Here is a 48,031-nt window from a genome sequence, read left to right on the forward strand (position 1 = left end):
GCCATCCAGCAATATATTACGATTTATAACCGAGTCATTCTGAAAGCCATAAATGATATTCATTAACTGACTTTTTCCGCTTCCATTTACTCCGGAAAGAATGATTAAATCCCCTTCCAGTTCTTGATGGAATCCGTTTTTGAAGGATTTGTAATCCTGATTAAGTGTTATGCTGATTTTTTTCATACTCATTTGATTAGTTTCCTTAAAAGTTTGTCGCGGGTGGCGGCGAGGGTTTGGAGATACTTCCAGCGGGCGGTGGGCGGCACATAGAAGATGTTGTCTTTGGTCAGGTAGTCGCGGAGGAAGTCCTCGACTGTCTCGTCAAAGCCCTCCGCCTTATATTTGGCGAATTGCGTTTCAAAAGCGTCGGAGACATACTTGATAAAAATCAGCCCCAGCACCACATATTTGTAGTCGGACGAGTTGATATTGCCGCGCAGTTTGTTGGCAGCGTCCCAGAGGGTGCGTTCTAAATTATTTTTTTCTGTTTCTGCCATATTTTTTTACTATTTTGCAAAGATACACTTTTTTTGTTATTTCTCAATATCAATTATTTTCCAATAGCCATTTTTTCTTGCACCTTCGCGTTTGATAATGTTTCCCTGTTGCAACTCTCTGATATGCCTTTCGATTGTCCGCGTGCTTACATTTAATAATCCGGCAAGTTCCGGAGTTGTAATTCTTCCGTTTTTTGCCATCAAATTTAAAATATTTGGTTTTATCCCGACATTTATCCCGACACTATCTTTGTTTATCCCGACATTGTTATCACTCAAAGTATCAGTTTTTTCCACAGTTTTCGCGGGGAACAGTTTCGCCTCTTTGATATGCAAATATCTGTTTTTCAATTCATTGTGTTCCCCAAAAAGAAGATTGCCAAAGAATTGCATGAGATATTCGGTTGTGGCGTGGATATTCAGTTTGGCGTCATTGAAATTTGCGCGCACAAGCGCGTTACGAAAATACCACGAATGAACAGCAAACAAATCGTTATCAACGTTGAACCCGAAAGTTCGCAGGTATTTGATGGTGAAAACTGCCGTTGTGCGCGTATTCCCTTCGCCAAAGGCGTGGATTTGCCACAAACCGGAAATAAATTTTGAGATATGCTCCACTTCTGCATTTATTTCGGGCAAAGCGTTTGCGTATCTTTCCGCCAATTCTTTAATTTTTGTATTGAAAATAGAAGCGCGGGGTTTAGCGTTTGCATTAAAGTTGGCTCCTTATTCTTCCAATATAGTCTTGATTCGGCATATAAGAACAGGCACGTCTTTGGTTGCGGTTCCCCATATATCATTTATGCGTAAAGAATCATAACCGTGCGCAGTGATATCGCGAAGGCCCGTTATTTTTTTCCACGGAATGTCCGCATATTGCTGACGCACGCTTTGAGGCAATTGCTTAACCAATTCGCCTATATTCAGCAAATTCATACATACGCCGTCTTGGGCCATTTCATTGTCCAGGAACATCTCCAGCGAGCAACCTGAAACATAGCGAATGATTCGATTTGCCCGATATATAATTTTCGTGAGCAACGCTCTGGTCAATTCATCCATAGACGCGCACCTCTTTATTGATGATCAAATGAGAATTTTCCGGTAGCGGCGCGTGAAGAACGTCGACCGATTTATTGAGTAAATCTTCAAAATCATACTTAACGCCAATGATGTCCAGCAGCGACACCGTATCAGTGGTAAACTCCACAAGCAAATCCAGATCGCTTTCCTCGGTTGCGGTTCCACTTGCATAGGATCCAAATACAGACACCTTGGTCAAAGGATAGTTTTTCGCGACCTGTTCCGCCGCTTTTTTTATTTGCTCCAGTGTCAACATGACAATACCTCGCTTTGTTTAATTCTATCAGGAATATCTTAAAAATTCCTCCCCCTTCTTTTCCAAAATTATACCGCACGGCGGCCAAAATGTCCATATTTATTTGCCTGTTTCCGTAATTTTCCGGTCGTAAAAACCACTCCCGACAAAAAACCCCCGCATCCGAAGATACGGGGGAATTGTTTCGACTGGTCGAGGCGACAGGATTTGAACCTGCGACTTTTGCGTCCCGAACGCAACGCTCTACCGGGCTGAGCCACGCCTCGAAGGGGCAGGGCCAATTTTTCCCTGCCTTGACATTATACTAAAACATCGGCCTTTCGTCAAGTAAAAGTTTGATTTTTTGTAAACTTTTGGAAATTTTTCCAAAAGGCCCCTACCGTAACTTCCAGTGGAAGCGGATTCCGCAGCTCAGATCGGTTTCTTGCGCGTTCTGTCTTCTGCCCAGCTCCACATCCAGCGTCACGCCGTAATGATCGCTCTTCTCCACGGTAAATCCCAGGCGTCCCTTGAGGATTCCCCTTTCTTTTTCAGGATTGAGAAGCTCGTCATAGTCCGTGCCGCTTCCCGCAAAGCGCACCCGGTTTGCGCGGTGATTTTCGCCGAAATCATAGGCCCAGGCGAGGGCGCCTTCCAATTTCACGGCGTATTGCCCGCCGATATGCGTCCGGCGCATCCCCCGGACGCCCACTTCGCCCAGTGCGCTCACGTAATCCCGGGCGTCCACTTCAAGAATCAGGGCGCTTTCCCCCAGGGCCCGCTCGCGGAAATGATCGCCCGCGCCGTAGCTGAGGTCAAGAGACGTGTAGAGGTCCAATTTTCCGTGGATACTCCTGAAGAGGGTATTTTCGAGGGTATTTATCAGGCGCAGCTCGTAGCTGTTATAAGAGCTCTTATTTTTGTAAACTTGATCAAGCTCGAGGGTGCGCTCGGCCTCATGCCGGTACCAGCCCAGCTCCACCCGGGAAAGAAGCCGCAGCCTGTCGTCGGCCCCGAAGGGTGTCAGTCGGTGCAGGCCGCCTCTCAGCGCGTAGATGTCCTCTTTGGATTTGTCGCCGTACAGGGGCGCGTCGTCGAAGTCGAAGCGAGCGCCGCCGAAGCCCAGTGACCAGCCCCATTTGCCGCCGTAGCGGTATCCTTCTCTTTCTTTCATGTACAGCAGCCCGTGCACGCGGTAGTCATAGTCGTCGATGCCGTCTGTCCCGTCGCGGAACGCGCCCTGACCGTAGATCACGCTGAATTTGTCCGTATCGGCCGTGTCGTTGTAGGAATCAAACATTTCGGCAAATGAGCGGTCGAAGGCCTTTCGCGTGTGCAGCTCCCGGTTTTGGATCGTCGAGTAGATGTCGCCGCGGATCTCGCCCAGGAGCCGACCGCTTTCCCGTTCAAAGGCCGCCGTTCCCTGTGTGGCATCGATCCGGTCGAGCCGGTAATTAAGTTTTTTCAAGAGTTGCGCGTCTTTGGAGGTCCCGGTGGGATCCCGTTTCAAAAGGATGTCGGCGCCTTCCTCGATGGCCGTAAATCGCGGATCCTTCATCACAAGGGCATAGGGCTGCTTCCTCACGGTCAATGTGCCGTCGGGCTCGACCCAAGCCTCAAAGAGGGGGGAGGTCCCGATCGTAAGGGACGCCGCGGCCGTTCCCGGTGTGTCGGTCTCTGACGCCGCTCCGGCGGGGCTTGCGATAAATTCGTCGACTGCCCATTCATAGCCGTTTCCGCTCAGGATGTAATCCGGCTCCAATTGAGCGGTTCCGCTGAGGCTCGCGGTCAGGAACATGGGGGCGGCGCGGTATTCGCTGAGAGCCAGTCTGAGCCCCTCGGCGACGATGGCTTCGGCCGCGATGGTCCCGGCTGTGACGATGTTGCCTTCGAGGACGAGAGCTCCGCCTTCGGCGTGAATGCCGGTCGATTGGGCGTCGAGCAGGCGGATTTCGCCGTTATTGATGAATTCGGCGTTTCCCTTGGCAAAGATTCCGATGCCGCCGGCTTCCACGGTAATAAGGCCGTTGTTGGTAAATCGCGTTGTCGCCGCACTTTCGACGCCTTCGAGGTAGACGCCAATCGCGTGTTCGCCGTTGACCTGAATCACGCCGGTTTCTGTATTTATACCGCTCGCGCCGTTTACGAGCCGGATGCCTACGGATTCCATACCATAGTACTCGCTGTTCGTCACGGATATTGTTTCGTAATTCCGAATCGTCACATTGTCGGCAGTTCCATTTCCTGCGGCATAAATTCCGATGGCGCCCATATCGACGGAAATATTTGCGAAATTTTCAAGATTGACCTGATTGCCGCCGGAGTATTCTTCATTATTTATAAAAATGCCATAATTTCCTCTGCTTATGCTCCAATCCCCTGAAGTTGTAATTTTGCCACTGCTTGAAATCTTGTATACCTTTGCGATTGGCGCATTGTACATCCATTCCAATTTTCCGTCTCCGGCAAAATTGTAGTCTCCGTCGCGATCAAGATAAACCACAACCTGACCCGCGGCGCTTTTTTCTCCTTGCTCCTCTTTATTTACTATCATGTCAGTCGATGCTTGCCTTGTAAATTCGACATCTATCGGTTCGTCATACCGGGGCGTACCGACATTGTCGGCAGAATTGTCGGGATTATTGGGATTGTCCGGAGTATCCGGATTATCCGGAATGCTTGGATTGTCCGGGGTATTGGGATTCTCATTGGGATTCTCATTGGGATTCTCATTGGGATTCTCATTGGGATTCTCATTGGGATTCTCATAAGGATTCTCATTGGGATTCTCATTGGGATTATTTTGTTCATTCGAATTATTCTGTTCATTCGAATTATTCTGTTCATTTGAATTATTCGGATCCTCATCCGTATCCTCATTGGGATTGTCCGGATCGTCTGGATCATTTGGATCGCCCGGTTCTTCAGGATCAACGCCGGGTTCTTCAGGGACAACGCCCGGTTCTTCGGGATCAGTTCCGGGTTCTTCTGGATTTTCAGGAACTATGCCCGGATCTACTGGATCTTCAGGATCTGTCGGATCATCCGGATCTTCTGGATTTACTGGATCATCAGGCTCTTCCGGATCTCCCGGACCAACGTTTGGATTTCCAGAATCATCCGAATCATCTTGATCTTCTGGATCTTCTGGATCTTCTGGATCTTCTGGATCTTCCGGATCTTCCGGATCTTCCGGATCTTCTGGTTCTTCCGGATCCACAAGCTCTTCCGGACCTTCAGGCTCAAGGCTGGATTCCCCCGGTTCCTCAGGATCCGATGGTTCTTCCCCCCCTACGTTGGGATTCTCCGATTCCTCAGGTTCGGAAGAACCTCCTCCGCCGGAAGGCGCCCCTCCCTCTTCGCCGGGCGTTTCGATCGCTCCTCCGGGCGGCCCAGTATCGGGCTTGACGCCGCCCGAGCCCCCCGGAGAGGCCGCTTCGCCCGATTTGTCCCCGGACGCTGCGGCCTGGGTCTGCGGGCCCCCAGTCTTCGCAGGCTCTTTGGCCGCCCCCTTGCCGCTTTTCTTGTTTTTCCCGCTTTTGCTGTAATAGCCCGTCATGAAAAACTGCCTGCTCTCAAAGCGGGGCTTCGCGTAAAAATCCCCCTTGCGGATCAGCTCGTCAAGTTCCAGTTGCGTTTGCGCCTTCCGCTTCCGGTTTTCTTCGATCAATTGTAAAATTTTCTCTTTTTCCCCCTGCACGGCCATGTCGTATGACGCGGCCGCCGCGGGGACGCTCTCCTCCTTTACCGCCTGCGTCGCCGCCGCAGGGCTTCCCGTCCAAAAAAATACCGCCAGACAACCTGCAATTGCCCATTTGCGCCAAAAAGAACTTCCGCCTTTCAGAATCGCGTCATGGTTTTTACTCATCGTTCCTCCATTCTTTTTTACCCATTTGCGCGGTTTTGTCCGCGCAATCGCCATGGTAGATTTTGTATTCCGTTGCTGTAGAGATTTATCGTGAAAAATCTATCTGAACATTTATGTTTCAACAAAAAACAAAAAAACCGCCCGATTGATCTTCGCTTTTCCGCGGATTTTTCAACAAAAACAAAAAGTCCGCCTGAATAACGATCGCCTTATTGTGGAAACATTTTCGCCAAATGGATATTATTCACTATTATACCACGGACTCTGCCTTTTGTCACGCTATTTTTTTGTTTTTCTTCCGATTTTTGTCTTTTTGTTCCCCTCCAATAACACCAAAAAGCAATAATTCAGGACGGCGGCGTCGCCGAAATTTTTTTTGCTTTCCGAAAAAATCAGGCGCTTTGTTCCGCCTCCCGGGCGTCCCGTTTGATTTCCCTTCTCCTGAGCCACAGCCAGTAGAGGATCAATACCGGAGGAAGGGATATGCCGAAGTTGCATTCGCCCAGAATATTGAAGCCCCGGTTCACGACGGGCAGAAAGGAAAAGGTCTGCCAGCTCCAGGCGAGACCCGCGGGCCCGCTTACGATCTCGAGGAGTATCGTCATGGGGAGCGTCACCATGATCCAGATTCTGGGATTTTTGACGAGCTTATGGTAGTCGAGCTCCGTCGCGATCAAGGCGATCAGGAAGAAGAGCGCCGCCAGCGTCGAAAATATCCGCTTTTGGCCGAAAAGGGCCACATTTTCCCGAACCGTCTCATTGTAGGGCTTCGTCAGCTCGGAAAAATTGATCGTGTGGAGCCGGATCGCGCCGTCATTTTCGTTGACCCGCACAAAGATCATGCCGTTGCGGTCGGGAAAGAGCGCGTCATACATAAAGACCGACTGCCTGAGGGGAATTTTCCTGCCGTCGGGGGCCGTGGCCTCCCATTTGCGGATCGAGAATTGGACCAGTTTTTCCTCTTTCAGGGGATTTGCCTCAAAGAAAGCCTTTGTCTGCGCGAATCCCTCGTCAAAATGCTCGAGGCCCGTCTCAAATTCCCCCCGCAGCTCCTCAAAGCGTCCGGTCTTGATCCGGGAAAAGACCGACGCCATATAGGTCATGGTCGCGGGATCCTCAGTATATTGCGCGTTCCGAGTCCTCCAAAAATAAAAATTGGGTCCGAAAAGCGTCAGCAATCCCGTGACGCCGATAAAGATCAGCGCCGCGTAGTACATAAATTTGCGTAATTTTGCTTCGTTCATGGCGTTTCTCCTTCTTTGTAGCGTTGTTTTCCTTAATCAGGTTTGCGGCGCCCGCCGGTTCAGGATCCTGTCCCCGTATGTGAAGACAAACATGCCGACGAGGATCACGAGGCCGCCGATGACCGTGGAAAACTCGGGTTTTTCTCCGGCAATCAGAAAACCGAGGAGCGCCGTCGTAAAGGGCGGCACAAAGTTGTAATTGGCGACGGCCGTCGTCGTCTTGGATCGCTTGAAGGCCATGGACCAGGTCACATAGCCGATGAGGCTCGGGAAAATGGCCAAAACCAGCAGGATAAAAATCTGATTGGCCGGCGCGGCCCGGAGCTCGTTCAGGGCATTGGGCGCGGCGATTCCCATACAGACGGTCCCGATCAGGATGCTGTAGGCCGTGGCGGGAAAGGCGTCGTAAGTCTCCAGAATTTTCCGCAGGAAGAGCGTCGAGACGGAGCCCGCCGTGCAGGCGAAAAGCAGCCAGAGCACGCCGGTATTGACGGAAATATCCGCCTTCAGAGCCGTTACGATAAATACGCCGGCAAATTCGATGCCCATGGCGGCGTACTGGATCAGTTTCAATTTTTCCCGGTAAAAGACCCTGACCAGAAGAGCCGTCAGTACGGGTCCCGTGGCGATAATCACGCTGACCGTGGCGGCCGTTACGGTCTTGGAGCCTTTGTTGAAGGCCATCATATAGACAAAATAACTCAATATTCCCTTACCCAGGAACCAGCCCCAATCTTTGGGCTTCGGCAACTTCTGTTTTGTCGCGATGAGCCCCGCGATCAGGAAAATCGAGGCGATCCCGAAACGCAGGAAGCCCAGCGAACGGGATGAGTAATAACGGAGCGCCAGCCGCGTAAACACATAGGAAAGCGACCAGAGCAAAACCGTAATAAACGCGAACACATGAAAATTATCCCTCCATCTCATTTTCCATCCCCCCGCGCGTTAATTGACTCTGGGCAGGGCTTTTCGCTTCCCGCTGAAGTCCCTGACGACGAGCTTGTAAACGGCGGTATTGGCCAAATGAGCGTCGTGATACGTATACTCCCTGTCCACGCCCGTCTGGCAGCGCATCAGCTGGTTGAGGGCATAAATCTTGTCCGCTTTTTCCTCCAAAAATACCACGTCGCCGACGCCGATGACGCTGGCAAACGTAAAGCCGTAGTCGCAGGCGGCGTCCCCCTCTACGAGTCCGTGCTCGCAATCGACCTCAAAACAGGCGACGCCTGTCTTTTTCAGAATATCGATCTTCCTGCCCGCCCTGGCGCTGTGAAAATACAGGGTTAAAAGGCCCTCAGACCAGGTGTAGCCGTAATTGAGCGGCACGAGATACGGCGCCTCCCCGTCCGTCATAGCAAGCCGGCAGACTTTGCATTGATCAAGAATGGCCAACAAGTCCGCGATTTCCGTAACGGCCCTGTCGCTTCTGCGCATTTCCATGGTTCCCTCCTCATGACTTTCATACGAAGCCGCCCCGGGGCGGCAGATTCAACCTCATCTATTATAGCATTTTTTGCCTCATACAAAAAGAGAAATCTTTCAATCTCCGCAAAAACTCAGGAATCGCGTCGGCGATTTCCCCGGCCAGCGGGGCGTATTCCGTCATGGTCTCCGAAAGAAGCTCGCCGGCCCGTCCGTGGAGCCAGGCCCCCAGGGCCGCGGCGTGAAAGATGTCCATGCCCTGAGCCCCGAGTCCCGCCACAAGGCCCGTCAACACATCGCCGCTCCCGCCCTTGGCGAGGGCCGTGTTTCCGCTGGGATTTAGGTAAATCTCGCCGTCGGGCCGGGCGATCACGGTCCGGTGGTCCTTGAGGAGCGTCGCGGCGCGATATTTTTCGGCGAATGCTTTGGCCGTGGTCAGAGGGGAGGCCAGAATTTCCGTCACGGGCTTTCCGGTGAGCCTCGACATTTCTCCGGGATGGGGCGTAATGAGCGGAATTTTTTGGCAATCCCGCAGGATACGCGGATCTTCTTGGATCAGGTTCAGCCCGTCGGCGTCAAGGACAATCTGCCCGGAAAACCGCCGGAGCAGTTTTCGCAAGGCGCGCCGGATCGCTGGGCTTTGGCCGAGGCCGGGTCCGGCCGCGAGGACGTCCGCGCTTGCCAGGATGTTCTCGGCTTTTTCTCCGAAGTGAATCGTCGCGCCCGCCTCATAAGGCAACGTGATTGCTTCAGGAATAAGGATTTGCAGCGTACTTGCGATCTCTTCCGGGACGAGGCAGTACACGAGTCCAGCGCCTGCCCGGTAGGCGCTTTTGGCCGCAAGATAAGCGGCCCCCGCCATTTCCCGACTGCCCGCAAAGAGAAGGACCTTTCCGTAGCTCCCCTTGTTGCTGCGGGGTTTCCGCGAAGGCAACAGCGCCGCCGCTTCCTTCGGCGTCAGCATACGGTAAGGGCTTTGGACGGCCTCCGCGACATCCCGAGGGATTCCGATATCGGCCACATGGAGACGGCCGCAGCAGGCGGGGCCTTTGCCGGTCAAAAGGCTCAGCTTGGGGAGGGCAAAGGTCACCGTTTCATCGGCAATTACCGCGGCGGCGCCTTGATTTTCGTCCGCGTCTCCGACCCCTGAGGGGATATCGACGCTGATCACATAGCGGGCGTATTTGTTGACGCTTTCGATGACGCCGCGGATCGGTTCCCTGACATCCCCGCGAATACCGGTCCCGAGGAGGGCGTCCACCACGATGTCCGCTTTCCCGACGAGCTCATCAAAGCCTCCGGCTTTGTATTCTCCGACGGAAAAAAGCGCCTCCAGCCTGCGGTAATTGCTCAAGGCGTCGCCTTCCAAAGCATCGGGTTTTTCCGTAAAGACAAGTTGCGGCGCGTAGCCCGCCGCAAAGAGCTGTCTCGCCACGGCAAAGCCGTCGCCGCCGTTGTTTCCTTTTCCGCAGAGTACGAGAACCCGCTTCCAGCCATGTTCCCGCAGCCGCCGAATCACGAGATCCGTCACGGCCCGGGCGGCCCTTTCCATAAGCGTCAGACCCGGGACGCCGTATTCCTCTATGGTTATTTTGTCTATGGCGCGCATCTGCGCGCCCGTCACGATTTTCATCCTGTACCTCGCCAGCGCAATATCGTATCAATATGCGGTAATTGCTTTTTTGGGGATTATTCCGTCCGCAGGGCGTCAACGGGATTGAGGTTTGCCGCCTTTCGGGCGGGCGTTACGCCGAACACTACCCCGATAATCGTTGAAACCAGCATGGATCCGAAGATATAGATCGGGGAAAAGACCGGCGGGATTCCGAGGAAACCCCCGATGCCCAAGCCCAGGGATACGCCGAGAGCGATGCCGAAGACGCCTCCGAAGCCCGTAAGGATCACGGCCTCCATCAGGAACTGGATCAGAATATCGCTGTTGGTGGCCCCGATAGCCTTCCGGATGCCCACTTCCTTTGTGCGCTCGATGACGGATACGAGCATGATGTTCATGACGCCGATGCCGCCCACGAGGAGCGATATGGCCGCCACAAAGCTCACGAACATATTGAGTTGGGAGAGGATATTGTCGAAAGATTCGGCGGCGTTTGAGACCGTCGTCACTTCGTAGAGGTCCGCCGTACCGGTCAAGTCTTCAAGGACAAGCCGGGCGTCGCTCATGGATTCCGCCAGTTTTTCGGGATCTTGCGCCTCCACGATAATTTCCGTGTATTCCCCGGGGGTCTTCGTGAACATCTTGTCATAGGTGGAGACCGGGATCCGCACGAAACGCGGGATACGCCGGCCGCCCATGATCTTGATCATCTGCTCCAGAGGATTTTTGAAGACGCCCACGATCCGATAGGCGATATAGCTGGTGTTTCTGCCCGGGGCGATGTCGAGGGTCTGCCCCACAGCGTTTTCGGGACTTCCGAAGAGGTTCCCCGCCGTCAGGTGGTCGATGGTCGCCACCTTTTCGCGCAGGTCGTACTCAAAGGACAGGATATTCCTGCCGTAGAGCATGTTCACTTTGTCGATTTCCTCAAAGTCTTTGTTCGTCGGGGAAGCCATCAGCATCTCGTTTCTGCCGTTGATCTTCACCATAAAGCGCGTCTGGATCCGGGGGCTCACGTTGCGGAATTTGCCGCTCCGCTTCATCCCCTCGATGATCTCGTCGTTGAGCATATATTTCCAGCGGAATTCCGTATCGCTTTTGTCTACGGAAACCGTAAATTTTCCGTAACCGCCCTGTTTCAGGTCTCCCATAATATTCTGCTGGGCCCCCTGACCGATGGCGGACATGGTGATGACCGAGGTGATGCCGATGATGATGCCGAGCATCGTGAGAAAGGAGCGGATCTTGTTGCCCTGGAGGGATTTGACCGCCGTTTTGAGACATTCCCAGAAATTCATGAGACCACCTCGTCCTTGATGATCATGCCGTCCTTGAACGTCAAGATCCGTTTGACGTATTTTTTCGTCTCGGGCTCGTGGCTCACGATGGCGACTGTTTTCCCCGCTTTGTTGAGCTTCACGAAAAGCTCCATGATCTCGTTTTTTGAGACGGAGTCGAGGTTGCCGGTGGGCTCGTCGGCCAGAACGATGGCCGGGTCGTTGATGAGGGCCCGTGCGATGGCGACCCGTTGCTTCTGACCGCCCGAGAGTTCGTTGGGCCGGTGGTGCAGCCGGTCTCCGAGGCCCACCTGCTCCAGCATTTCCTGCGCCTTTTTGTGGCGGGTCGGTCCGTCGCATCCGCCGTAAATCAGCGGCAATTCCACATTTTCCAGGGCCGTCAGCTTCGAGAGCAGGTTGAAAGACTGGAACACAAAGCCGATCTTCGTGTTCCGGATCCCGCAGAGTTCCTTTTCCGTCATGTTGGAGACATTTATGCCGTCCAGAATATACGTCCCCTCATACATGCGGTCCAGACAGCCGATGATATTCATCAGCGTCGACTTGCCGCTGCCGGAACTGCCCATAATGGCCGTGATCTCCCCGGCCCCGATCTCAAAATTGATGTCTTTCAGCGCGTGGAGCTTGATTTCTCCCGAGATATAATATTTGTCCAGATGCCGTATCGTGATCATCGCGACTCCCCCGCCTACATGGGCGGTCCGCCTCCGCCGGGAGGCCCTCCGACGGATCCTGCCCGGGCGGCCCCGGTTGCGCCGTTTCTGCCGCTTCGCGCGCTCCCCGTCTGCCGCAGCGTATAATTGATTTTCTCCCCGTCCCGCATGTTTTCGTTGGGGGCCACAAGGACGGCTTCGCCCAGGGAAAGCCCTTCCTTGACTTCCACGTCATCCCCTTTGCGGACGTCGGAGATGGAAACGGTCTTTTTGGTAATGACGCCGCTCTTCTGGTCTACCACATAGACGTAATAGCCGCCATCTCCTTCGAGAAGAGCCGTTTTGGGGATATTGAGCCCCTCTCCGGAATCGAGATAAATGGAGGCCGAGACCTTGAAGCCCGGCACGATATCGGCGATGGGCTCGTCGGGTTTCACTTCCACCTCGACGACGTTTTCCGAGGTGGACGTCGATGTCTTGGAAATTTTGGAGATGTCGACGACCTTCCCGGGGAAGGCCCGTTTTTTTTCGTAGACCTCGGGCCGGATCTCGATCCGCTGCCCGAGCCGGATATCGACAATGTCGTATTCGGGCACCTCGAGGATGATCTTGATCTCCGTGAGATCCGTGATCTCCATCAGGGGCTGCTCGGTGTTGACGCTGTAGTTTTCCTCGGCCGTGAGGCTTGTAATCGTGCCGCTGACGGGACTGTCAATGCGCTCGACGGTCTTTTTCAGATCCTCTTCGTATTCCTCGATATTGATTTCCGAGGTCCGGATATTTTCCTCGATTTCCAGCACGGCGTTTTTGGAGCTGCCGCCGATGGCGAGGAGGTTTTTCTCCACTTCGAGGTTCCGGCGCAGTTTGGAGAGCGTCAATTGCTCCCGCTCGATTTTCCGCACCGTATTGTTGCGTTCGTTCTCGTCAAAGGTCATGAGAAGCTGCCCTTTTTCCACATAATCCCCTTCTTTGACGAAGATTTCCTTGACTTTGAGTTTTTTGTCCACGTAGACTTTTTTCGTATCGTTTTCCACGACTTTCCCGTCTACGGAGATATAGGCCTTGCCGCGGGAATTGACGAGAGACAGGGCCTCATAGCGGACCGCGGGCGCCTTTTCTTCGGCCGTTCCGGCCTTTTTCTTCTGCCATACCCGGTATCCCGCGTATACGCCGCCCAGGACGAGCAGCAGCGCAAACAGCTTTTTTCCCATTTATTCCTCCCCTTTGACGCGCAGCTCATAGATATAACCGTAGAGGCTGTTTCTGGACTTCTCGGCCGTGATCCGGTATTCGAGGTAGTCGTTGAAGGATTCCATGACGTCAAGATATGTCGATTTGCCGTTCTGGTATTCCAGCTTCTTGATTTCGTAATTTTTCGCCTCAAGATCGGCTTTGTTTTTATTCACCAGCCAGGTATTCTCATAGCTGGCAAGATTGTAGAGGATCTTTTGCTTCTCGGCTTCATTTTCGAGGCGGGCCTGCCGGTAGCTGATGGCCTGCTGTTCAAGATCCAGTTTTTCCTGCTCGAGGTCGAGGTTGTAGTCGAGAAAACGTTTGGAAAAGGTGAGGGACACGCGGTTTTCGTCGTTTTTCGTGTCCCGGGAGAGACCCACGGTGATGTCGGGCGTTATGTCGTCATAGTTCAAATAATTGATGCTCTCTTTGGTGATTTCCTGCTGGAGCAATTGTTTTTGCAGATCGAGCTGTCCGTATCGGGCGACGAGCCCGTCGTAATTGAGCTTTTTCCCGGGGATATCGGCCAGGGCCAGCTTTCCCGTGTCGATGCCGAAAATATAGCGGAACTGCTCCCGGAGCTTCGTGAGGTTGTCTTTGAGCAAAACCGATTCCAGATTGAGATTGTTGAGATTCATCAAAAGCGTCTCGAGCTCAATTTTGGACACAGCCCCCAGGTCATAGGATTTCGTCAGTTTTTCCCGCTCCAGTTCGAGGGTCTTGACGCCGCTCTGCTTCACTCGGAGCTCCAGCTCGTTATTTTTGTATTCGACGTACAGCGAAATCAGGTTGGCCTTGATGGTCTCCATATCGATCCGGTAAGTCAGCTCGTCGACTTTTTTGCTGAGGTCCAGTTTTTTGAGCTCGCTCTTGTTTTTGCTGTAAATGAGGTCTTTGAGGCTCTTTTCGACGCCGATCGTCGCATAGTCGTCGTTGTCGTAGTCCTTGGTCCCCTCGATGTAAATGGGGCCCCACTGGGCGCGGCCCGTGGTCTGCCAGGCGTCCTCCAGCCTGCTGTACTGGCTTGAGGCCGTGGTCTGGACGCCGTTCCAGTCCCCGAGCTTGTAGTATTTTTCCTTGTCCCGGTTGAGCTCCCTTTGCTTTTGCCAGAGGTCGATCCGATAGGAGGAACGGGATACCATATCGAGCATGTTGTCGAGGGTCATGGTCTTTCCCTGGAGCGTCGCCGCCAAGAGGAAAACCGACATAAGAATTTTTTTCATAGAATACCGCCGTTATTCGGAATGGATTTCGAAAAGCCTGTTTTTTCTTTCGCCCGCTATTATCTCATGATACTGTGTCCCAATCATGGCAGGACGCTTATATTTCCTCCGCGAGGGAAGAAAAGCCGCCGCCCGGATCGCAAGTTTCGTCGCCGATGACCAAATGGCCGCCTGTCCCGGGGGATTCCCTCAAAACGCGCAACATGTCCCCATCGGGGTCGAGCCACAGGGTAAAATCCGCCTTTTCGGGGGGAGAGGCCGCCACGTGAAGCGCCGCCGCCACATCGGGGGAAACGGGTCCCTTCGTCACAAGGACGGCTGTTTTTCCGCTATTCTGAAAATAAAAGCCCAGGGTTTTGAGGATCGTCCGGATGCCCGCGCCTTGGCGTCTCTGCAGAAAGACGTTTTTCTTTTCGAAAAATACGGCACGGAACACGCTTTTCTGGATCGGATTGTATTCGGCTTCCCCGATCAGGAATTCCTTGATTTCCCGGAAGAGCTGCGCCTCTTTGAGGGCCAGGGACTCGAAGCGCCAGTCGGGCTCGATCAAGAGATGGATCCGGTAGTGCTCGGCCATGGTCGCGGTTTCTTTGTGGGAAACGAGAAAATTGCGGCGCTTGCGTTGCCTCAAGCTGGTCAGGATCCCCGCCGTGGCCGGATCCAGCATATCGACGATCATCTTGTTTTGCCGGACCGCGACGCCCTTTTCCGAAAATTCCAGCGACCAGTTGTCGGATCCCGTTTCTTTTTTCGTGTATACGACGGCCTCCATGGGAAAACGCTGGGTCTCCGGAGCGGCCGCTTCCGCGCGATCGCCGCTTTTTTCTTCCGAAAAACGCATATCTTCTATGTGGCATTTCACCTGAAAGCGCCCGAGCCATGTCTCCAACCGCAAGCGGAAGGCCGCGTCTACAAGGGCTTGGGGCTGTTTTTGCAATTCTTCGTAGCAGGCGGCGCTTTGAAACCAGACGCAATTTTTCGCTTCGTAACCGTCATTGAGCAAATCGGTCATCAGATGGTTTTTGTCCTTGCCGATGAGCCGCATCCGTTCCCGTTTGCAGCCCAACGCCGCGAATACCGGCGTAGGGTTCCCCTGCCCGTAGGGTTCGAGACGGCTCAGTTTTTGGTAAAAATCATAGTTCAGCTTGGAAAGGGGAAGGCGTCGCTCGATTTTGACCGGCTGCTTCAGGTCCTCATCGGTCAGCCGCTCTCCGGCGTAGGCGATCAATTTTTCCGTCAATTCCGGCAATTTTTCAAGGCTCACGGTAAATCCCGCCGCCATGGCGTGACCGCCGAATTTCTCGAAATATTCCCGGTGGGCGACGAGGGCCGCCGTAATGTCAAACCCTTCTATACTGCGGCAGGAAGCCGTGGCTATCCCCTCTTGGGGCTTGATCTCGTAGATGATCACGGGCCGATACCAGCGCTCGAGGACCTTGCTCGCCACGATGCCGATGACGCCGTGGTGGAAGCCCTCGCCGCCGGCGATCAGGATCTTGTGCCGGTCCGCTTTCTCCCGGGTGATTTTCGCGACGACAGTCCGGAAAATCTCCTCCTGGATCCGCTTGCGCTCTTTGTTGTTCTCGATCAACGAGGAAATGATGTCCATGAGTTTTTTCCGATCTTCGGAAATAAAGAGCTCCACGGCCTTTTTGGCGTCTTCGAGACGCCCGGCGGCGTTAAACAGGGGGCCGATCACAAAACCCACGTCAAAAGGCGTGTACGTTCTCGTTTCCCAGTCAGGCCACAACTGCGAGAGCAGCATTTTGAATCCCGCGGAGCGGCTTTGCGGGAGCTGCCGCAGGCCGGTTTTCGTGATGATCCGATTGTCTCCGGTCAGCGGCACGATGTCGGCCACGGTCCCCACGGCGGCCATATCGATATAATCGAGGGCCTCATCTTTGCGTCCCAGCGCCCCATAGAGCGCCCGGATCAGCGTAAAGGCCGTTCCCACGCCTGAAAGATAGGGATAGGGCCAGCGGTTTTCGGGACGCCGAGGGTTGATGACCGCATATGCCGGAGGGAGCTCCCCCGTGATCTCATGGTGGTCCGTCAGGATCATGTCCATGCCCAGTTCCCGGCAGCGTTGGGCCTCGTTGACCGAGGTAACGCCGCAATCCACGGTAATCACCAAATTTGCCCCGAGGGCCGCGATTTCTTCGATGGCCTGGGTATTGAGGCCGTAGCCCTCCTCCCGCAGCGGGATGTAATAACGGGGCGCGGCGCCCAGGCGGCGCAGGGCGAGAATCAGAAGAGACGTCGCCGTGATGCCGTCGACGTCGTAATCGCCGTAAATCCAGATGTTCTCGTTCTTTTCAAGGGCCTGGCGCAGGCGCGTCACGGCCTTTTCCATGTCTTCGAAAAGAAGCGGGTCCGGCAGGTCGGCGGCCGTCCCTTCAAGGAAACGAGCGACATCTTCTGTCCTTCGTATATTCCGGTGGTAGAGTATTGCGGCCACATCGGGGTCCAGGTCCCCGTATACGGCGGGATCCAGATCCTCAACGGGCGGATTGATGATCCATTTGGTATTTTTCATTGCTGTTTTCCTTTATGCGCGAAATGGGTTTTATTTCTTTATTCCTCCGGGGCGAAGCGATACAGGCCCACGTCTCCCTTTTCCACATAACCCACGCCCGCGTAGGGAATGTGCATGCCGGCGATCCGATAGTTCTTTTCGGCGGCAAGGTCGAGAATTCGTTTTCTTGAGACTGCGGCCTCCGCGGGATCGAGGTCGTAGCGGACTGAGAGCGCCGGATCCGCGAATTGGACGGGCGTCACATGGACGATGTCCCCGACGATGAGAACCTGATCCTGGATTTCGGGCCCGAATTTCAGCAGAAATACCGTGTGACCCGGCGTATGGCCCTTGGCCTCCATAGTCGTCACGTAGCCCGTAATGCCTTGATCCCAGGCAAAGGTCTCAAGACGACTGTCATAGGCGGCCTTGACGGCTTTGGCGAGGTCGGCGTTGCCCTTGTTGGCGGGTTCGTCGGACAGCCAGAACGCCAGCTCCTTTTCATGGACATAGAGCATGGCTTTTTCAAAATACGCTTTCCCGTCGGCGGTCAAAAGCCCCCCGATGTGGTCGCCGTGCATGTGGGTGAGAAAAATCCGGCGCACGAGTTTCGGGTCTATGCCCGCCATTTTCAGGGACTCATGCAGGGAACCGTTGGCGCCCAGACCCGCGTCGAAAAGCATAGTCCCCTGCGGCGTCTTGATGGCGAAGCCGTTGATGGCGCCGGGCGTTTCGTCTCCGGGCAGGATTTTCTTGACGATTTCGGCGTCAGGGTTCAGCAGTACGCTTTTCGCCTGAGTCCTTTTGGCGTCGGAAAGGCTGATCAATTCAGAATTACCGATGGTCCGGGACTTGAAGTCCCCCGCAAGCGCGGACGCGGCGGATGCCAGAAATACCAAACCAACTGCGAGTGCTTTTTTCATAATTCCCCCTTGGGTCATATAAGTTTATCGTTTATTTCATCAGGATAATCTTACTTCATTATACAAGAATTTTTACCGCGAAGCAAGCACTTTCGCAGAGATTCCCCGGGGAATTCAAAAACCGGCGCGATTGCTCACGCCGGCCTCAAATTTTCGAAATTTATTGCTGCCCTTTGACGCCCGCCGCCCGGGTCTTCAGATCCTCGAGATCCGATTTCAGCGCGTCGACCTTTTCCTGTTCCTTCGTCGCGGCCTGGGCCTTTTTGTCATCGCCCGAGAACTTGTTCTCAACTTTTTTCAGGGTCTTGGCGATAAAGGGTTCCTTTTCCTGCTTCTTGGGCCGCGCGGCGTAAATGGCCTTGAGCTCGGCCTGATAGGCGGCCTGGGCCGAGGGCGAAGCCGGTTTCACGGCATATTTGCGCAGATTGGGGAAATTCTTGTCCAGCGTCTTGTTCCATTCGTCGACTTTGGCCTTGTGCAGGGACAGATAGCCGTCGGCGTTGGAGCTGAAGCGGATTTCCTTGATGATGTCGCCGTATTCGAGCTTGCGGATGATCTCGCTGTCCTGCTCTCCTTCGGTCTCGCCGAATACCGTATGGCGGCCGTTGAGCCAGTCGGCGGGGGCGAGGGTCACGAAATACTGCGATCCGCCCGTATTGGGTCCCGCGTTTGCCATGGCCAGCATACCGGGCTGGAAGAAATCAAGCCAGTTCACGATCTCGTCGGGGATGCTGTAGCCGGGTCCGCCCTTTCCGGTGCCGGTGGGGTCTCCCGCCTGGAACACGAAGCCGTCAATGGCCCGGTGGATCCTGTTGTTGTTGTAAAACCCGCGTTTGGCCAGGTTGATGAAATTGGCCACCGTAATCGGCGCCGCTTCGGGATAGAGATAAAAACTTACCTCTCCCTGGGTTGTCACAAACGTACAGCGTATGTCGTTATAGCGGAGCGACTGCTTTTTCGGCTTGCCGAAGGCTACGGCGCCGAATACGAAGAGAAGCAGTATGGTCAATTTGAATATTCTTTTCATGTTTTTGGTCCTCCTGACAATCATGGTCTTGGTAAAGTGGAATCTCTTCCCTGTGCTCTACCCGAATTATATCATGTTTTTCCTTTTGACACAACTATAATTCTTGTCTTTTGGGGATTTTATTTCTGATTTGCCTCGCTCTCCTTTTTTGCCGCTCTCTTTGCTCTTTCTATCATAAAAAGAACATCTGCGTTCTGATTGATGCAATCCACCTTGATTTCAGGGTATTCTCTCCGGAAAATGCGAAAAACTTCATCCGCAAAGCCCTGCCCAATCATTTTTACGTCTTTAAAATCCAACACAACTTCCTGAAAGTCTTCAATTCTGCGTAAAATTCTCCTGGCTTGCGACCTTGCCATCAAGACGTCCTCATATTCCTGGGCAAGTCGGATGATGATTTCCGTTTTGCTAAAATCATAGCTTTCTTCGTCAGTGAATTTGTCAAAGATTTCTTTTATGGGAACAGTCGTGTTTTTCTTTATGGCAAAATAAATTACGCTGCCTTGCACGACTGAGTCAATCAAAGGGTATTCTTCGATTGCTCCAGAAGTTTCACTCAGAATGGCTTTTTCGGAACCGGAATAAATGATAAACAAATCGGATGCCTTGGAACTGAAAAAGATCCCCTCACCGGAATGCCTGTGAGGCGAAGAAGTCAGTTTACCTTTTTTTAGCTCAAATACCACCTCGCCTGCGTTGGCAAGACAATGATCTTTGATAATTTTGTTGAAAATACCGACCCCGTCATCTGCAATAAAAATATTGATACAAAAATAATCTTCGAAATAGCTTATGTCAAGACGGTTCCCGCCGGAATGCTCTATGGCGTTATTGACCATTTCAGAAAAAATGTATAAGATTTTTTGTTTGACTAAATCCGTTTGTTCTGACAGCAAGGGGAGGATCGCATTTTTATAGATGGCGTCTTCAGACAAGGCGTTCAGATTTTGATACGAAAAATGGACATTTTTGAGATCTTTCAGCGCATATTGCTTATTTGTTTTTTGCTTCCCGGCAATAATGAATCCATCGTTTTCCAATTCTATAAGATACGTTCGGATTGTCTGACGGCTGATGCCAAATTCCGCTTCAGCTTCAATATACGGCGAACGCTTGTGGTAGATTGCGCTCAGCAAAAATGCTTTGATTTCTGATTTCATTTTTCGTGATATGCTCATATTGGCCTCCTTTTCTGTATTTTAGCAGATCCAGGCGGTATTGTAAAGATAAAAATATTTATTTTTACTTGTTCCCCACGCCCCCCTCAATTGATAAAGTGCTTCTGCAGCTTTTTCGTCGAAAGGGTCAGGACCACGGAGATCCCGATCAGGAGCACCGACAGCGAATTGATGGCCGGATTGACGCCCAGGCGCACCATGGAAAATATCCTGAGCGGCAACGTCGACGAGCCCGGTCCCGAGACAAAAAATGTCGTCACAAAATCATCGAAGGAGAGCGTCACGGAAATGAGAAAACCCGACACGATCCCGGGTAGGAGCGCCGGAATCACCACTTTCCCAAGGGTCTGAAGCTCCGAAGCCCCGAGGTCGTAGGCGGCCTCGATAATCGAGTAATCGAATTCATCCATCCGCGACATAATCAAAAACAGCACATAGGGAATGTTGAAGGTCGTATGGGCAATGAAGATCGTCGTGAGCCCGAGGCTGAAACGGATCGTGGCGAACATGATCAAGAGCGAGACGCCAAGGATGATTTCCGGGATCATCAGCGGCACATAGGACATGACCCGGATCAGTTTTTTTCCTGGGAAATCGTGCCACTGGATGGCGATAGCCCCTAAAGTCCCGATGGTCGTCGAGATCAAAGCCGAGGTCGCCGCGATCACGACGCTCCAGCGAAAGGACGTCCAGATCTCGGCGGAATAGACAAAGAGCTCCCGGTACCATTTGAGGGAGAATCCGCTCCAGACCATGGCCCGGCCTTCATTGAAGGAATAGACCACGAGACAGACCAGCGGCAGATAGAAAAAGAGCATGGTCAGGATAAATAGGATTAAAGATGTCCGTCTTTTATTCATCGACCGTCGCCTCCGCCTCCGCCGCGCTCTTCCGCGAAATTCGCATAAAAAGATAGATCGTAATGCCCGTGACGACAATAAGGCCGCCGGAAATGACCGAGGCCAGGGGCCAGTTGCGGGTCGTCAGCAGATGCTGCGCGATGAGGTTCCCCAGCATGATGCTCTGCGTTCCTCCGACGAGCCTCGGGACCGCGTAGGATCCGAGACTGGGAATAAAAGTAAACAAGACGGCCGTAATGACGCCGGCCTTGATATTCGGCAAAAAAACCTTGAAAAAAGCCTGTCCGTTGGTCATGCCGAGATCCCGGGCCGCCTCGATCAACGTAAAGTCAAATTTTTCGATTACCGCGTAGAGCGGCAGGATCGCGAAGGGGAGGTCCGTATAAACGGATATCACAATGACGGCCGCCATGTTGTACAACAGTTGCAAGGGCTCTTTGATGAGCCCGCTTTTGAGGAGAAGACTGTTGACGAGGCCGTTATTCCCGAGGATGGCCACCCAGGAATAAATCCGGATCAAAAAATTTGTCCAGAAGGGAATGATAATGAGAAAAAGAAATTCCTGCTTGTGATTGCTCCGGGCGATGAAATAGGCCGAGGGAATCGCGAGAACCACGGTAAAAAACGTGATGAAAATGGAAATCAGAATCGTCCGGCCCAGCACAATCAAAAAAACGTGGTCCTTGAAGACCGAGAAGGCCTGCAGGGAAAATTCCAGCTCCACGCCGCCGTAGAGTCCCTTTTTCAAAAACGCGTACACCAGGACGACGGCCATGGGGATCATAAAAAAGATCACAAGCCAAACCGTCAGCGGCAGCGCGTAAAATATCCCGTATTTATCTTTATTCACGGCCCGTCACCTCCACAAGGAAGCCATCGTCGGCGTCCCAGTAGACCCAGGCTTCTTCGTCCCACCATACGACGTCTTCGTCTTCCTCGTCAAAATAAATGGCGTGCTGCTTGAAGATCTTGAAGGGCATTTCCTTGTCCCCTTCCATCCAGACGAAGTATTTGCTCTGAAAGCCTGAGTAAATGACCTCGTGGACGAAGGCCCGGGCCACGTTGAGGATCTTGTCGGTCTGCGGGGGACTCATCTTGGAAAGTTTCAATTTTTCAGGCCGGATCGACACCCGGACCCGATCCCCCACCCGGACGGGCTTGTCCATTTCTATGGTGATCTCGCCGAGGGTCTTGTTCTTGAGCCGGGCAAAGCGTTCGTCAATGAGGGACACAATTTCCCCCTCAAAGAAATTGTTCTCACCCAAAAAGTCCGCAACGAACGAATCCGAGGGCGCTTCATAGACTTCGGCAGGCGTCCCCACCTGGAGGACGTTTCCCTCGTTCATGACCGCGATCCGGTCGGAAATCGAAAGGGCCTCCTGCTGGTCGTGAGTGATGAAGATAAACGTGATCCCCACTTCGTCATGAATATTGTCGATTTCGATCAGGAGATTCTGCCTGAGCTTGGCGTCCAGGGCCGAGAGCGGCTCGTCCAGCAGCAGGACCCCGGGTTTGTTGATCAGGGCCCGGGCGATGGCGACCCGCTGTTGCTGCCCGCCAGAGAGCTGGTTGGGCTTTTTGTTCACATGCTCGTTGAGGCCGACGAGATCGATGTATTTTCTCACTTCCTCATCGATTTCCCTGCGGCCGAGCTTCTTGATCCGCAGGGCGAAAGCGATGTTTTCATAGACCGTCAGGTGTGGAAACAACGCGTATTTTTGAAAGATCGTATTGACATTGCGCCGGTTGGGCGGCAAACCCAGGATGTTTTCGTTCCCGAGGTAGATGGCCCCCGAGTCGGGCGTGATAAAACCGGCGATCATCCGCAAAAGCGTCGTCTTCCCACAGCCCGAAGGGCCCAAAATCGTAAAAAATTCCCCGTCCTCAATCGTCAGGTTGATGTCGTTCAAAACCTTTACCCCGTCAAAACTCTTGTTCACATGCTCGATTCTGATGTCGTTTTTTCCCAATTTATCCCCTTTACCTCCTCTGTTGCACGTTTCATAAGATGTGATACTGACTTATTATACCATATTTTCCCGTGTTTTTACAGGGAAAAGATGTTGAGACGGGATATTTCAAAAAAATCCGCTTTTGCCATTGAATAATCCCGGAAAATGTTGTATTATTGTAGCAGAAATTTGAAATCTTTTTTTGTTGTCCCTGTGATGAAGAGAAAAGTAAAAAACGGAGGTCCCTATGAAAAAGTATTTCCTGCTGTTGATGCTGATCCTGCTGCTGGCATGCGGAAAAAAAGAGCAGGCGCCCCAAAGCGATACGCCGCCGGCGACAGCCGCCGTACAGACCGTGACGTCCGAAGCCCCCAAGACCGAAGCCGCGACGACCGCCGATGAAAAGAAAGAAGAACCGAAAGCGGAAACGACGGCGGAAAAGCCTGCCGAGCCCCGGGTCTCGGAAGCGCCCGCCATTGCGGCAAATCAGGATAAACCGGCCGAAGCCGCGACGACCGCCGTTGCCGCCGAGCCCGCGCCCAGCCCCAAGGGCGAAGACACCACCCCGCGGGTGGCTTTTATCGGCGGAGACCGGTCCGGAGACGGGGCCTCCGTGGAGATTGTCCTCACGAAGCCTGTCAAAGACGGCTTTGACCCCTCCGCCTACGTCCGGGTCGTGGACGCCGTCGACGGGACCGCGCTTACGGTCAAGACCGCCGTCTTCAAGGATACGATCAAGCTCATGGGCGGTTTTGAAACGGACAGAGAATATACGGTCACGGTCCTTGCCGGAATTCCCGCGGCCGATGAGACGAAGCTGAGCGCGGACGTTACGGAAAACGTAAAATTTTCCGAACGGGAACCGCGGATCGCCTTTTTGAATGAAGGGATTCTGCTGCCCTCCACGGCGGACCGCTCGATTATCCTCCGGACCATGAACGTCACCAAGGTCGACGTCAAAGTCTGGAAAGTCTTTGAGAACAATTTTACGCAGTATCTGCACAATTTCCATTTCAAGAGCAACGGCATGAACGGCTACGGCAACAATCTGCTCGCGGATTACAACCTCGCGCAGGTGGCCGAGGAAATCGCCGTCAAGAGCTTTACGATCAACAATAACAAAAACAAGTGGGTGCAGAGCGCCCTTGATCTGCGCGGTATCATCGACGGCAAGGGACTGTATCTCTTGAGCGTCTCCTTTCCCCGGGACGGCGTCAGCTATGAGTTTCCCGAGGATTTGCCCGAATGGCGGCGGGACAGCTTCTTTTACCGGGGGGTCGTCAGCAAGGCCATTCTTTTGACCGACGTGGCCCTGATCGCGCAAAAGGACGGCGGCGGCAAAATTTTCGTGAGCGCCATGGACATCGTGAAAAACGAGCCCGCGCCGGGCGCCAAAATCAGTCTCGTCAGCGCCACGAACCAACTCCTGGGGGAAAAACTCTCCGACGGGGACGGCAACGTCGTCTTTACCGACAACACGAAAAACGCCTTCTATGTGGTCGCCGAATATGACGACAAAAAATCCCTGCTGAAGCTAAACGATCCGCTCTCCATGGACGGCTTCAAGGTCGGGGGCCAGACGGCGACCGAAGGACTCAAGGCCTTCGTCTATACGGAGCGGGGCGTTTACCGGCCCGGCGATCCCATTCACATCGGCATTGTCGCCCGGAATGAGAAAAGCGTTCTCCCCGACGACCATCCGGTCAAAGTGACGGTCTACACGCCCACAGGCGCCAAATATATCGAAGACGCCGTGATTCCCTCGGGCAAAAACGGCTTCTATACCTGGGAATTTTCGACGAAGACCTCGGACAATACGGGCATCTGGAAACTGGTCGCCACGATCGGCAGCCATACGGTCACCAAGGAAATCATGGTCGAGACCGTCGTGCCCAACAAAATCCAGAATACGCTGACGGCGCCTGAATCCATTACCGGCGACGCGAAGCTCCTCGACTGGAGCATAGATTCCAAATACCTCTTCGGCTCTCCCGCGGCGGGACTTGTCGCCGAAGGAGACATCATCATCACCGAAGCGCCGGCGGATTTTGAAAACTATAAAAACTACGCCTTTTCCGCGCCGGGAACTTATTTTTACGCCACCTATGACAACTTTACGGGATTCCTTGACGAAAACGGACACGTCGATATTCAGACGAACCTCGAAAATATCCAGTACCGCTCCCTCAACGTCCACGTACAGCTGGTGGCGCGGGTTCTGGAAGAAAGCGGACGGCCCGTCCGGACGCAAAAAGTCGTCCTGGTGAAAAAATTTGACTCCTATGTGGGCATAGAGCGGAACAACCGCTATCTGGGCAATAACGCCCCCGTCAACATCAAAGTCATCACGCCTGCGACCGACGGGGAAAAACTCGTCGCGGGCCGCAATTTAGAATATCGCGTTTACTACAACCGCTATTCCTGGTGGTGGGATTACAGCAACTTTGACGACTTCATCCGGAGCATCAAGGACGACAAGGAGACGGAACTCGTGGAGACAAAGGACTTCACCTCCACGGAAGATCCCTACGTGATCGGCTTCGTTCCCGAATATGAAGGCGAATACTATGTGGAAGTCACGGATCTCGATTCCAATCAGGTCACAGGGACGTCCTTCTACGCCTCCGACTGGACGGATCCCGCCAACGTCGTCAAGCTGGACGGGCTCCGGATCTCGACGGACAAGGCCAAATACCGCTCCGGGGAAAAGGCCGTCGTGACCTTCGAGGGGACAAAGGGCGCGAAGGCCCTCGTCGCCATTGAACAAAACGGAAAGATCGTCAAGCGCTTCCTCAAATCCATCGGCGAGGGCGCGGTCAAAGAAGAGATCGACCTCGAAAAATCCATGGCCCCCAATATCTATGTACATGTGTCCCTCCTGCAGGATTACGCGCGGAAAAACGACCGCTCCCTGCGGCTCTACGGGACAGTCCCGGTCCTCATCGAGGATGAGGACACAAAGCTCAACCTCTCCCTTGAGGCCCCCGATTCCGTGCGGCCCAACGAGACCTTTACCGTAAAAATCACCAACGACAAAAACAAAAAAGCCGAATACACCGTCGCCGTGGTGGACGAAGGGCTTCTGGATCTGACGGCTTTCCAGACCCCGGATCCCTGGACCTTCTTCTATCAGAAAACAGCGTCTCTGCTGCGCCAATACGACAACTACGGCAGCATCATGGACAGACCCTGGGGCGACATTCACCAGATCCTCAAGGTGGGCGGCGAAGTCATGGCCATGGCGGAAGCTTCAAGGGCGCGAAAGGCGGACCTCGGCTTTGAGGATGAAAACCGCTTCAAGCCCGTAGCCCTGTGGCAGGGCGTCCTTAGTACAAATGAAAAGGGCGAGGGTGAGGTCGCCTTCACGATGCCAAACTACATGGGCTCCGTCCGGATCATGGTCGTCGCGGCCCAGGGGGCTTCCTACGGCAGCGCCGAAAAGACCATGACCGTCAAGGCCCCCGTGGTCGTGCTGGAATCTCTCCCGCGGACGCTCAAGGTCGGCGACGAATTTATCTTCCCGGTCAAGGTCTTCGCCCTCGAGGAGAATATCGGCGACATCGAAGTTTATTATTCCTTTAACGGCAAGCGCCAGAGCCAGACCGTCAATCTCGAAAAGGGCAAAGACACGACGGTATTCTTCCGGGAGAAAATCGATCCCCGGGCGGGCCTGAATCAGGTCGCCATCGGCGTCAAAAGCGCCGCCTATGACCACGAGGAGACCGTGGGCATGGCCGTCAACTCCAACGCGCTTCCGATCTATGAGAGTCAATATGTGGTGACGACGGACAACACTCCGGCCGCTTTCAGCCAGAAACACGACTATGTGGGCAATACGGTCGCGAGCTACGTGACGATCTCCAATACGCCGATCCTCGGCATCGATCAGCGGCTCCGCTGGCTGATCCAGTATCCCTACGGCTGCGTGGAACAGACGACGTCCGCCGCCATGCCGCAGCTTTTCATTGACCGGCTCATGACCCCGGGCGCCTGGGACAAAAAAGAGGTCCTCAAAAACATCAACGCGGGCGTCAACCGGCTCTGCACGCAGTTCCAGCGCTCTGACGGCGGCTTTTCCTACTGGCCCGGCGAAAGTTCCGTCGACGACTGGGGAACGGCCTGGGCGGCCACGTTCCTGATCAACGCGCGGAAAATGGGTTATTATGTGCCCGAAAATTCCTGGAACCGGCTGATCAAATACCTGACGCGGCAAGTCCGCGAGCGGAAAGGCGGCCGTTACGCCTCCACAGACAGAACTTCGGCAAATTACTATTTGCAGACGCGGACCTTTACGCTCTATCTGCTGGCGCTGGCAGGAAATCCGCTCCTCAGTGAAATGAACTACACCTGGGCCAATGAAACGGCTGATTTGAGCCCATTCGCCAAGCTCTATCTCGCCGCGGCCTACAAGCTCGCCGGCGAAGACAATACGGCAAAGGAAATCTTCGCCAAATCCGAAATCAAAGAGACGCTGGCCAAAACGGACCGATCGACGGACCATTACCGCTACACCTACGGCTCCAACCTCTGCGACATGGGCGTTTATCTCCATCTCTACCACACGATACACGGCGAGGTGGATCAGAATATGCTCGATGACGTCTTGGGCTTACTGAGATCAGGCGCCTGGTACAACACCCAGGGCACGGCCTGGGCGCTTTTGGCCCTGTCCGACATCACCGCCAACAACAGCGACAAAGCCCTCAAGGGCACGATCACCATGGACGGCGTCGCGACTTCCTACGAAGGGAACGGACAGACCCGGGTCACGATCCCCGAAACGATCCGGGAGATCGTCGTGACCCCCGAAGCCCGAGGCAACAGTTTCATCAGCTACTACTGGGAAGGGACGCCCCTCAACGAGGAGACCGCCAACATCGTCAAGGGCTTTACGCTGGAGCGTAAGTACTACGACAAAGACGGAAATCCTTTCAATCCGCGGGAAGCGGAGTCCGGAAAAACCTTCTGGCTCGAGATCCTCGTCAACAGCGACAGCAACAACCGCTATCTCGTCGTGGACAACGTGGCCCTGACACAGATCCTGCCCACGGGCTGGGAGATCGAAAACACGCGACTGACCGGGGAGCCATACCCCGAGTGGATCCGAAACAAATTGAGCGGCGTCGAAGACTACGCGCGCTATACGGATATCCGCGACGACAGGATCATCTGGTTCTTCGACTATGATACCTATCGCTACGGCAACAACGGCGTCTACCGCTTCTTCGTCAAGATCAACGCCGTGACCCGGGGCGTCTTCGACTTCCCCGGCACAAAACTGGAAGCCATGTATGACAACAACTACCGCTCCTACCTCAACGGCTACCCCGTCCGGGTCGTAGACAAAAACATCCCCTTGGATGAAAAAAATCCGGACAGCAACACACCACTATGAATACAGGATAAACAACGATTACAGGAGTTGAAAACGTGATTGACAATGAAACCCTGATTTGATGAATCATGGTTTCACGTCAATCACATAAATCATAGTCACAGGAGGAATATCGCATGGGATTAATCAGAGCGGCAATAGGGGCAGCCGGCGGCACGCTGGCCGATCAGTGGAAAGAGTTTTTCTACTGTGAATCCATCAGCAAGGATGTCCTTGTCACAAAAGGGGTAAAGCGGATCAGCGGGCGTTCGTCCAACACAAAGGGCAACGACAACATCATTTCCAGCGGCAGCGGCATCGCCGTGGCCGACGGGCAGTGCATGATCATCGTCGAGCAGGGAAAAGTCGTCGAAGTCTGCGCGGAGCCCGGGGAATTCACGTTCAACGCGTCTACGGAACCCAGCATCTTCGCGGGCGGTCTCAACATGACCAGCATCAAAAACACCTTCGCTACCATCGGGAAGCGCTTCGCCTACGGCGGAGACCCCGGCAAGGATCAACGGGTGTACTATTTCAACACGAAAGAAATCCTCGACAACAAATTCGGGACCGCGACGCCGATCCCCTTCCGGGTCGTGGACGCCAAGATCGGTCTCGACATCGACGTCTCCGTCCGCTGTAACGGCATATTCACATTCAAAATCGTGGATCCGCTGCTGTTTTACACCAACGTCAGCGGAAATGTGCAAAATGAGTACGTGAAAGAAGAGATTGCCGACACGCTGAAATCCGATATTCTGACGTATCTGGCGCCGGCGTTTTCCGCCATTTCCGATATGGGCATCCGGCCGAACCAACTGGCCGCTCAAAATATCGCGATCCGCGACGTTCTGAAGCAGCAGCTCTCCCCCGAATGGGCGGACCGGCGGGGTCTGGAAATCGTCAACATTTCCTTCAACTCCGTGACGATCCCCAAAGAAGACGAAGAGCTGATCAAACAGGCCCAGCGGGCGGCCATGCTCCAGAATCCCAACTACGCGGCGGCAACGATCGCCGCGGCTCAGAGCGACGCCATGCGGGCGGCCGCGTCCAATCCCAACGGGTCCATGGGGGCCTTTGTGGGCATGGGCATGGCCCAGGGCGTGGGCGGTATGAACGCCGGAGAATTATTTAAAATGGGCGCGGCGCAAAACGCGGCGTCTCAAGGCGGCGCGGGGGCGCAAGGGTCGGCGGCCGCAACCGCCGGATGGACCTGTCCCGCCTGCGGCGCCACGGGCAATACCGGAAAATTCTGCATGAATTGCGGAAAGCCCAAACCGGCCCCCGCCGAAGGCTGGGCCTGTCCCAAGTGCGGAACCGTCAACGAAGGCAATTTCTGCGTCAATTGCGGCGAAAAGCGGCCCGCCGGCGCGCCTTTGTACAAGTGCGACAAATGCGGCTGGACGCCCCCCGATCCCAAGAACCCGCCCAAATTCTGCCCCGAATGCGGAGATGTGTTCGACGACAGCGACAAGACAAACGGTTAAGAATCCCGATACAGAGGTGATGTCATGGGCTCTTTGATGGAATTCAAATGCCCGAACTGCGACGCGTCCATTCATTTCGACAGCGGCGCGCAGAAAATGAAATGCCCCTACTGCGGGACGGAACTCGATATCGCTTCGCTCAAAGCCCTGGACGACGTGCTGAAACAGGAAAAGCCCGGGGAGGAAAACTGGGAGAAGGAAGCGGGTTCCGACTGGCAGCCCGGGGAAAAGGAAGGGATGGTTGTCTATTCCTGCAAGTCCTGCGGCGGGGAAATCCTCGTCGACAAAAACACGGCGGCCACGTCCTGCCCATTCTGCGGCAACACGGTCATCATGCCGCGGGAACTGGCGGGAGAATTGCGCCCCGACTGGGTCATTCCCTTCAAGTACGACAAAAACGGCGCCAAGGAGGCCCTGCGTCGGCATATGGCGGGGAAAAAGCTTCTCCCCAAGGTCTTCAAGGACGAGAACCACATCGACGAGATCAAGGGGATCTATGTGCCCTTCTGGCTCTTCGACTGCACGGCCGACGCCCATATCCGCTATCAGGGCGTGACCTATAAGCGCTACGCCTCCGGCGGGTACAATGTTACGGAACGGCAGGTCTACGCCATCACCCGGGAGGGAACCCTCGATTTTCAAAACGTCCCCGTGGACGGGTCCAGTCAGATGCCCGACGAACTCATGGAATCCATCGAGCCCTTCGACTTCGGGGCCGCGGTGGACTTTCAGGCGGCCTATCTGGCGGGCTATCTCGCCAACCGCTATGACGAGGACGCCGAGACCGGCAAGGCCAAGGTCAACAAACGCATCGTGGCCAGTACGACCGCTTCCTTTGACGCGTCGGTCACGGGATTTGCCGAGGTCACGACGCAAAACCGGACCATCAACCTCATCCACGGCAGCGTCCGCTACGCGCTGCTGCCGGTCTGGATGCTCAACACGACCTGGCGGGGCCGGCGTTATACCTTCGTCATGAACGGTCAGAGCGGAAAATTCGCCGGAGATCTGCCGGTCGATACGGGCGCCTACTGGCGCTGGTTCGGAACGCTCTTCGGCGTCATTGCCGTCGCCGCCTTCGCGGCGGCGAAATTATTCCTGTAGGAGGCGGAGCAAATGCGAAAACTCAAGATGTGCAAAAAATGTCTTCTTCTCGCGCTGCTGACGCTGCTCTGGACGCTGTGTCTCACGGCCGCCTTACCCAAGGTCGTCGACGAGGCCGGTCTCCTGAGTTCGCAGGAAGAGCAGCAGCTGGCGCAAATGATAGACAAAGTGATAACAAAGTACAATAAATGTGATGTCGTCGTGGTCACCGTCAACAATCTGGGCGGCAAGTCGGCCATGGCCTTTGCCGACGACTGGTTTGACTACAAGGGCTACGGCGTGGGGCCGGACAAAAGCGGCGTCCTTTTCCTCGTCAGCATGGCTGAAAGAGAGTTCTGGATGTCCACGACGGGCTACGGCATCAAGGCCTTCACGGATTGGGGCATCGATCAGATCACGGAAAAAATGGTCCCCGACCTCAGCAAGGGCAACTATTATCGGGCCTTTTCGACCTACGTCTCCGAGTGCGACCGCTATCTCGCGGCGGCGGCCAAAGGAAAGCCCGTCGACAAGGACAACACGTTTATGGCCGGAATCATTTCCCTCGTGGCGGGCCTTCTGGGCGCCTTCGGCGGAACGGCGGGCATGAAGAGCCAGCTCAGGTCCATCAAACGGCAAGGCGCCGCCGCCAACTATGTCCAAACCGACAGCCTGAACTTCGCGGCCAAAGACGCCATTTACCTCTTCAGCAACATCACCCGTACGCCGATCCCCAAAGCAAGCAGCGGAGGCGGAGGCAGCAGCGTCCACACGGGCTCGTCGGGAACGTCCCACGGCGGGCGCGGCGGACGGTTCTGAGAAATTCATGAAACGCAAAATAAAACTTGTTTTGTATACAATTACGACCGGCGCCCTTTTGGCGACCTGTCTCGCGGGATACGCGGTCTTCCGGATCTATACCGGCTACGACGCGGCGGCGCTCCTCGACAGGGTAGAGGCGTCCTACGGCGCGGCGCTCCTGGACCGGGACGACCGCATTCTCTCCGTCGCCCTCGGCGCCGACGAACAGTGGCGCGTCAAGAGCGAAGACCCCGTCCCCGAAAACCTGAAGACGGCCGTTTTGACCTACGAGGACAAAAATTTTTACAAACATCCGGGCATAGACGTCGCGGCCCTGCTCCGGGCCTTCAAAAACAACGTCGCGGGCAGAAGAAAAAGCGGGGCCAGCACGATCACCATGCAGGTCGCCAAGGTGCTCTCGCCCGGGAAACGGACCTACCGCAACAAAATCCGGGAAATGATCGCGGCCCTGAAGCTGGAACGAAGCCTCTCCAAGGACGAAATCCTCGCCCTCTGGCTGAATAACGCCCCCTACGGCGGAAACATCACGGGCTACGCCACGGCGTCCCGCCTGTATTTTGAAAAAAGCCCGGCGGAACTCTCCTGGGGGGAAGCGGCCCTTCTGGCGGTACTGCCCAATTCCCCGGGACTCATCAATGTGGAGAAAAACCGGGACAGACTCCTCGCCAAGAGAAACGCCCTGTTGTTGCGACTTTCGGAAAAGGGAGCGCTGCCCCGGGACCAGTACGCGCTGGCCGTCCGGGAACCGCTGCCCCGACAGATCCACCCTTTTCCCCGCCACGCGCCCCATCTCTTGCGGAGGCTTTCGGGGGAAAGCCGGGAAAAACTCCTTCGCAGTACCATCGACGGCGAACTCCAGCAAAACGTCGAGGCGGTCTGCAAGACCTACGCGGCCTTCATCAGAAATGAAGGCGTTGAAAACGTGGCGGTTCTCGTCGTAGAAAACGCGACCCGGGCCGTCCGGGCCTACGCGGGATCTCAGGACTTTCTGGATTTCGACGCTCTGGGTCAAGTGGACGGCGTCACGGCCAGACGTTCGCCTGGCTCGGTCCTGAAGCCTTTTTTATTCGCCCTCGCCATCGACGCGGGCCTGGTCGCGCCCCAATCCCTGGTCCCCGACGTGCCCCTTTATTTTTCGGGCTTCCGGCCGCAAAACGCCAACAAACTCTATAACGGCATGGTGGAAATGCGCCTTGCCCTGATCCGTTCGCTGAACATCCCCTTTGTCCATCTGCTCGAAGAATACGGATACGAGCGTTTTTATTATTTTTTGAAAAACGTGCTGGGCTTTGCCGAAAGCGACCCCGACCGCTACGGCCTGTCGCTGATCCTGGGGACAAAGGAAATCTCCATGGAAGACATGGCCGTCCTCTACTCGGGACTGGCGGACCGGGGAAAGTTCAAAAACCTGCGGTATTTGCGGAACGACGGGAATAAACCGGTCGATCCCGGCAGGCAGCTGATCACGCCGGGGGCCTGCTGGCTCACGCTGCAGACCATGAAGGCCCTCGTGCGGCCCGGTTTTGAGAATTACTACCGTTGGAAAAACCCCATTTCCTGGAAGACCGGCACGAGCTACGGCAGGCGGGACGGCTGGGCCTGCGGCGTTACGCCCGAATACACGATTATCTGCTGGGCCGGAAATTTTAGCGGAAAAAGCAGCCCCGACCTCACGGGCGTCGTCTCGGGGGGGCGACTGCTCTTCAATATTTTCAGTGAGCTGAACCTCAATTACCGCGAGTTTCCGCGGCCGCCGGACCTCGTCGCCATAACGGTCGACGCCCGCACCGGCTACCGGCCGCCCTGGCCCGGGCTTCCCGCAAAGGAGATCCTCTGGCCCCAAGGGGCCCGGGCCCTCAAGGTCTCGCCCTATTATCGCAAAATTTACGTCAACGCCCAGGGAGAGGAAATCGACTCCCGGGATCCGGAATTTACCGAGCGCCAGGAGAAAATCATCTTGAATTACCCCCTTGAGGTCGTCAACTACCTGATCCGGGAAAATATCACGGCGAGCGGCCTCCAAGATCCGGGCGCAAAAAGCGTCGACAGTCTCCGTATCCTCTATCCCGCCGAGGGAGCGACGATTCTCCTCCCGAGGGACTTTGACGGGGACAGGGAGCTCATCGTGAAAATCGCCAATATCAGAGATCAGGACGTCTACTGGTATCTTGACAATACTTTTCTCGGCGTCGACAGAGCCTATGAAAAACAATTGAGCGTCCCCAACGGCGACCATACGCTGACCGTCATGGGGGAAAACGGGGAAATCCGCAAGGTGAGATTTACCGTAAAAAGAACGGGGGACAGATGAAAACCGAATGCTACATCGCGAAAAAATATATCACGGAACGCAAGCGCCAGAGTCTGATTTCCGTCGTCGGCATCGCGCTGGGGGTAGCGGTTTTGACCGTTTCCATCGCCATCGCCAACGGCCTCAACGACAACCTGATCACGAATATCCTCTCGGTCACGAGCCACGCCTTTATCGGAAATTACGGCAGGATCGAGGATTACCGCGAGCTTGCGGCGACTATTGAGCAAATCCCCGGCGTCAAGGGGGCCGTTCCCGCCATCGAAACCCAGGGCATCGTCAAACATACGGGGCCCTACGGCCTCTACGCGGCGGGGGTCCGGATTGAGGGCTATGATCTCGGGTCCGCCGAAAAGGCCATGGACCTCAAAAAACGCATCGTCGAGGGAGAAATCCTCCCCGACAAAATCGACGGGATTCTGCTGGGCCGGGAATTGCAGAAAATCACCGGCGCAAAAACCGGCGACACGGTCACGATCATCTCTTCGGAAAACCGCGAGATCGATTTTACGCTTACCGGCATTTTCCAGAGCGGTTATTACGACTATGACGTCAACATGGTGATCCTGCCGCTCACCGCCGCCCAGTACCTCATGCAAAGCGGCGACTGCACGAACCGGATCAACATCATGCTCAAAGATCCCTACAAAGCGCCGGCAATCGCGGCGGAGGTGGCAGAGGCCACCGGAAAGAAAGTCGTGACCTGGGGGGAAGTCAACCGGAACCTCCTGCAGGCCCTGTCTCTGGAAAAAACCGTCATGATCCTCGTCTTTTCGCTGATCGTGGTGATCGCGGGCTTCGTGGTCTGGGTGACTTTGAATAACCTCGTGCGGGAAAAGATCAGGGACATCGGAATCCTCAGGGCCATGGGCTATCCGAGGGGAAGCGTCACAAAAATCTTCCTCCTGCAGGGGCTGATCTTAGGGATCGCCGGAATTGCAGCGGGTCTCGGGGTTTCCTGGGCCGTGCTCTCCTGGCTCAAACACAACAGTCTCTCCTTTGTGACCTCGGTCTATTACCTGACCAGAGTGCCCGTCGTGATTTCCGCCCGGGAAGTGCTTCTGATCGCCGCGGCAAATCTCGTCGTGATCCTTTTTTCGAGCGTCCTTCCCGCCCGGCGGGCCGGAAAGCTCAACACGGTGGAGGCGCTGCGCTATGAGTGAAATTTTGCGACTTGAACATATCCGAAAGGACTACCGGACAAAGACCGACCGCTTGCAGATCCTGCGGGATCTGGACCTCAGTGTGGAAAAGGGGGAATGCGTCGCCGTCCTTGGCCGCTCGGGCTCCGGCAAATCAACGCTTTTGAACGTCATGGGGCTTCTGGACCGGGCCGACGCCGGAAAAATCACCTTAAACGGTAAAGAAATCAGCCGCATGAAAGAAGCGGAAATCGACCGGCTCAAAAACCGCTTTATCGGCTTTGTCTTCCAGTTTCACTATCTGCTGCCGGAGTTTACGGCGCTGGAAAACGTCATGCTGCCGGCTCTCGCGGCCGGAAACGAATCCAAATCCGCAATCGCCGCCCGCGCCGGGGAGATCCTCGCCCGGATGGGGCTGGGGGAGCGCCTCCGGCACAAGCCCGCGCAGCTCTCGGGCGGGGAAAAGCAACGAGTCGCCATCGCCCGGGCCCTCATCAACAACCCGGACCTGATCCTGGCCGACGAACCCACCGGCAACCTCGACGAAGAGACCAGCGAGGGGATTTTTCACCTCTTCCGGGACATCAACCGGGAACTGGGCCGGACGCTTGTGATCGTGACCCATTCGCGGGATCTGGCCGCCCTCGCCGACAGACGCTTCAATCTCCGGAAAGGGCTGCTCGAACCCGAGCCCTGAGGCCGGAATTCGGCCATTTCGGGAATGCGCGGGTTTTTTCGTATCATTCCTATTGCTTTTTCCGATTTTTGGTGTATAATTATACTAAGCGGTACGATGTCTTGCATGGGTGAGACGGCGTATCCAACCAAAAAAAGGGGTGATGGTATGAAATTATCCATTTACGGCAAAGGACTCACGGTTACGGAAGCAATCAAAAAGTACGTGGAGACAAAAATCGGAAGGGTGGAAAAATTCCATGACGGCGTCATTTCCCTCGATGTGTACCTGAGCGCGAAAAAAGTCAAAACAGGGGATTATGTCAAGGTGGACGCCCTCGCTTACCTCGAGGGGACCACGGTCAAGTGCACGAAGGAAGACAACGACCTCTACGCGGCCATTGACGTGATCTCCGACATGTTGGAACGTCAGCTCCGGAAAAAGAAAGAAAAATCCCTCAAGGCCAATCACAACAAGGAAAAACTCACCAAACATCTGCATTATTACACGATCGCGCAGCAGTCGTCCGATGAGCGCGAGGAGATCCACGGGCCCGATGAGAAAAACGTCGTCAGCGTCCTGCTGCCGCCGAAGCCCATGGCCGTAAACGAGGCCATTTTGCAACTTGACGCGCTGGATCGCGTGTTTTACGCCTTCGTCAACGTCCGCACGGGCCGCATGAATGTCGTTTACAAGCGGAAAGACGGCGATTACGGTTATATTGAATCCTAAGAGCAATCCGGATACAGATTCCGCGGTCGGGTTTCAAGCCCGACCGCTTCTCACGTAAATCCGGCCGCCACAGGGGGGAGTCCCGCATGAGCATCGCGTTATATTTTCTGCGCGAATACATCTTATATATCAACGTCCTGTTTATCCTGATCATTATCCTGATCGAGAAGCGAAACCCGCTTTACACGCTGTTTTGGATAATGATCCTCATTCTTGCCCCCTACTTCGGTTTCGTACTCTACCTCTTTCTGGGCTTGAAATTTCAAAAGCGGCGCAGGGCCGAAAAATACTACAAATGGAAGTTTTCCCACAGCCGGGATATCATCGGCGCCGCCGATCGGGCCGACCTCAACAAATGGCGTCAGCTCATTTCCTATCTCGACATCTCGTCCAAGAGCAAACTCACGACCAGCAACGCCGTGGAGATTTTTACTTTGGGCCGGAAATTTTTCGACCGCATGAAGGCCGATATCGAAAACGCGCAAAAATCCGTTAACCTGGAATATTATCTGTTCCGTTACGACGGTCTGGGCCGGGAAATGGCCGAGCTTTTGATCCGCAAAGTCAAGTCCGGCGTCAATGTCAAGATCATTATCGACGGCGCCAGCAGCGTGGACAAGTCCATGCTCAAGAGCCTGTCCGAAGCGGGTTGTCAGGTCAGACGCTTTTTCCCCTGGCATTTCCTCTTTCTCAAGATCGCGAGCCTGCGGGTCAATTACCGGGATCACCGGAAGTTGACCATCATCGACGACAAGATCGGCTATATCGGCGGCTTCAATATCGGCGACGAGTACCTCGGCAAGGGGGAACTCGGCAACTGGCGCGATACTGCGGTCAGAATCCACGGCGACTGCGTGCTGGAACTGCAGAAGGAATTTTATTTTTCCTGGGGCATCGTCAATGACAAGGACGACTTCGATCTGCTGGAGCTCCCCTACCGGACCGACAGCCGGGACGTACTGTCGCCTGAGCAGCTTGTGGACGCGACCTACATGCAGGTCGTGAGCTCGGGGCCCAATTATCAGTACCGGACCATGCGGGACAATTTCCTGAAGATCATCCTCGAAGCCCAGCGCTATATCTATGTGCAAACGCCCTATTTCGTCCCCGACGAGATTATCCTCGAGGCGCTGAAAGTGGCGGCCACTTCCGGCGTCAAGATCAAGATCATGATCCCCGAAAAATGCGACCACATCTTTATGAAATGGGTCAACCAGTATTTCGCCGGGGAGCTCATCGATCTGGGCGTCAAGATTTACCGCTATCGGAACGGCTTTCTCCATTCCAAGCTCGTCCTTGCCGACGACGAAGTCGCCAGCGTCGGGAGCGCCAATTTCGACTACAGGAGCCTGTATCAGAACTTCGAGATCAACGTGAATATCTACGACACGGCCATGGTCAAGGAATTCGCGCGGATTTTCCGGGATGACGCCCGGCTCTCGGACCAGATTTTCACCAAGCAGTTTAAAAACAGAGGAATTCTGGCCAAATGCGCCGAAGCGGTCTTCAGACTTTTAGCGCCCATTTTATGAGGTTTTGCAATGGATCAGGAAGAATAATTTTGATTTTTCCCTGAAAATTTGCTATAATAACAAAGAGTGATCCCGTAGCTCAATTGGATAGAGCAATTCCCTCCTAAGGAATAGGTTGTGTGTTCAAGCCACATCGGGGTCGCCATTTCTTTATCCGCAATTTTTGACTTTACCCTATGAGGAGTGAGCGATGAAAAAAACGCTGTTTTTCTTTCTGTCTCTTCTGGCTTTGACCGGATGCTCCATGACGCCGGAAAAAGCGGATCGCCGGTATAACGACCTTTCCCACCGCTTTGACCGCCTTGTGGACGATCGCTTTCGGGAAAAGGACAGGAAGCGGCTCGAAAAATCCTTCCGCAAACTGGGGAAACGCCTGGACCATCCCAAACGGCCCGAAGACGCCCCCGCCATCCGGGAAACCCGCAACAAAGTCAACGAAAAAATACAATATCTCGAGGACCTGAAGGATTAAGCCCTCCGGGGAAACCTTCACGATCCGGTTCAAGGAGTCCGCAACATGGCTGTTACCGAAGTTTTGGACAATATTTTTTGTATTGAAGTGCCGCTTCCGAAAAATCCTCTGAAGTTTTTAAACGCCTATTTCATCAGGGGCGGGAAGCGCAATATGCTCATCGATACGGGATTCAACCTCCCGGTCTGCGCGGAAGCCCTCCGCTCAGGGCTCGACGCGCTGGGCGTTTCCATGGCGACGACGGATATTTTTCTGACCCACATGCACTCGGACCATACGGGTCTCGTGGACGCCGTAAGGGATCCGGCGGGTATCGTGTGGGCAAGCGAACTCGACGCCGAAGTGATCCGAATCGCCGGTTCCGAAGGTTTTTGGGATGAATTGGAGCGGCTTTGGAGCAAATTCGGCTTCACGGAAGATTCCCACACCCACCCGGGCAGGAAATTCGCCGCCGACGGGAAGTTCCCGATGACGATCGTGGCCGAAGGCATGAGCATTTCCGTAGGCGATTACGCCTTTCAAGTGTTGGAAACCCCCGGCCATACCCGGGGACATCTCTGTCTCTATGAGGCGAAGCGCGGGATCCTTGTGGCCGGCGATACGATTTTGGCCGACATTACCCCGAACATCTCCGTCGGCGTAAACAATCTCAATCCGCTGGGCGATTATTTCCGGAGCCTTGAGCGGCTGGAAAAATTAACGGTGAACCATACGCTTTCCGCCCACCGGCGGAGACCGGCCTCGCTCTATGAGCGGATCGCCGAGCTCCGGGTCCATCACCGGCAAAGACTCGACGAGGCCCTTTCCATTGTCCGCGCCTCGGAAGGGATCAGCGCCGCCGAAGCGGCCGCCCGCATGAGCTGGGACATCACAAGCCGCACCTGGGAGGAATTTCCCCTTTCCCAGAAGTGGTTCGCCATCGGCGAGGCCGCGGCCCATTTGCAACTGCTCGCGGCCGAAGGGACCGTTAGACGAAGAGAAGAAAACAATGTCTGGATTTATGAAGCTTGAATGAAAATATAAATAATCGATGTTGTATCAAATAGGAAAAATAGCATTAACAGAAAACAGGGACTGCCCGGGCAATCCCTGTTATTTTTTATCCGCTTTTTGAATGCCGCAAATATTCGCGGTTTTTCACAGATTCTCTTTAGCTAGTTTTTTTATCCGTTTTCCATACCGGCTGAAGTTTCAAGCCTTGAACGCCGTGTAGGAGAGCATGAGCCCGCCCGTGGTGTTGTTCCCGTCGTCTTCGTAGCCGTACTCGCCGAAGGTGAACTCCATCAGGAAAGGAACGCCGCCCGCCGCGCCCTTGACCACGCTCACGAGTTCGCCGATCCTGTCGCCGATGCCGGCCCTGCGTCCGCCGCAGTGTACGAGATGATAGCCCGCCACGTCGCCCCCCGCCTTGTCCTTGAGGGCCGTCAGCGTCGCGCCCGCGCTCTGGATCAGCTCGTCGACGCTTCCCGCCATGCGGATGACCGCGGTCTTTTCGGCCAGGTCGGCGCCGATATTCATGGAGTAATCGTCATTGCCGTTCATGGGATGACGAATCGCGATGAGATCGCCCAGTCTGTCCTTGACGCCCAGGGGAGAGGTAATCGTATAGACGAGAAGATTGCCGCCCTTGAGGGAATCGGGGTCGACGCCCGCCCATTTGGCGTATTTTTTGACGGCCGGTTCGCCGTCGATTTCGACGAGGACCCGTTTATCGCGGACTTTGGTGATGATCCCCACGTCTTCGGTCTCCCGGTAAGCTCCTGTAAAGAGGTTTGTCATGCCGAGCCCCCAGAAAAAGGCCACCGCCACGCCATCCGCGTAAACGCCCGTATCGCCCGTACCGAGAACCCATTCGCCGGCGATGGCGTTGTCGGCCGCGCTGCCGCCGAAGAAGGGCTTGCGTCCGATGATGTCCGTAATCCCCTTGAGGTAGGTCTCCTCTTCGCCCGGGGGCGCGACCATATAGAAGCAGTCGGGGGGCGTATCTTTACCCGCGTTTTTCATTGCGGCCGCGGCCGCTTCCTTGCCCGCCTTCCGGGCGCACTTGTCTTTCTTGACGCCCGCGATCCCGGCGGTCACTTCATCTCCGCCCACCGCGAGAATCCCTACAAATCCGCTGTCGCCTCCGACGAAGCCCTCGGGCGTCACCACCCCGGTAAAGGAAGTGTTTCCGACGATGGGAACCCCGGGGAGCGCCTCTTTGACCCCCGCGTAAAGCGCGTTATTGTCATAAGCCACACTGGAATAGACAAAAGCCATTTTGGCCTTACCGAGACCGGCCACAGCCTTTTCGGCGGCCTGTTTTCCCGCCGCCTTCGCATCCGTCAGCACGCTTGATCCGACGCCGCATTTTGCCATAATCTTTACCTCCTCCTATTATCAAAATGTTTTTGCTCTACTTTGATTATACCTCATTTTTGCGAGAAAGCAAGGGGCATTTTCGGTTTTGTTCGGGGCGGGAGGAGCGCTATCGTTTGGGTAAAAATCGGAATGTCTTTGTAAACCAGACTTTGATGTTACGGTTTTGATAATACACCGGACGGAACTTCCACCGGCGGAGCGCCGCGGTCACTTCGTCGTCAAATCCGAGTCCCTTGTTTCCTGAAAGAATCAGAATCTGCTCCACATTCCCGGACAAACCGACCAGAAATTTCGCCGTGACGGAAACCGTTCCGGAAATACGCATTTGCTCGGCTCTCGCCGGATAAGCCGGCTCATGCTGACGCAGGATTTGATAGGCGATGCCTTCGGGAGAATGCGCGACGGGAATCCCGTCCTGTCCCACGCTGATATTCCGGTTTCCCGAAAAACCCGCTTCCGTGGGCGGCGCGGGGCGCTTTTTTTCCGGAACGCGCTTCCGCGTTTTGTTCTCGGTTAATTTGGGCTCCGGTTTCCGCTCGGGTTTGACTTTGCTTGGCTCAGGCCGTGGCTCGGGTTCAGGCTTCGGCTTGGGTTCAGACTGTGGTTCGGGTTCAGGTATCGGCTCGGGTTCAGGCTGCGGCTCAGGTTCAGGTATCGGCTCGGGTTCAAGTCGCGGCTCGGGTTCAGGTATCGGCCCGGGCGCCGCAAGGGGTTCCATAACAGCCTCCGATCCGGGATCTTCCACGGCTTCTCGAAGCGTCACGGGAATCCGGTCCGGTTTTTCCGCGTGTATCCGAAAATATTCCGGTATTCCCGGACGCAGAAACAAAAGCGCGTGAACCAACAATGAGATCAGGATGTATTTCATAAAAAATCCCTCCGGAGAAGCTTATTTTTGCACGGTCAGGGAAAGCGAAGGAAAAAGGCGGCGCGCTCGAGGATTACGGCGAGCGCGACGACAGACAGGACAAGCAGTACCCACATCAGATTTCCGCCCGCTTTGATATAATAAAGCATTCTTTCCTCCTTATCGAAAGGACTCCCGGTATGGTCAGGATAGTTTTTTCATTTTAACCCTGATGTTCTCCGGAAACGTTGCATCAGTTCGGAAAAATAGGTTTTCGCGTTCTTTTCATCATCTATTTTTTTGTGTTGCCTGTCAATGTAGAATACGCAATCAGTACTTTCAACGATCAATTCCTCCTGTTTCTGTTTTGACTTTCAAAATAAATGTCAATCTATTTGCATTATATCAAAAATATTTCTTTTGTCAAATAATTTTTTGTTTAAAATTCGCTATTACTGACTTTGCGGGAAAAAATTATTTTCTTGACAACGCAGCGCAAAAATATTATAATAACTGATATGATAATTAATTTGATTTTATGATTATTTAATAAATAAAATATTTATCAATAAAATTATTTGGTTTTTTCTTTTACAGCGCAGAAATAGTGAATTCTTGTCTGTTTCATACCGATAAGGGAGGCGGAATACAGAACATGGACAACATATTGACACTGTGGCCCAAACGGTTGAAATCACATCATGACGCGGCAAGTCTTGTCGAAAAATATCAAAAAGCGGAAAAAGCGACGGAAGCGGATTTTTCAGCGAAACTGGAAGAACGACCGGAAAATAACCCAAAGGCCATGTATGTGCATGTTCCGTGGTGCGACCGGATTTGTTCCTTTTGCAATATGAACCGGAAGCAGGCTGACGCCGCGTTGACAGCGTATCCGGCCCGGCTTGCGGCCGAATTGGAAAAATACGGAAAAACCAGATACTTGCGGGAAAGCCGTTTTGAAGCGATCTTTTTTGGAGGCGGGACGCCGACTGTTCTTTCGACGGAGCAACTTGCGACGGTTTTGTCCGCTTTGCGCAAAAATGTACATCTGGCGGAGGATTGCGAATTTACTTTCGAAAGTACGCTGCACAACCTGCAGGAAGATAAAATCGGACTTCTCACGCAATACGGCGTCAACCGGATCAGCGTCGGGATTCAGACATTTTCCGAAAGAGGTCGGCAATTCTATAACCGGACGTACAACCGTCAGCAGGCCCTCGACAAACTGAGGACATTGCAAAAGCTCTTTCACGGGGATGTCTGTGTGGATATCATTTATAACTTTCCGGGCTCATGCAGTTTCCGGAATTTTCAAAAAGCCGGATCGAAACGCTTCTGACAGAGGAGGAATCCGTCGTCTACCGGAAAAAGATGAAACAGTATCAGAACGCGGGGCTTCTCAAAGAGAGTAAAACTTCCTATGATCTGACTTCCGCCGGTGTATTCTGGGGGAACAATCTGATCGTTGATACGATTACGGAAATTTTGGAAAAGACATTGAAATGACTGCGACAGAAGGAGAGGGACATGCGTTCTAAAGAATTGTTGATTTTAAGTGTTATCTTGTGTGGGATGGCTTACGGAAGCCAAAATGTGGAACTTGAGGACAGCGTTATCTACTCGACCACCGGATTTGCGGAAAGCGTCCGGGATGAAGCGAGTACCCCGGTGATCATCACAAAGCGGGAAATAGAAGAAAAACGCTATAAAACCGCCATTGAAGCCCTGAAAGACGTTCCGTCCGTCAATGTGCAGTACCAGATGGGAATGCCTGTCATCGATATGCGGGGTCAGGGAATGAAAGCGAAGGACAATGTGCAGGTTCTCATCGACGGCGTTCCGGTAAATTCCCTGGAGACTTCCATGGTCGCCAGCGTCATCAATACAATTTCGGTGGACAGTATCGAGCGCATTGAAGTCATTCCGGGCGGCGGCGCGGTTCTGTACGGCAGCGGGACCTCAGGAGGGGTCGTAAACATCATCACGAAAAAAGGAACCGGATCGCGGGCATCCGCCGGATACAGTTACGGCGACGTTCTCGGCGGCAAAGCCGATGTTTCGGCCGGATATACCTTTGCCGACCGCCTTGATTTGGATCTGGCCTATACGAAAAATAACATCAAAGGATACCGGGATTACAGCCGGGACGAATCGGATTATTTCCTCGGAAGTCTGCGGTACAGGATATCGGAGGATCAGCGCATCAGCCTGAAATACACCAAATACAAAAATGAGATGCAGTACCCGGGTTCGCTGACCGATGTCCAACTCAGAGAAGACAGAAGACAAAGTTCGCTGTATCCCGGAGAGGAATATCTGATTTTGTCGGATAAAGACGAAATTATGCTTGATTATCAAAACAAGCTGAGCGATAAACTGGAATTGAACCTCCTGGGGTTTTCTCAAAAAATTGAAATCACGATGAAGGATAACTATAAAATACCCGGGGAGTCCTTTGATATGGAAGCGCACTTTGACACAAAAAAGAACGGGCTCAAGGCCAAATTAAAGTATACTTATACGGAAAAAGGAGCCCTGATTTTCGGTGTGGATTATATAGACGACAAGCTTGACAGAACCATGGAACAGCTGATAAAGGGCGTCACAACGGTAGGACCTATGGTTGTCGCCAATGATGTCTTCACCGATACGGAGATCTATCTGAAAAAAAAGACCTGGAGCGCTTTTCTGCTCAACACGATTCGAGTCAATGATTTTGAATTGATCCAGGGCGTCCGTTATGAAAAGGCGAGATATCATATTGATCGCTCGTCGATGTCCCATGTCCACGTGGAAGGCAGAATGGGGCCGATGATTATACCCATGGCGGATACGACAAGCCTCTATCCGATTGTCGCAAAACGCGATGAAGACAACTTTGCGTTGGAGCTGGCCGCCAATTATCTCTATTCGGAAACCGGAAAACTGTATTTGAAGTATGAACGTGGATTTTCCTCTCCCGCGCCCGCTTTGCTGACAGATCGCGATGCCACGCCGTCTTACGGCGGAAGCGGAAATTATTTCCTGAACGATCTGAAATCGGAAACATTCAACACGGTGGAATTGGGATTCAAGGACTATTTCGGACCGACAACCCTCACCGCGGCAGTCTTTTATACGTTGACGAACGACGAGATCCGCTCTTCCGGAATGAGCAGAACTTCGCGCATCGTCAATTACAATCTTGCCAAAACGGAACGTTTCGGCTTTGAAATTTCGGCGGAACAACGGGTGAACCGGTTCACATTCCGGGAAACCTATCATTTCGTGAACGCGAAAATCAAAGACGGGATCGACGGTTATTCCGGACTGGATGTTTCCGGAAAGAGAATTGCCCTCGTTCCGCAGCATAAATTTTCCGTCGGCGCCAATGTCCGGATTCTTCCGAACCTGAGTCTGGACGCGGACGTTGTCTATGCGGGCAATTATTATCTGAACGACGGCAATACCGGCGGAAAGAAAAACAAGCGCCTGCTTGTGAATTCGCGAATCAATTGGGAACCTAAGACAGGCCTTGTCGTCTATGCCGGCGTGAACAATCTCTTTGATGAAAAATATTCCAATTCCGTGGATTACGATCCGGCCGGCGGGTATTCATATGATCCCGCCTACGGCAGAAACTGGTATGTGGGATTCAAATATCAGTTCTGATCCCTTGCCTTTCGATTGAGGATTTATGAAAAAACACGTCTCAAAATTATTACTGGTATTGCTGCTTGTCACGGGAATCCTGGCCATCCCCTCGGGCCCGGTTCCCGTTCCCTTAGGGGATCTGCTTGGGGGAAGGCCTCTCCCGGACCACATACGGACCATCTTGCTGCAATTGCGCATCCCGCGTATTCTGATGGCCGTCATCGTGGGGATGATGCTCGCCTCCGGCGGCGCCGTGGTTCAGACCGTTTTTCAAAACCCCCTGGCGGATCCCTATATTATCGGCATTTCCGCAAGCGCCACGTTCGGAGCGGTCCTTGCCTACCTCCTTCATATGCCGGACGCGATGTACGGAGTTTTTGCCTTCGTATGCTGCCTTGGGAGCACATTCATCGTTTTTGGAATCTCCCGCCGGGGAAAGGGCCTGCCCGTCACGACTCTCCTGATCGTCGGAATTGCGCTTTCTTCATTTTTGGGCGCGTTTACTTCGTTTTCCATGCTTCTCATCGGCCAGGATTCCTTCCGGATTACGATGTGGATGATGGGATACCTGGGAAACGCCAGCTGGTCCCGGGTCGGTTTTCTTACGGTTCCGCTTTTGCTGTCCGTTTTCTATTTCTGGATGGAACGCCACCATTTGGACGCTCTTTTGTCCGGAGATGAAGAGGCGCATGCTCTGGGCGTGGATGTCCGCAAACTTAAGATCCCGTCTGCTGACTGTCGTTGCGCTCGTTGTTGCGTTTTCGGTTGCGTTTACGGGCATGATCAGCTTTGTGGGCCTGATCGTCCCGCATATCGTAAAGACCATAATGGGTTCTTCCCATGCCGCATCGTTGCCGGTCGTGATCCTTGGCGGCGGCTGGTTCCTGCTCGTGTGTGATCTGTTTGGGCGTTGCGCCTTTGCGCCTGTTGAAATCCCAATCGGGGTCGTCACCGGTTTTTTGGGCGCGCCTTTTTTCCTGTATCTTGCCTTCAGAAAAAAAGGAGTGCGGTAACGATGCCTGCCATTGTCGTCAAAAATTTGAATTTTTCGTATGAAAATAAAAAGATTCTGGACGGGATCAGTTTTGCGGTCCCCAGAGGGAAACTGACCGGGATTCTGGGCCCCAACGGCTGTGGCAAATCGACGCTCCTGCAGAATATACTGGGTTTTTTGAATGAAAAATCCGAAGCGGTCGAAGTTTTGGGAAAACCGCGTACGAGCTACACCGCGGCGGAACTTGCGAAAAAGATGGCTTTCGTACCGCAAAAATCAAGGCTCAACGCGAATCTTTGCCTGTATGAGTTTGCCCTTCTCGGCCGAATTCCACACATGAAAAGCATTTTTTACGGATATTCCCGGGAAGACCATCGAATCACGGAATACGTCCTGCGGACCCTTCACCTGTCGGAGATGAAGGAAAGGATGACCATGACGCTTTCCGGCGGGGAATTTCAGATGCTTCTTCTGGCAAGGGCGCTCGTGCAGGATCCGGAAATTCTTCTGCTTGACGAGCCGACGGCGGCGCTTGATCTCAATCACGCGATTTCTCTGATGAGACGCTTAAACGCCGAGATACGGTCCCGGGACCTGAGCGCGTGCATCGTTTTGCATGATTTGAATCTTGCCGCTCTTTTTTGCGACGGACTCATTCTGATGCACCATGGAAAAGTTTATCGCAGCGGCGCGCCGGAGAGCGTACTGACGCCGGAGAATCTCAAGGCGGTCTACGGGCTTTCCTGCGTCGTGACAGCGCTTCCGAACGGAAAGCCGTATATCATACCGAATATCGAAGAAAAAATTGATTGAAGAAAAGGAGAAAGAGAGTTGAAGAAAAAAATTTTGGCGGCGCTCTTTTGCGTTGTTTTCTACCGGATGCTGCCGGGTATGCAGATATCGGACGGAAAAATCATGGATCATACCAATACAAGCATAGAGGCGAGACGCTACAATCGCGTCGTCGTTTTGGATCCCGCCGTCACGGAAACGCTCTATGAGATAGGCGGAGAGGATATCATCGCGGCAGTGGCCAATACGACAATGAGTAAAATCTGGCCGGAGGAGAAGGTGAAAGAACTGCCCAGTGTCGGAACACTCACAAAACCAAGCATAGAAAAAATTCTGTCCTTCGGGCCCGATCTGGTTATTGTAAACGGTATGGCGACCGGCGTCCGCGACAGAATTCGGGAATTTGGGATTCCCGTTCTTGTGTGGGAGGCAAACAGCCTTGCCGATATCCTGGACAATATCAGGGCGCTGGGGATCATCAGCGGGCGGGAAGAAAAAGCGGAAAAGCTTTATCAGGAAAGTCTCGGTAAAATAGAACGGCTCCGCGCAAAAAGCGCCAAAGAGAAAAAACTGAGAGGCGCGCTTCTGATTTCCGTCCAGCCGCTTATGGTTTTTCCGAAAGGGACGCTTCCGAATGAAATTCTGGAATTGCTGGGCGTGGATTCTCTCGGAAAGGAACTTCTTGGAATGCGGCCCATTGTTTCCGCCGAAATGCTCCTGACATTTGATCCGGACTTTATCGCGGGCGCCATGAGTATAGCCGATGTCGACAGCATCCGGAACGGAAACGAAGCGATAAAAAAAACCCGGGCCTACCGGAACAATCGGATTTTTATTGTGGATTCCGCGAAAATTCTGCGCGGATCTCCGAGAATTTTTGAAGCGATCGAAGCCTTTGAAAATGAGTTGGAGGCCATCCGGCCGTTGTGAGCTATCTTTTGGCC

The 48,031-nt window shown here is 53.9% G+C and carries 37 protein-coding genes, 2 tRNA genes and 2 pseudogenes; 17 read left to right on the top strand and 24 right to left on the bottom strand.

Annotated features, from left to right (window positions below):
- The 22 genes and pseudogenes from LBQ97_07255 to LBQ97_07360 all read right to left on the bottom strand — a co-directional run.
- On the bottom strand, positions 1–186 hold a 186-nt coding region (locus LBQ97_07255; protein ID MDR1832510.1), incomplete at its 3' end, for an ABC transporter ATP-binding protein.
- A gap of 2 nt (positions 187–188) precedes the next feature.
- Positions 189–500 carry a type I restriction-modification system subunit M N-terminal domain-containing protein gene (locus LBQ97_07260; protein ID MDR1832511.1) on the bottom strand — a complete coding sequence of 104 codons (312 nt, stop codon included), beginning with the start codon at positions 498–500 and terminating at the stop codon, positions 189–191.
- Between the two features lie 36 nt (positions 501–536).
- Positions 537–1,163 carry a winged helix-turn-helix transcriptional regulator gene (locus LBQ97_07265; protein MDR1832512.1) on the bottom strand — a complete coding sequence of 209 codons (627 nt, stop codon included), beginning with the start codon at positions 1,161–1,163 and terminating at the stop codon, positions 537–539.
- A 63-nt stretch (positions 1,164–1,226) separates the two neighbouring features.
- The gene (locus LBQ97_07270; protein MDR1832513.1) at positions 1,227–1,562 is read right to left on the bottom strand and encodes a DUF86 domain-containing protein; all 336 of its coding nucleotides are present in this window, start codon (positions 1,560–1,562) and stop codon (positions 1,227–1,229) included.
- Complete coding sequence (locus tag LBQ97_07275) at positions 1,555–1,839, bottom strand: nucleotidyltransferase domain-containing protein (GenBank protein ID MDR1832514.1); 285 nt, start codon at positions 1,837–1,839, stop codon at positions 1,555–1,557. Before LBQ97_07275 ends, LBQ97_07270 begins: the two co-directional genes overlap by 8 nt.
- A gap of 189 nt (positions 1,840–2,028) precedes the next feature.
- A tRNA-Pro gene (locus LBQ97_07280) sits at positions 2,029–2,105 on the bottom strand.
- A gap of 2,651 nt (positions 2,106–4,756) precedes the next feature.
- Positions 4,757–5,038 (bottom strand): annotated as a pseudogene (locus LBQ97_07285) (hypothetical protein).
- A gap of 1,040 nt (positions 5,039–6,078) precedes the next feature.
- The gene (locus LBQ97_07290; GenBank protein ID MDR1832515.1) at positions 6,079–6,930 is read right to left on the bottom strand and encodes a hypothetical protein; all 852 of its coding nucleotides are present in this window, start codon (positions 6,928–6,930) and stop codon (positions 6,079–6,081) included.
- 36 nt (positions 6,931–6,966) lie between these two features.
- The gene (locus LBQ97_07295; protein ID MDR1832516.1) at positions 6,967–7,857 is read right to left on the bottom strand and encodes a DMT family transporter; all 891 of its coding nucleotides are present in this window, start codon (positions 7,855–7,857) and stop codon (positions 6,967–6,969) included.
- 18 nt (positions 7,858–7,875) lie between these two features.
- A complete protein-coding gene (locus LBQ97_07300) occupies positions 7,876–8,370 on the bottom strand; it encodes a pyridoxamine 5'-phosphate oxidase family protein (GenBank protein ID MDR1832517.1) in 495 nt (164 codons plus the stop codon).
- A gap of 61 nt (positions 8,371–8,431) precedes the next feature.
- Positions 8,432–9,985 carry an NAD(P)H-hydrate dehydratase gene (locus LBQ97_07305; GenBank protein ID MDR1832518.1) on the bottom strand — a complete coding sequence of 518 codons (1,554 nt, stop codon included), beginning with the start codon at positions 9,983–9,985 and terminating at the stop codon, positions 8,432–8,434.
- A gap of 56 nt (positions 9,986–10,041) precedes the next feature.
- A complete protein-coding gene (locus tag LBQ97_07310; protein MDR1832519.1) occupies positions 10,042–11,265 on the bottom strand; it encodes an ABC transporter permease in 1,224 nt (407 codons plus the stop codon).
- The gene (locus LBQ97_07315; protein ID MDR1832520.1) at positions 11,262–11,939 is read right to left on the bottom strand and encodes an ABC transporter ATP-binding protein; all 678 of its coding nucleotides are present in this window, start codon (positions 11,937–11,939) and stop codon (positions 11,262–11,264) included. The genes LBQ97_07310 and LBQ97_07315 overlap by 4 nt, the downstream gene beginning before the upstream one ends.
- Positions 11,940–11,953: 14 nt before the next feature.
- On the bottom strand, positions 11,954–13,129 hold the full coding sequence (locus LBQ97_07320; GenBank protein ID MDR1832521.1) for an efflux RND transporter periplasmic adaptor subunit: 1,176 nt from the start codon (positions 13,127–13,129) through the stop codon (positions 11,954–11,956).
- Complete coding sequence (locus LBQ97_07325) at positions 13,130–14,374, bottom strand: TolC family protein (GenBank protein ID MDR1832522.1); 1,245 nt, start codon at positions 14,372–14,374, stop codon at positions 13,130–13,132.
- Between the two features lie 97 nt (positions 14,375–14,471).
- Entirely contained in the window at positions 14,472–16,910 is a 2,439-nt protein-coding gene (recJ, locus tag LBQ97_07330) for a single-stranded-DNA-specific exonuclease RecJ (protein ID MDR1832523.1), read from the bottom strand.
- Positions 16,911–16,948: 38 nt separating this feature from the next.
- Positions 16,949–17,812, bottom strand: a complete 864-nt coding sequence (locus LBQ97_07335; GenBank protein ID MDR1832524.1) for an MBL fold metallo-hydrolase — start codon at positions 17,810–17,812, stop codon at positions 16,949–16,951.
- Positions 17,813–17,972: 160 nt separating this feature from the next.
- A complete protein-coding gene (locus LBQ97_07340; GenBank protein MDR1832525.1) occupies positions 17,973–18,839 on the bottom strand; it encodes a peptidylprolyl isomerase in 867 nt (288 codons plus the stop codon).
- A 119-nt stretch (positions 18,840–18,958) separates the two neighbouring features.
- Complete coding sequence (locus tag LBQ97_07345; GenBank protein MDR1832526.1) at positions 18,959–20,017, bottom strand: DUF4325 domain-containing protein; 1,059 nt, start codon at positions 20,015–20,017, stop codon at positions 18,959–18,961.
- Between the two features lie 86 nt (positions 20,018–20,103).
- Entirely contained in the window at positions 20,104–20,877 is a 774-nt protein-coding gene (locus LBQ97_07350) for an ABC transporter permease (GenBank protein MDR1832527.1), read from the bottom strand.
- Positions 20,870–21,661: an ABC transporter permease gene (locus LBQ97_07355; protein ID MDR1832528.1), complete on the bottom strand. Its 792-nt coding sequence runs from the start codon at positions 21,659–21,661 to the stop codon at positions 20,870–20,872. Before LBQ97_07355 ends, LBQ97_07350 begins: the two co-directional genes overlap by 8 nt.
- 58 nt (positions 21,662–21,719) lie before the next feature.
- Complete coding sequence (locus LBQ97_07360) at positions 21,720–22,847, bottom strand: ABC transporter ATP-binding protein (GenBank protein MDR1832529.1); 1,128 nt, start codon at positions 22,845–22,847, stop codon at positions 21,720–21,722.
- Between the two features lie 229 nt (positions 22,848–23,076).
- On the opposite strand from LBQ97_07360, the gene LBQ97_07365 reads away from it, so the two are divergent.
- From LBQ97_07365 to LBQ97_07420, 12 genes are all read left to right on the top strand, one after another.
- On the top strand, positions 23,077–28,224 hold the full coding sequence (locus LBQ97_07365; GenBank protein ID MDR1832530.1) for an alpha-2-macroglobulin family protein: 5,148 nt from the start codon (positions 23,077–23,079) through the stop codon (positions 28,222–28,224).
- Positions 28,225–28,340: 116 nt separating this feature from the next.
- Positions 28,341–29,690, top strand: a complete 1,350-nt coding sequence (locus LBQ97_07370; protein MDR1832531.1) for an SPFH domain-containing protein — start codon at positions 28,341–28,343, stop codon at positions 29,688–29,690.
- Positions 29,691–29,714: 24 nt separating this feature from the next.
- On the top strand, positions 29,715–30,794 hold the full coding sequence (locus tag LBQ97_07375) for a hypothetical protein (protein ID MDR1832532.1): 1,080 nt from the start codon (positions 29,715–29,717) through the stop codon (positions 30,792–30,794).
- A 12-nt stretch (positions 30,795–30,806) separates the two neighbouring features.
- Positions 30,807–31,592, top strand: a complete 786-nt coding sequence (locus LBQ97_07380; GenBank protein ID MDR1832533.1) for a TPM domain-containing protein — start codon at positions 30,807–30,809, stop codon at positions 31,590–31,592.
- A 31-nt stretch (positions 31,593–31,623) separates the two neighbouring features.
- Positions 31,624–33,906, top strand: coding sequence for a penicillin-binding protein 1C (gene pbpC / locus LBQ97_07385; protein ID MDR1832534.1), 2,283 nt, complete (start codon positions 31,624–31,626; stop codon positions 33,904–33,906).
- A complete protein-coding gene (locus tag LBQ97_07390; GenBank protein ID MDR1832535.1) occupies positions 33,903–35,069 on the top strand; it encodes an ABC transporter permease in 1,167 nt (388 codons plus the stop codon). Before pbpC ends, LBQ97_07390 begins: the two co-directional genes overlap by 4 nt.
- On the top strand, positions 35,062–35,745 hold the full coding sequence (locus LBQ97_07395; protein ID MDR1832536.1) for an ABC transporter ATP-binding protein: 684 nt from the start codon (positions 35,062–35,064) through the stop codon (positions 35,743–35,745). Before LBQ97_07390 ends, LBQ97_07395 begins: the two co-directional genes overlap by 8 nt.
- Positions 35,746–35,892: 147 nt before the next feature.
- Positions 35,893–36,456 (top strand): ribosome-associated translation inhibitor RaiA, encoded by a 564-nt coding sequence (gene raiA, locus LBQ97_07400; protein MDR1832537.1) that lies wholly within the window; start codon positions 35,893–35,895, stop codon positions 36,454–36,456.
- Between the two features lie 86 nt (positions 36,457–36,542).
- On the top strand, positions 36,543–37,988 hold the full coding sequence (cls, locus tag LBQ97_07405) for a cardiolipin synthase (protein ID MDR1832538.1): 1,446 nt from the start codon (positions 36,543–36,545) through the stop codon (positions 37,986–37,988).
- Positions 37,989–38,056: 68 nt separating this feature from the next.
- Positions 38,057–38,133, top strand: a tRNA-Arg gene (locus LBQ97_07410).
- A 45-nt stretch (positions 38,134–38,178) separates the two neighbouring features.
- The gene (locus LBQ97_07415) at positions 38,179–38,460 is read left to right on the top strand and encodes a lipoprotein (GenBank protein ID MDR1832539.1); all 282 of its coding nucleotides are present in this window, start codon (positions 38,179–38,181) and stop codon (positions 38,458–38,460) included.
- Between the two features lie 45 nt (positions 38,461–38,505).
- The gene (locus tag LBQ97_07420) at positions 38,506–39,471 is read left to right on the top strand and encodes an MBL fold metallo-hydrolase (protein MDR1832540.1); all 966 of its coding nucleotides are present in this window, start codon (positions 38,506–38,508) and stop codon (positions 39,469–39,471) included.
- 180 nt (positions 39,472–39,651) lie between these two features.
- Here LBQ97_07420 and LBQ97_07425 read toward each other — a convergent pair whose 3' ends face one another.
- Both LBQ97_07425 and LBQ97_07430 read right to left on the bottom strand, forming a co-directional pair.
- Entirely contained in the window at positions 39,652–40,818 is a 1,167-nt protein-coding gene (locus LBQ97_07425) for an FIST C-terminal domain-containing protein (GenBank protein ID MDR1832541.1), read from the bottom strand.
- Positions 40,819–40,927: 109 nt separating this feature from the next.
- Positions 40,928–41,689: a TonB family protein gene (locus LBQ97_07430; protein ID MDR1832542.1), complete on the bottom strand. Its 762-nt coding sequence runs from the start codon at positions 41,687–41,689 to the stop codon at positions 40,928–40,930.
- A 634-nt stretch (positions 41,690–42,323) separates the two neighbouring features.
- Between LBQ97_07430 and LBQ97_07435 the strand changes: the two genes are divergently transcribed.
- From LBQ97_07435 to LBQ97_07455, 5 genes and pseudogenes are all read left to right on the top strand, one after another.
- Entirely contained in the window at positions 42,324–43,007 is a 684-nt protein-coding gene (locus LBQ97_07435; protein MDR1832543.1) for a radical SAM protein, read from the top strand.
- 233 nt (positions 43,008–43,240) lie between these two features.
- Positions 43,241–45,319, top strand: a complete 2,079-nt coding sequence (locus LBQ97_07440; protein MDR1832544.1) for a TonB-dependent receptor — start codon at positions 43,241–43,243, stop codon at positions 45,317–45,319.
- 25 nt (positions 45,320–45,344) lie between these two features.
- Positions 45,345–46,314: pseudogene (locus LBQ97_07445) on the top strand (iron ABC transporter permease).
- A gap of 2 nt (positions 46,315–46,316) precedes the next feature.
- Complete coding sequence (locus tag LBQ97_07450) at positions 46,317–47,108, top strand: ABC transporter ATP-binding protein (protein MDR1832545.1); 792 nt, start codon at positions 46,317–46,319, stop codon at positions 47,106–47,108.
- Positions 47,109–47,126: 18 nt separating this feature from the next.
- Positions 47,127–48,017 (top strand): helical backbone metal receptor, encoded by an 891-nt coding sequence (locus LBQ97_07455; GenBank protein ID MDR1832546.1) that lies wholly within the window; start codon positions 47,127–47,129, stop codon positions 48,015–48,017.
- The last annotated feature ends 14 nt before the right edge of the window (positions 48,018–48,031 follow it).

The organism is Fusobacteriaceae bacterium (assembly GCA_031272775.1).
GTDB lineage: Bacteria > Fusobacteriota > Fusobacteriia > Fusobacteriales > Fusobacteriaceae > JAISST01.

Coding starts and splice junctions, on each gene's coding strand:
- LBQ97_07290 (MDR1832515.1), bottom strand. CDS start 6,930: ATGAACGAAGCAAAATTACGCAAATTTATGTACTACGCGGCGCTGATC.
- LBQ97_07375 (MDR1832532.1), top strand. CDS start 29,715: ATGGGCTCTTTGATGGAATTCAAATGCCCGAACTGCGACGCGTCCATT.
- cls (MDR1832538.1), top strand. CDS start 36,543: ATGAGCATCGCGTTATATTTTCTGCGCGAATACATCTTATATATCAAC.
- LBQ97_07325 (MDR1832522.1), bottom strand. CDS start 14,374: ATGAAAAAAATTCTTATGTCGGTTTTCCTCTTGGCGGCGACGCTCCAG.
- LBQ97_07365 (MDR1832530.1), top strand. CDS start 23,077: ATGAAAAAGTATTTCCTGCTGTTGATGCTGATCCTGCTGCTGGCATGC.
- LBQ97_07435 (MDR1832543.1), top strand. CDS start 42,324: ATGGACAACATATTGACACTGTGGCCCAAACGGTTGAAATCACATCAT.
- LBQ97_07270 (MDR1832513.1), bottom strand. CDS start 1,562: ATGGATGAATTGACCAGAGCGTTGCTCACGAAAATTATATATCGGGCA.
- LBQ97_07300 (MDR1832517.1), bottom strand. CDS start 8,370: ATGGAAATGCGCAGAAGCGACAGGGCCGTTACGGAAATCGCGGACTTG.
- LBQ97_07315 (MDR1832520.1), bottom strand. CDS start 11,939: ATGATCACGATACGGCATCTGGACAAATATTATATCTCGGGAGAAATC.
- LBQ97_07430 (MDR1832542.1), bottom strand. CDS start 41,689: ATGAAATACATCCTGATCTCATTGTTGGTTCACGCGCTTTTGTTTCTG.
- LBQ97_07420 (MDR1832540.1), top strand. CDS start 38,506: ATGGCTGTTACCGAAGTTTTGGACAATATTTTTTGTATTGAAGTGCCG.
- LBQ97_07260 (MDR1832511.1), bottom strand. CDS start 500: ATGGCAGAAACAGAAAAAAATAATTTAGAACGCACCCTCTGGGACGCT.
- LBQ97_07335 (MDR1832524.1), bottom strand. CDS start 17,812: ATGAAAAAAGCACTCGCAGTTGGTTTGGTATTTCTGGCATCCGCCGCG.
- LBQ97_07390 (MDR1832535.1), top strand. CDS start 33,903: ATGAAAACCGAATGCTACATCGCGAAAAAATATATCACGGAACGCAAG.
- LBQ97_07295 (MDR1832516.1), bottom strand. CDS start 7,857: ATGAGATGGAGGGATAATTTTCATGTGTTCGCGTTTATTACGGTTTTG.
- LBQ97_07340 (MDR1832525.1), bottom strand. CDS start 18,839: ATGAAAAGAATATTCAAATTGACCATACTGCTTCTCTTCGTATTCGGC.
- recJ (MDR1832523.1), bottom strand. CDS start 16,910: ATGAAAAATACCAAATGGATCATCAATCCGCCCGTTGAGGATCTGGAT.
- LBQ97_07350 (MDR1832527.1), bottom strand. CDS start 20,877: ATGAATAAAAGACGGACATCTTTAATCCTATTTATCCTGACCATGCTC.
- LBQ97_07395 (MDR1832536.1), top strand. CDS start 35,062: ATGAGTGAAATTTTGCGACTTGAACATATCCGAAAGGACTACCGGACA.
- LBQ97_07380 (MDR1832533.1), top strand. CDS start 30,807: ATGCGAAAACTCAAGATGTGCAAAAAATGTCTTCTTCTCGCGCTGCTG.
- LBQ97_07275 (MDR1832514.1), bottom strand. CDS start 1,839: ATGTTGACACTGGAGCAAATAAAAAAAGCGGCGGAACAGGTCGCGAAA.
- LBQ97_07370 (MDR1832531.1), top strand. CDS start 28,341: ATGGGATTAATCAGAGCGGCAATAGGGGCAGCCGGCGGCACGCTGGCC.
- LBQ97_07320 (MDR1832521.1), bottom strand. CDS start 13,129: ATGGGAAAAAAGCTGTTTGCGCTGCTGCTCGTCCTGGGCGGCGTATAC.
- LBQ97_07355 (MDR1832528.1), bottom strand. CDS start 21,661: ATGATCCCCATGGCCGTCGTCCTGGTGTACGCGTTTTTGAAAAAGGGA.
- LBQ97_07425 (MDR1832541.1), bottom strand. CDS start 40,818: ATGGCAAAATGCGGCGTCGGATCAAGCGTGCTGACGGATGCGAAGGCG.
- LBQ97_07450 (MDR1832545.1), top strand. CDS start 46,317: ATGCCTGCCATTGTCGTCAAAAATTTGAATTTTTCGTATGAAAATAAA.
- raiA (MDR1832537.1), top strand. CDS start 35,893: ATGAAATTATCCATTTACGGCAAAGGACTCACGGTTACGGAAGCAATC.
- LBQ97_07310 (MDR1832519.1), bottom strand. CDS start 11,265: ATGAATTTCTGGGAATGTCTCAAAACGGCGGTCAAATCCCTCCAGGGC.
- LBQ97_07305 (MDR1832518.1), bottom strand. CDS start 9,985: ATGAAAATCGTGACGGGCGCGCAGATGCGCGCCATAGACAAAATAACC.
- LBQ97_07415 (MDR1832539.1), top strand. CDS start 38,179: ATGAAAAAAACGCTGTTTTTCTTTCTGTCTCTTCTGGCTTTGACCGGA.
- LBQ97_07440 (MDR1832544.1), top strand. CDS start 43,241: ATGGCTTACGGAAGCCAAAATGTGGAACTTGAGGACAGCGTTATCTAC.
- LBQ97_07345 (MDR1832526.1), bottom strand. CDS start 20,017: ATGAGCATATCACGAAAAATGAAATCAGAAATCAAAGCATTTTTGCTG.